Annotated in this window: 39 protein-coding genes, 1 pseudogene and 1 riboswitch; of the genes and pseudogenes, 23 read left to right on the forward strand and 17 right to left on the reverse strand. The window is 74.3% G+C overall.

The annotated features are described in order from the left end of the window. Nucleotides 1-41: 41 nt before the first annotated feature. Nucleotides 42-1,511, reverse strand: a complete 1,470-nt coding sequence (locus ACWEQL_RS15710) for an alpha,alpha-trehalose-phosphate synthase (UDP-forming) (RefSeq protein WP_452150800.1) — start codon at nucleotides 1,509-1,511, stop codon at nucleotides 42-44. A 37-nt stretch (nucleotides 1,512-1,548) separates the two neighbouring features. Then, complete coding sequence (locus tag ACWEQL_RS15715; protein ID WP_452150801.1) at nucleotides 1,549-2,589, reverse strand: glucosyl-3-phosphoglycerate synthase; 1,041 nt, start codon at nucleotides 2,587-2,589, stop codon at nucleotides 1,549-1,551. Between the two features lie 160 nt (nucleotides 2,590-2,749). After that, nucleotides 2,750-2,883, forward strand: a riboswitch (SAM riboswitch). Nucleotides 2,884-2,900: 17 nt separating this feature from the next. Between ACWEQL_RS15715 and thrC the strand changes: the two genes are divergently transcribed. The 5 genes from thrC to ACWEQL_RS15740 all read left to right on the forward strand — a co-directional run bounded on the left by thrC (nucleotide 2,901) and on the right by ACWEQL_RS15740 (nucleotide 8,008). Further along, nucleotides 2,901-4,184, forward strand: coding sequence for a threonine synthase (thrC, locus tag ACWEQL_RS15720; RefSeq protein ID WP_452150802.1), 1,284 nt, complete (start codon nucleotides 2,901-2,903; stop codon nucleotides 4,182-4,184). Nucleotides 4,185-4,228: 44 nt separating this feature from the next. Beyond that, nucleotides 4,229-4,507 (forward strand): MoaD/ThiS family protein, encoded by a 279-nt coding sequence (locus ACWEQL_RS15725; RefSeq protein WP_452150803.1) that lies wholly within the window; start codon nucleotides 4,229-4,231, stop codon nucleotides 4,505-4,507. A gap of 683 nt (nucleotides 4,508-5,190) precedes the next feature. Beyond that, the gene (locus tag ACWEQL_RS15730; protein WP_030289665.1) at nucleotides 5,191-5,394 is read left to right on the forward strand and encodes a cold-shock protein; all 204 of its coding nucleotides are present in this window, start codon (nucleotides 5,191-5,193) and stop codon (nucleotides 5,392-5,394) included. A gap of 437 nt (nucleotides 5,395-5,831) precedes the next feature. Next, the gene (gene groL, locus ACWEQL_RS15735) at nucleotides 5,832-7,454 is read left to right on the forward strand and encodes a chaperonin GroEL (protein ID WP_452150804.1); all 1,623 of its coding nucleotides are present in this window, start codon (nucleotides 5,832-5,834) and stop codon (nucleotides 7,452-7,454) included. Nucleotides 7,455-7,648: 194 nt separating this feature from the next. After that, nucleotides 7,649-8,008, forward strand: coding sequence for a hypothetical protein (locus ACWEQL_RS15740; RefSeq protein WP_452150805.1), 360 nt, complete (start codon nucleotides 7,649-7,651; stop codon nucleotides 8,006-8,008). Nucleotides 8,009-8,082: 74 nt separating this feature from the next. On the opposite strand, the gene ACWEQL_RS15745 is transcribed toward ACWEQL_RS15740, so the two are convergent. Next, complete coding sequence (locus tag ACWEQL_RS15745) at nucleotides 8,083-8,787, reverse strand: HD domain-containing protein (RefSeq protein WP_452150806.1); 705 nt, start codon at nucleotides 8,785-8,787, stop codon at nucleotides 8,083-8,085. A gap of 114 nt (nucleotides 8,788-8,901) precedes the next feature. Between ACWEQL_RS15745 and ACWEQL_RS15750 the strand changes: the two genes are divergently transcribed. The 3 genes from ACWEQL_RS15750 to ACWEQL_RS15760 all read left to right on the forward strand — a co-directional run bounded on the left by ACWEQL_RS15750 (nucleotide 8,902) and on the right by ACWEQL_RS15760 (nucleotide 11,053). Continuing rightward, a complete protein-coding gene (locus ACWEQL_RS15750) occupies nucleotides 8,902-9,279 on the forward strand; it encodes a PadR family transcriptional regulator (protein WP_452150807.1) in 378 nt (125 codons plus the stop codon). Beyond that, on the forward strand, nucleotides 9,276-10,226 hold the full coding sequence (locus ACWEQL_RS15755; protein ID WP_452150808.1) for a hypothetical protein: 951 nt from the start codon (nucleotides 9,276-9,278) through the stop codon (nucleotides 10,224-10,226). Before ACWEQL_RS15750 ends, ACWEQL_RS15755 begins: the two co-directional genes overlap by 4 nt. A gap of 140 nt (nucleotides 10,227-10,366) precedes the next feature. Next, nucleotides 10,367-11,053 carry a copper homeostasis protein CutC gene (locus ACWEQL_RS15760; protein ID WP_452150809.1) on the forward strand — a complete coding sequence of 229 codons (687 nt, stop codon included), beginning with the start codon at nucleotides 10,367-10,369 and terminating at the stop codon, nucleotides 11,051-11,053. 228 nt (nucleotides 11,054-11,281) lie between these two features. Here ACWEQL_RS15760 and ACWEQL_RS15765 read toward each other — a convergent pair whose 3' ends face one another. Continuing rightward, a complete protein-coding gene (locus ACWEQL_RS15765; protein WP_452150810.1) occupies nucleotides 11,282-13,336 on the reverse strand; it encodes a HelD family protein in 2,055 nt (684 codons plus the stop codon). A 386-nt stretch (nucleotides 13,337-13,722) separates the two neighbouring features. Here ACWEQL_RS15765 and ACWEQL_RS15770 point away from each other — a divergent pair, with 386 nt between their 5' ends. After that, the gene (locus tag ACWEQL_RS15770; protein WP_452150811.1) at nucleotides 13,723-13,917 is read left to right on the forward strand and encodes a hypothetical protein; all 195 of its coding nucleotides are present in this window, start codon (nucleotides 13,723-13,725) and stop codon (nucleotides 13,915-13,917) included. A 179-nt stretch (nucleotides 13,918-14,096) separates the two neighbouring features. Here the strand turns inward: ACWEQL_RS15770 and ACWEQL_RS15775 are convergent, their stop codons facing one another. Continuing rightward, complete coding sequence (locus tag ACWEQL_RS15775; protein ID WP_452150812.1) at nucleotides 14,097-15,734, reverse strand: DNA repair helicase XPB; 1,638 nt, start codon at nucleotides 15,732-15,734, stop codon at nucleotides 14,097-14,099. 87 nt (nucleotides 15,735-15,821) lie between these two features. Then, nucleotides 15,822-16,226, reverse strand: coding sequence for a hypothetical protein (locus ACWEQL_RS15780; RefSeq protein ID WP_452150813.1), 405 nt, complete (start codon nucleotides 16,224-16,226; stop codon nucleotides 15,822-15,824). Between the two features lie 167 nt (nucleotides 16,227-16,393). Here ACWEQL_RS15780 and ACWEQL_RS15785 point away from each other — a divergent pair, with 167 nt between their 5' ends. Beyond that, nucleotides 16,394-16,648, forward strand: a complete 255-nt coding sequence (locus ACWEQL_RS15785; protein ID WP_452150814.1) for a hypothetical protein — start codon at nucleotides 16,394-16,396, stop codon at nucleotides 16,646-16,648. An 88-nt stretch (nucleotides 16,649-16,736) separates the two neighbouring features. On the opposite strand, the gene ACWEQL_RS15790 is transcribed toward ACWEQL_RS15785, so the two are convergent. Continuing rightward, nucleotides 16,737-19,361, reverse strand: a complete 2,625-nt coding sequence (locus ACWEQL_RS15790) for a helicase C-terminal domain-containing protein (RefSeq protein WP_452150815.1) — start codon at nucleotides 19,359-19,361, stop codon at nucleotides 16,737-16,739. A gap of 245 nt (nucleotides 19,362-19,606) precedes the next feature. Between ACWEQL_RS15790 and ACWEQL_RS15795 the strand changes: the two genes are divergently transcribed. Further along, complete coding sequence (locus ACWEQL_RS15795; protein ID WP_452150816.1) at nucleotides 19,607-20,383, forward strand: hypothetical protein; 777 nt, start codon at nucleotides 19,607-19,609, stop codon at nucleotides 20,381-20,383. 606 nt (nucleotides 20,384-20,989) lie between these two features. After that, a complete protein-coding gene (locus ACWEQL_RS15800; RefSeq protein ID WP_452150817.1) occupies nucleotides 20,990-22,240 on the forward strand; it encodes a hypothetical protein in 1,251 nt (416 codons plus the stop codon). Nucleotides 22,241-22,329: 89 nt separating this feature from the next. On the opposite strand, the gene ACWEQL_RS15805 is transcribed toward ACWEQL_RS15800, so the two are convergent. Beyond that, the gene (locus ACWEQL_RS15805; RefSeq protein ID WP_452150818.1) at nucleotides 22,330-23,871 is read right to left on the reverse strand and encodes an MFS transporter; all 1,542 of its coding nucleotides are present in this window, start codon (nucleotides 23,869-23,871) and stop codon (nucleotides 22,330-22,332) included. 132 nt (nucleotides 23,872-24,003) lie between these two features. On the opposite strand from ACWEQL_RS15805, the gene ACWEQL_RS15810 reads away from it, so the two are divergent. Beyond that, nucleotides 24,004-24,747, forward strand: a complete 744-nt coding sequence (locus ACWEQL_RS15810) for a TetR/AcrR family transcriptional regulator C-terminal domain-containing protein (RefSeq protein WP_452150819.1) — start codon at nucleotides 24,004-24,006, stop codon at nucleotides 24,745-24,747. Between the two features lie 77 nt (nucleotides 24,748-24,824). On the opposite strand, the gene ACWEQL_RS15815 is transcribed toward ACWEQL_RS15810, so the two are convergent. Beyond that, nucleotides 24,825-25,901: an ABC transporter substrate-binding protein gene (locus ACWEQL_RS15815; RefSeq protein ID WP_452150820.1), complete on the reverse strand. Its 1,077-nt coding sequence runs from the start codon at nucleotides 25,899-25,901 to the stop codon at nucleotides 24,825-24,827. A gap of 260 nt (nucleotides 25,902-26,161) precedes the next feature. Between ACWEQL_RS15815 and ACWEQL_RS15820 the strand changes: the two genes are divergently transcribed. Next, nucleotides 26,162-26,794 carry an HAD family hydrolase gene (locus ACWEQL_RS15820; protein ID WP_452150821.1) on the forward strand — a complete coding sequence of 211 codons (633 nt, stop codon included), beginning with the start codon at nucleotides 26,162-26,164 and terminating at the stop codon, nucleotides 26,792-26,794. Between the two features lie 22 nt (nucleotides 26,795-26,816). On the opposite strand, the gene ACWEQL_RS15825 is transcribed toward ACWEQL_RS15820, so the two are convergent. Next, a complete protein-coding gene (locus ACWEQL_RS15825; RefSeq protein WP_452150822.1) occupies nucleotides 26,817-27,095 on the reverse strand; it encodes a hypothetical protein in 279 nt (92 codons plus the stop codon). A gap of 444 nt (nucleotides 27,096-27,539) precedes the next feature. Between ACWEQL_RS15825 and ACWEQL_RS15830 the strand changes: the two genes are divergently transcribed. Continuing rightward, on the forward strand, nucleotides 27,540-27,923 hold the full coding sequence (locus tag ACWEQL_RS15830; RefSeq protein ID WP_452150823.1) for a cold-shock protein: 384 nt from the start codon (nucleotides 27,540-27,542) through the stop codon (nucleotides 27,921-27,923). A 37-nt stretch (nucleotides 27,924-27,960) separates the two neighbouring features. Here ACWEQL_RS15830 and ACWEQL_RS15835 read toward each other — a convergent pair whose 3' ends face one another. The 4 genes from ACWEQL_RS15835 to ACWEQL_RS15850 all read right to left on the reverse strand — a co-directional run bounded on the left by ACWEQL_RS15835 (nucleotide 27,961) and on the right by ACWEQL_RS15850 (nucleotide 31,671). Beyond that, nucleotides 27,961-28,806 (reverse strand): 1,4-dihydroxy-6-naphthoate synthase, encoded by an 846-nt coding sequence (locus ACWEQL_RS15835; protein ID WP_452150824.1) that lies wholly within the window; start codon nucleotides 28,804-28,806, stop codon nucleotides 27,961-27,963. Then, complete coding sequence (locus ACWEQL_RS15840; protein ID WP_452150825.1) at nucleotides 28,799-29,587, reverse strand: futalosine hydrolase; 789 nt, start codon at nucleotides 29,585-29,587, stop codon at nucleotides 28,799-28,801. Before ACWEQL_RS15840 ends, ACWEQL_RS15835 begins: the two co-directional genes overlap by 8 nt. 7 nt (nucleotides 29,588-29,594) lie before the next feature. Beyond that, the gene (locus ACWEQL_RS15845; RefSeq protein ID WP_452150826.1) at nucleotides 29,595-30,128 is read right to left on the reverse strand and encodes a hypothetical protein; all 534 of its coding nucleotides are present in this window, start codon (nucleotides 30,126-30,128) and stop codon (nucleotides 29,595-29,597) included. 94 nt (nucleotides 30,129-30,222) lie between these two features. Continuing rightward, a complete protein-coding gene (locus ACWEQL_RS15850; RefSeq protein ID WP_452150839.1) occupies nucleotides 30,223-31,671 on the reverse strand; it encodes an MFS transporter in 1,449 nt (482 codons plus the stop codon). A gap of 608 nt (nucleotides 31,672-32,279) precedes the next feature. On the opposite strand from ACWEQL_RS15850, the gene ACWEQL_RS15855 reads away from it, so the two are divergent. Next, entirely contained in the window at nucleotides 32,280-33,161 is an 882-nt protein-coding gene (locus tag ACWEQL_RS15855) for a DUF3027 domain-containing protein (RefSeq protein ID WP_452150840.1), read from the forward strand. A 182-nt stretch (nucleotides 33,162-33,343) separates the two neighbouring features. Next, on the forward strand, nucleotides 33,344-36,688 hold the full coding sequence (locus tag ACWEQL_RS15860) for a sacsin N-terminal ATP-binding-like domain-containing protein (protein ID WP_452150827.1): 3,345 nt from the start codon (nucleotides 33,344-33,346) through the stop codon (nucleotides 36,686-36,688). Here ACWEQL_RS15860 and ACWEQL_RS15865 read toward each other — a convergent pair. Then, on the reverse strand, nucleotides 36,652-39,345 hold the full coding sequence (locus tag ACWEQL_RS15865) for an HAD-IC family P-type ATPase (RefSeq protein WP_452150828.1): 2,694 nt from the start codon (nucleotides 39,343-39,345) through the stop codon (nucleotides 36,652-36,654). The two genes, ACWEQL_RS15860 and ACWEQL_RS15865, sit on opposite strands and share 37 nt — an antisense overlap. Before the next feature lie 52 nt (nucleotides 39,346-39,397). Next, nucleotides 39,398-39,718: a DUF2530 domain-containing protein gene (locus tag ACWEQL_RS15870; protein WP_452150829.1), complete on the reverse strand. Its 321-nt coding sequence runs from the start codon at nucleotides 39,716-39,718 to the stop codon at nucleotides 39,398-39,400. A 322-nt stretch (nucleotides 39,719-40,040) separates the two neighbouring features. Here ACWEQL_RS15870 and ACWEQL_RS15875 point away from each other — a divergent pair, with 322 nt between their 5' ends. From ACWEQL_RS15875 to ACWEQL_RS15885, 3 genes are all read left to right on the forward strand, one after another. After that, nucleotides 40,041-41,501 carry an NCS2 family permease gene (locus tag ACWEQL_RS15875; RefSeq protein WP_452150830.1) on the forward strand — a complete coding sequence of 487 codons (1,461 nt, stop codon included), beginning with the start codon at nucleotides 40,041-40,043 and terminating at the stop codon, nucleotides 41,499-41,501. A gap of 118 nt (nucleotides 41,502-41,619) precedes the next feature. Further along, the gene (locus ACWEQL_RS15880; protein ID WP_452150831.1) at nucleotides 41,620-41,820 is read left to right on the forward strand and encodes a type II toxin-antitoxin system VapB family antitoxin; all 201 of its coding nucleotides are present in this window, start codon (nucleotides 41,620-41,622) and stop codon (nucleotides 41,818-41,820) included. Continuing rightward, nucleotides 41,817-42,236 carry a PIN domain-containing protein gene (locus ACWEQL_RS15885; protein WP_452150832.1) on the forward strand — a complete coding sequence of 140 codons (420 nt, stop codon included), beginning with the start codon at nucleotides 41,817-41,819 and terminating at the stop codon, nucleotides 42,234-42,236. Before ACWEQL_RS15880 ends, ACWEQL_RS15885 begins: the two co-directional genes overlap by 4 nt. Here ACWEQL_RS15885 and ACWEQL_RS15890 read toward each other — a convergent pair. After that, nucleotides 42,167-42,571 (reverse strand): annotated as a pseudogene (locus tag ACWEQL_RS15890) (tetratricopeptide repeat protein); the annotation flags it as partial. The gene ACWEQL_RS15885 and the pseudogene ACWEQL_RS15890 sit on opposite strands and share 70 nt — an antisense overlap. A 106-nt stretch (nucleotides 42,572-42,677) precedes the next feature. Here ACWEQL_RS15890 and ACWEQL_RS15895 point away from each other — a divergent pair. From ACWEQL_RS15895 to ACWEQL_RS15905, 3 genes are all read left to right on the forward strand, one after another. Further along, nucleotides 42,678-43,232, forward strand: coding sequence for a hypothetical protein (locus tag ACWEQL_RS15895; protein WP_452150833.1), 555 nt, complete (start codon nucleotides 42,678-42,680; stop codon nucleotides 43,230-43,232). Between the two features lie 75 nt (nucleotides 43,233-43,307). After that, nucleotides 43,308-43,874: a hypothetical protein gene (locus ACWEQL_RS15900; protein WP_452150834.1), complete on the forward strand. Its 567-nt coding sequence runs from the start codon at nucleotides 43,308-43,310 to the stop codon at nucleotides 43,872-43,874. Beyond that, nucleotides 43,861-45,054: an MAB_1171c family putative transporter gene (locus tag ACWEQL_RS15905; protein ID WP_452150835.1), complete on the forward strand. Its 1,194-nt coding sequence runs from the start codon at nucleotides 43,861-43,863 to the stop codon at nucleotides 45,052-45,054. Before ACWEQL_RS15900 ends, ACWEQL_RS15905 begins: the two co-directional genes overlap by 14 nt. Nucleotides 45,055-45,136 lie beyond the last annotated feature (82 nt).

Consider the following 45,136-nt stretch of genomic DNA (forward strand, 5'->3'; position numbering starts at 1 on the left):
GGCGGCCCGGTGCCCCGGCCGCCGCTCCGGGCCGAGGGGGCTCAGCGCAGCGCGTCGAGCTGGTCGAGGAACCACCGCTGCGGCGGCAGCGCGGTCGCCGCGGCGACCAGCCGCTTGGTGCGGTCGGCGCGCTCCCCGGCGGGCATGCTGAGCCCGGCGTGCAGCGCCTCGGCGGTCGCGATGACGTCGTACGGGTTGACGCCCAGCGCGTCCTCGCCCAGCTCGGCGTAGGCCCCGGCCTCGCGGGAGAGCACCAGCGCGCAGCCCTCGTCGGAGACCACCGGCACCTCCTTGGCGACCAGGTTCATGCCGTCCCGGATCGGGTTGACCAGGGCCACGTCGGCCATCCGGTAGGCGGCCAGCGAGCGCGCGAAGTCGTCGTCGACGTGCAGGATCAGCGGCTGCCAGTCGGGCGTCGCGAACTCGTCGGTGATCTCGGCGGCCAGCCGGCGGACCCGGTCGGTGTAGTCGCGGTACTCGGCGAGGTCGGTGCGGGACGGGTAGGCGAAGGCGATGTGCACCACCCGGTCGTGCCACTCGGGGCGGGTGCGCAGCAGGTGCCGGTAGGCCAGCAGGCCGCGGACGATGTTCTTGCTGAGCTCGGTGCGGTCGACCCGGACGACGGTGCGGCGCCCGCCGACCGCCGCGCGCAGGACGGCGAGCCGCTCGTCGACGTCCGGGCGGTGGGCGCGCTCGCGCAGGAAGTCCGCGTCGGCGCCGAGGGCGTGCACGCCGAGGACGGTGGTGCGCCCGGCGTGGGTGACGGTGAGCGCCTCGCGGTCGACCTCGGCGCCCAGCAGGGCCTCACAGCAGTCGGCGAAGGCGAGCGCCCAGCGGCGGGTGAGGAACCCGGCCCGGTCGGCGCCGAGGACCCCGGTCAGCACGGCCCCGGCCACGTCGTCCGGCAGCAGCCGGAAGTACTCGGGCGGCGCCCACGGGGTGTGCGAGAAGTGGCCGATGCGCAGGTCGGGGCGGGCGGCGCGGAGCAGTGCCGGGGTGAGCGAGAGGTGGTAGTCCTGCACCAGGACGGCGGCGCCCGGGGCGGCCTCCGCGGCCAGGGCGGCGGCGAAGGCCGCGTTGTACTCCCGGTAGGCGGCCCACTCGGTGCGGAAGTCCTCGTCGAAGGCGGGCGCGGTGGGTGTGGCGTACAGCAGGTGGTGCACGAACCAGAGGGTGGAGTTGGCGACGCCGTTGTAGGCGCGCGCGAAGGTCTCCGGGTCGATGTCGAGCATCCGTACGGCCTGGCCCCCGACGTCGTGCCCGGCGCGGTCCAGGCGCCCGTCCGGGGCCTCGCGGGCGGCCCGGCGGTCGGCCTCGCCGAGGGCGGCGCAGACCCAGACGGCGTCGGGATCGTCGATCGCGGACAGGCCGGAGACCAGGCCGCCGCCGCCGCGCCGCAGGGTCAGCGTGCCGTCCGCCGCGGCGCCGAACGACACCGGTCCCCGGTTGGAGGCCACCAGCACGGGGGCGGTGCCGGTCGGACTCGAACGTTCGGTCGTGAGATCGCCCATGGTTGGAACCTTGCCGGGGGGCGGGGTCGGCAAACGCTCAGAGCACCGGGTGGCGGCCGGTGTACTCGGGGACGGTGTGCATCGGGGGCCGCTCCAGGGCGGTCACCGGGTGGCTGTGGGCGGTGAAGGTACGGGTCAGCGGATCGCGGGTGAACTGGGTGAGCAGCGGGTGCACCAGGTCGGCGGAGGCCTTCAGCCGGTGGGTGCGGTCGAGCCGCTCCAGGGCCGTGCGGTAGATGGTGGCCGCCATCCGTCCGAGCGCCTGGCCGTCCTGGTGGCGGTGGTGGCGGACCCCGACGTCGACCTGGGCGAGGGCGTCCAGACCGGCGGTCTCCAGCGCGTCCACGAGCAGGCCGAGCTCGACGCCGTAGCCGGTGGGGAACGGCAGCCGCTCCAGCAGCGAGCGGCGGGCCGCGTACTCGCCCCCGAGCGGCTGGACGAAACCGGCGAGTTCCGGCCAGTGGAGGTTGAGCAGGGGGCGGGCGACCAGTTCGGTCACCCGGCCGCCGCCCGACGGGATGACCGTGCCCTCCCCCGCGGCGGAGCCGCTCGATGTCACCTCCAGCGGCCGGTCGTACATGGCCTTGACCAGCTGGATCCCGGGATCGGTGAGCAGCGGGCCGACGATGCCCGAGACGAAGGCGGGGTCGAACTCGCGCAGGTCGGCGTCGACGAAGCAGACGATCTCGCCACGGGTGACCAGCAGCGAGCGCCAGAGCACCTCGCCCTTGCCGGGGGCGGCGGGCAGCCGCGGCAGGATGTCGTCGCGGCGCACCACCCGGGCCCCGGCGCCGGCGGCCGCGGCGGCGGTGCCGTCCGCCGAACCCGAGTCGACCACCACCAGCTCGTCGACCAGCGGCAGGCGCTCCATCAGCTCGCGCCGGATGGTGCGGACGATGTCGCCGACCGTGGCCTCCTCGTCCAGGGCGGGCAGGACCACGCTGACGGTGCCGGCGCGGCCGGCCGCCCGCTTGGCGTCCAGCAGGGTGCGCACCGGACGGTCGGCCGCGCTCCAGGAGCGGCGGCGCAGCCAGGACGCCACCTCCGGGAGGAGCTCGGGTGTCGGTTCGGCGGGCACGGGCACACTCCTGAGGATCGCTGACTCTGCTCGGGTGAAACGGTCCATCTCGCGTGGCGGACGGTCCCTTTCGGCATTGACGCCTTCGGATACAGTCTTCGTACAGCGGTCGGACCTTCGCACGCCGGGGTCACCGCTGAGCAGGACCACAACTTCACAGAGCTCATCCAGAGGGACTGAGGGAACGGCCCGTTGACGTCCCGGCAACCTTCTCGCGCGGCTGTCGTACAGGCCCCGGCGGGACAGGTGCCAATTCCGGCCCGTGGCGCGCCCGCGTCACGGGGAAGATGAGGAGAGAGGCCTCCGCCATCATGGCTATCGACACTGCCGCACCCGTCAGCACCGTTGACCTCGGCCCCGCCGCCGCGCTGTCCTGTCGCGAGTGCGGCACCCGGTTCCCGCTCGGCCCCAGCTTCGCCTGTCTGGAGTGCTTCGGTCCGCTGGAGATCGCGTACGACTTCGGGAGCGAGGCCGCCGAGGAGCTGCGCAAGCGGATCGAGTCCGGTCCGGCCTCCATCTGGCGCTACGCCCCGCTGCTGCCCGTCCCGGCCGACGTCGCCTCGAAGCCCAACCTGAACCCCGGGTGGACCCCGCTGGTGAAGGCGGACAACCTGGGCCGCGAGCTCGGCTTCACCGCCCAGCTGCACATCAAGGACGACTCCGGCAACCCGACCCACTCGTTCAAGGACCGCGTGGTCGCCTGCGCGATCGAGGCGGCGCGGGCCTTCGGCTTCACCACGCTCTCCTGCTCCTCCACCGGCAACCTGGCCGGCGCGGTGGGCGCGGCCGCCGCCCGGGCCGGCTTCAAGTCCTGCGTCTTCATCCCGCACGACCTGGAGCAGGGCAAGGTCGTCATGGCCGGCGTCTACGGCGGTCAGCTGGTCGGCATCGACGGCAACTACGACGACGTGAACCGCTTCTGCTCCGAGCTGATCGGCGACCCGGCCGGCGAGGGCTGGGGCTTCGTCAACGTCAACCTCCGCCCGTACTACGGCGAGGGCTCCAAGACGCTGGCGTACGAGATCTGCGAGCAGCTCGGCTGGCGGCTGCCGGAGCAGATCGTCATCCCGATCGCCTCGGGCTCCCAGCTCACCAAGATCGACAAGGGTCTGCAGGAGCTCATCAAGCTCGGCCTGGTCGAGGACCGCCCGTACAGGATCTTCGGCGCCCAGGCCGCCGGCTGCTCCCCGGTCTCGGCCGCGTTCAAGGCCGGCCACGACGTGATCCGGCCGGTCAAGCCGGACACCATCGCCAAGTCGCTGGCGATCGGCAACCCGGCCGATGGCCCGTACGTGCTGGACATCGCCCGCCGCACCGGCGGCGCGGTCGAGGACGTCACCGACGCCGAGGTGGTGGCCGCGATCAAGCTGCTGGCCCGCACCGAGGGCGTCTTCGCCGAGACCGCGGGCGGGGTCACCGTCGGCGTGCTGAAGAAGCTCGTCGAGACCGGTCAGCTGGACCCGGCCAAGGAGACCGTCGCGATCAACACCGGCGACGGCCTGAAGACCCTGGACGCCGTCTCCGACGCCGGCATGACCACCGTCATCCGGCCGTCGCTGGAGTCCTTCCGGGCCGCCGGCCTCGCCTCCGTCTGACCTTCCCCGCCCCGCTCCGCCCCCCAGCTAGGAGAGCCACCGCCATGAGCGCCAACGTCCGCATCCCCACCATCCTGCGCACCTACACCGGCGGCGCCGCCGAGGTGACCGCCGAGGGCGCCACCCTCGGTGAGGTCATCGCCGACCTGGAGAAGAACCACGCGGGCATCGCCGCCCGCCTCCTGGACGACACCGGCAAGCTGCGCCGCTTCGTGAACGTGTACGTCAACGACGACGACGTGCGCTTCGCCGAGGGCCTGGCCACGGAGATCAAGGACGGCGCCGGCGTCTCGATCATCCCGGCGGTGGCCGGCGGCTGCTGAGGCCCCGGTGACGGTCGGGCCTCTCGGCCGGGTCGGCCCTCTCGGCCCGGTCGACCTCGTTGTCCGGCCGGCTCGACCGGCCTGACCGGCCGGTCGCTCCGATTGGCCTGATCGATGCGGTCCGCCGGCCCGGTGCATTCGGCCGGTTCGGTTCCGTTCGACCTGTTTGACCTGTTGAGCCGTCTTCACGTCCGGAATTGCACTCTCCGGACGTGAAGGCGGCTCGTCGTATTGCGGCGTGAATTTTTAGTCGCCCCGGTCGGAGTAGAGTTTCGCCCGGAGGGGAACGGGGCGCCCCCGCCCCGTCCGGCGGGCGAGACCCGCGTCCGCCCCGAAGCCGTGAATCATGTCAGGCGGATGTCAGAATTCATGAGGGGATTTGGGTAATTCGCCCGCCATGTCCGGGACGGAATGCCGAGTTCACCCGGTTCTGGCCCGACCTGTCCCTTGATGGACCGAGCGAATTCGTATCGGCTGGGCCTGTTGCAGAGGGCGTCTATCCGGATACATTCAGCCGCGGTCGACGCAATCACCCGTTCACCGGAGTCCGTCCGGGGCCCGGCCGGGGATCGCGGTGTGCAGGGCTGCGCTCAGGGGGGGTTCCCCGGGCCGGCCTCAACCAGACCCGGGCCCGCAGACCTGCGGGCGCGTGAAGGGCCAGCACAGCACTAGGGGAGTTCGGAATGGCTCAGGGCACCGTCAAGTGGTTCAACGCGGAGAAGGGCTACGGCTTCATCGCGGTCGACGGTGGTGCGGACGTCTTCGTCCACTACAGCGCGATCCAGATGGACGGCTACCGCACCCTTGAGGAGGGCCAGCGGGTCGAGTTCGAGATCTCTCAGGGACAGAAGGGCCCGCAGGCGGACATGGTCCGCGCGGCGGTCTGAAACCTTCCGGCTCCAGGAGTTCGGCTCGGCCCACCGGCTGGTGGACCTCTCGCTTCGCGACGGGCCCGTACGTATCGGCGTACGGGCCCGTCGGCGTGTCCGGGGTGCCTCCGCCCCCGGGCCCGCGCGGTGTCGGGGAGGCGCCCGGCGCGGGCCCCGTCGACGGTCGCGCGGCGGGGCGGGAGGGCCTCCGCGGCGGGGCGGGAGGGCCTCCGTGGAGGGGCGGGCGCGGCTCGCGGGATCGCCGATTGGGCTTGCACTCGCCACCCCAGAGTGCTAATCATTGGCGTTAGCACTCACAGCTTGAGAGTGATAAGCGGACCGGGTCGGTGAGGCCCCAGGGAGCGGTAGGGGAATGGACCCCCGCACACCAGGGCCGTCCGTCGCGGGCACCCCTTGGTCCGAGCAGTCGACCGTGTCCCGGAGGACCACTTCAGATGGCCAAGATCATCGCCTTTGATGAGGAAGCTCGCCGCGGCCTTGAGCGTGGCATGAACCAGCTCGCCGACGCAGTGAAGGTCACGCTCGGCCCCAAGGGTCGCAACGTCGTGCTGGAGAAGAAGTGGGGCGCCCCCACGATCACCAACGACGGTGTCTCCATCGCCAAGGAGATCGAGCTCGAGGACCCGTACGAGAAGATCGGTGCGGAGCTCGTCAAGGAGGTCGCCAAGAAGACGGACGACGTCGCGGGTGACGGCACCACCACCGCCACCGTGCTCGCCCAGGCGCTCGTCCGCGAGGGTCTGCGCAACGTCGCCGCCGGCGCCAACCCGATGGCCCTGAAGCGCGGTATCGAGAAGGCCGTCGCCGCCGTCTCGGACCAGCTGCTGGCCCAGGCCAAGGACGTGGAGACCAAGGAGCAGATCGCCTCCACCGCCTCCATCTCGGCCGCCGACACCCAGATCGGCGAGCTCATCGCCGAGGCCATGGACAAGGTCGGCAAGGAAGGCGTCATCACCGTCGAGGAGAGCAACACCTTCGGTCTGGAGCTCGAGCTCACCGAGGGCATGCGCTTCGACAAGGGCTACATCTCCGCCTACTTCGCGACCGACCTGGAGCGCATGGAGGCGACCTTCGAGGACCCGTACATCCTCATCGCCAACTCCAAGATCGGCTCGGTCAAGGACCTGCTGCCGCTGCTGGAGAAGGTCATGCAGAGCGGCAAGCCGCTCGTCATCATCGCCGAGGACGTCGAGGGCGAGGCCCTGTCGACCCTGGTCGTGAACAAGATCCGCGGCACCTTCAAGTCCGTCGCCGTCAAGGCCCCGGGCTTCGGCGACCGCCGCAAGGCCATGCTCGGCGACATCGCCATCCTCACCGGTGGCACCGTGATCTCCGAGGAGGTCGGCCTCAAGCTGGAGAACGCCGGCGTCGACCTGCTGGGCACCGCCCGCAAGGTGGTCATCACCAAGGACGAGACCACCATCGTCGACGGTGGCGGCGACAGCGACCAGGTCGCCGGCCGCGTGAACCAGATCCGCGCCGAGATCGAGAACAGCGACTCGGACTACGACCGCGAGAAGCTCCAGGAGCGCCTCGCCAAGCTGGCCGGCGGCGTGGCCGTCATCAAGGCCGGCGCGGCCACCGAGGTGGAGCTCAAGGAGCGCAAGCACCGCATCGAGGACGCCGTCCGCAACGCGAAGGCCGCCGTCGAGGAGGGCATCGTCGCCGGTGGTGGCGTCGCGCTGCTGCAGGCCGGTGTCGCCTTCGACAAGCTGGAGCTGGACGGCGACGAGGCCACCGGTGCCAACATCGTCAAGGTCGCGCTGGAGGCCCCGATCAAGCAGATCGCGACCAACGCCGGCCTGGAGGGTGGCGTCGTGGTGGAGAAGGTGCGCAACCTCCCCGCCGGTCACGGCCTGAACGCCGCCACCAACGAGTACGTCGACCTGGTCGCCGAGGGCATCATCGACCCGGCCAAGGTCACTCGCTCCGCGCTGCAGAACGCCGCCTCCATCGCGGCGCTGTTCCTCACCACCGAGGCCGTCATCGCCGACAAGCCGGAGAAGGCCGCCGCGGCCGCCGGCGGCGGCATGCCGGGCGGTGACATGGACTTCTGATCCCGCTTCCACGGGATCGGACGAGTCTCCGATCGCACGGGCGGTTCCCTCCGGGGAGCCGCCCGTGCGGCGTTTCCGGGGTGGCCCCGGAGGGGGCCCCGGGGCTTGGGTGCTCCTGGGGGTGGGGCTTCGGCGGTGGGGGCCGTGGCTCCGGCCGTGGGGGCGGGTGGTGCGGGGTTTGGGAGAATGGGCGGATGGCTGCTGACGACGACATCGAGACCGCCCTGCACAACGCGAGGGCGCTGATCCTCGCGGACCTGACCGCCCGGGACGCGGCGGACGCCGCCGTGGTGTCGCTGGTCGAGCAGGCCGTGACGCATCGGCGCTGGTGGCTGGAGCAGTGGCCGGACGGCACCGAGTACGTGCTCGGGCTGGTCGCCCAGGACGTCCAGGACGCGCTGCTGGAGTCGCACGGCCGCTGGCCGCTGTGCGCCGCCTGCACGGCCGACGGTGACCCGCACGCGCTGAGCGTGGAGCCCGAGCTGGGCCCGGAGCCGCACTGGGTCTGCGGCAAGGAGGGCAAGGTCGTGGCGCCGGTCGGGCAGCTGACGTAGCCCCGTCGGTCGGTCCGGCGCCCTGCCCGCGCCCGCCCCCGCCCCCGCCCCGTTCGGGGCGGGGGCGTTCGTCGTCAGGCGGATTCCAGCCGGGCGAGTTCGGCCGCGAGGTTGGTACGGGCGGGGCCGTCGAAACGGGCCAGGGCGGTGGGCGTGCGGTACAGCGCGGGGAGCGCGAGCAGCTGGCGCAGCACCGCCGCGCGCCCGGCGCGGAAGTCCGGCTCCGGCACGAAGGCGTACTCGGCGCGCACGGCGGCCGCGTACGCGCCGTACGCCTCCGGGGTGCCCCCGAGCACGGCCAGGTCGGCGTCGCAGAGCACCTCGCCGTCCCGGTCGCCGGGCTCGGGGTGGTGGGTGACGGTGAGCAGGACCAGCCGGGCGACCTCGGCGACCAGGGTGCCGGGGAGGCCTGCCTCGGCGAGGGCCCGTTCGGCGAGGGCGGCGCTGCGCTCCTCGTTCTCGGAGCGGTCCGGGCGGTAGACGGCGTCGTGGAACCAGGCGGCCAGCCGGACGGCGTCCGGGGCCTCGGCGTGCCCGGCGAGCGTGTCGACGTGACCGAGCACCGCCCGCAGGTGGGCGGTGGTGTGGTAGTGGCGCTGCGGCTCGGACCAGCGTCGCAGCAGCTCGCGGCCGTACGGCTCGGGGTCGACGCGGGCGCCGCAGCGGCGGAGCAGGGCGGTCCAGGCGTCGAGGAGGTCGGCGGGGTCGGTTGGGGCGATGGCGGGGGCGGTGGCAGCGGGGCTGTCCGGCGTGTCGGGGTGGTCGGCGGAGGTCGGCATGGCGACATTCTGCTGTGCGGGGCCGAAGGGTTTCCCGGGACCTCCGCGATCTCCTTGCGGTGGTTCGGCGGTTCCTGTGGACTGGATATGCCGTTGGACGATATATATAGACGCATGACTGAACGTGCCATGCAGGAGCCGACGCTGCTCCTTCTCACCGCACTGGCCGATGCGCCCAGACACGGCTACGCGCTCATCCAGGAGATCGCCGAGATCTCCGGCGGCCGGGTCAGGATGCGGACCGGAACCCTCTACGGGGCGCTTGACCGGCTGCTCCAGCAGGGCCTGATCGAGGTCGCCGCCGAGGAGATCGTCGACGGCCGGGCCCGGCGTACCTACGCGCTGACCGAGGGTGGCCGTGAGGCCCTGGCCGGGGAGGCCGAGCGGCTGCGGATCGTCGCGGCCGAGGCCGAACGGCGGCTCTCGGCCGGCTCCACCCCGAGGGCGACGCGTACCTCGGGGACCACGAGGACCAGGGGGGCCTTCGCGTGATCGAGGTCAGTTTCGCCTTCCGGGCCGCGCTGCGGCTCTATCCGGCCAAGTACCGCCGCGAGCGGGGCGAGGAACTCGCCGATGTCTTCGCCGAGGCCACCGAGGGGGCCGGTCCGCTGGCCACCGTTCGGGAGGCGTCCTCCCTGGGCGCGTACGGGCTGCGTATGAGTCTGGGTCTCGCCCCCACCTCGCCGGGAGGCCGGATCGCGGCACTGGCCGCGCCGATGGTGGCCGGGGCGATCGCCGGGATGGTCGTCGGCCCGTGGCTCGTCGAGCCGAAGATCGCGTACTTCTGGCTGACGCAGCGGCCCGGGAGCTCCGGCCTGGCGCTGTACGCGCTGACGCGGGCCCTGGTGGCGTTGCCCCTCCTGCTGGCGGGGGCGGCACTGCTGGGCCGCTGGACGGCCGTGCGGGTGCTGGCCGCGGCGGTCTCCGTCGCCGCGGTGGCCGATTTCCTGATGATCGCAATGGAGTCGCCCGCGAGCTGGTGGGCCGGCTTCACATTCGCCAGTGACCTGCCGTTCGTCCTGGCGGGCCTGTTGGTGCTGGCCGCGCCCGTGGAGCTGGTGGAGGCCTCGACCCGGCGCTCCCGGATGGCGGTGCTGGCGGCGGTGGCCGGCGGGCTGCTGCTGGGCGTGATGCAGGGTCCGTACATGATCCAGCTCTCCGGTGACCGGGGCTGGGCGGCGGTCCTGCTGGCCGGTTCGCTCCTGCTCGGGGTCTCGATGTGGCGCGACTGGGAGGTGCCGGCGGCCGTCGGGCTCGCGACCCTGCCGCTGACGGCGGGCTTCTGCCTCTTCGTCGTCTGGGACCAGGCCGGTGTGGGCGGCCGGCTGCTTTCGCTGGTCGCGATGGCGGGGCTTGCCGTGATGGTGCCGGCGCTGGTCCTGCTGCGCAGGGGCGCGGTGCCGTCGTTGAGGGGCGGGGGTGTGCGCACGACCCGGTGACGGGGCTCGGCCGGGTGGGCGGACGGGGTGATCGGAGGACCGGTCGGCGGGGCGCTCCTGGCGGTGATCCGTGGGGCGATCCGAGGGGCGATCGGCGCGGGGGCTCGCGAGGGGACCGGGATTGTGGCAGATTGGTCTACATGTCTAGACCAATCTTCGAAGTCATCGCGCTGACCACCCAGGATGCCCAGGCGGCCGAGTCGGGTGGCGCCGACCGGCTCGAACTGGTCACGGACATGGCCGCCGACGGGCTCACCCCGTCCGTCGGGGACTTCGCCGAGATCCGCGCCGCCGTGGACATCCCGCTGCGGGTCATGCTGCGCATCCGCGACGGGTTCACGCCCGGCGACCTGGACGAACTGTGCGCCCGGGCCACCAAGCTGCGCGCCGAGGGTGCCGACGAGTTCGTCCTCGGGTTCCTCGATGCCGAGGGGGCGGTGGACCTGGCCGCCACGGAGGCCGTCGCCCAGGCCGTGGCCGGCTGCCGCTGGACCTTCCACCGGGCGATCGACCACAGCGTAGACCGGGCCGCCGTGCGTGCGGCGGTCGGCTCACTGCCCGGGTTGGACACCTTCCTCACCTCGGGTGCGGCGGGTGGCGTGGACGCGGGCCGCGAGGTGCTGCTGGCCGAACTGGCCCGCGCGGGGGAGCCCGGGTACGGCCAGCGGATCCTGATCGGCGGCGGCCTGCGGGCGGAGCACGTCCCGGACCTCCGGGCGGCCGGGTTCGACGCCTTCCACGTGGGCGGTGCCGTACGGGCCGACGGGTGGCGGTCGCCGGTGGACGCGGGCAAGGTCGCGCAGTGGCGGGCTTTGATCGACGGCTGACGGGTGACCGCTGACGGGCAACCGCTGACGGCTGACGGATTTCGCTCGACGAATGGCGGATGACAGATTTTGAAATCTGTCATCCGCCATTTGCTATCCGTCGTCCGTCATCCGAAGTCCGGCGACGGTCATCCGTCAGCTGTCATCTGCCGTCCGTCATCCGCCACCGCTCAACCGCCACCGCTCAACCGCCACCGCTCAACCGCCATCGCCCATCCGTCCGCCCCGTCACCCCAACTCCACCGGCAGCGGCTCGCTGTGCAGCACCGCGAGCCCCGACACCGCCCGGGTGAGCGCCACGTACAGGCGGCGCAGTCCCGTCCGCTGGTCCGGTTCGCCAGCGACCACCGCGGCGGGTTCGTCCAGGACCACGTAGTCGTACTCCAGACCCTTGGCCAGCGACGCCGGTACCAGGGTGAGCCGGGCCTCCGCGCTGGTCTCGGTGCCCGGCGCGAGGAACGACAGGCCGGCCGCCGTCAGGGCGTCGGCGAGCACCGGGACGCGCTCGTCGGCGGCGATCAGCCCGGTCGAGCCCTCGCGCTCCAGCGCGCGGTGGCAGGCGGCGACCACCTTCGCCTCCAGCGCGCCCGCCTCCGGCACGTGCGTGATCGTCAGCGACCCGGGCGCCTCGCGGACGGAGGTGGCCGGGGCGAGCCCGGGGGCGATGGCGGGCAGCAGCCGGGAGGCGTAGGCGATGACCTCCTCGGGCACCCGGAAGCCCTTGGTGAGCTCCTCGATGTGCGCGGCCGGCTTGCCGAGGTGGTGCAGGGCCTCGGGCCAGCCGCCGGTCGCCCAAGGGGTGGTGCCCTGGGCGAGGTCGCCGAGGACGGTGGCCGAGCCGGTGGTGCAGCGGCGGCCGACCGCGCGGTACTGCATGGGGGAGAGGTCCTGGGCCTCGTCGAGCACCACGTGGCCGAGCGAGGGCGTGCGCTGCACCAGGTCGGCGGCCTCGTCGACGAGGACGGCGTCGGCGGGCGTCCAGCGGGCGGTCCTCACCGAGCGGTCGGGCCTGGCCCGGAGCACGGCGCGCTGCTCGTCCTCGTCCAGGACGCCGTCGGCGCACTCGGCGAGGAAGTCGGGTTCGGAGAGCAGCCGGAGTACCAGCTTGGCCGGGTCGACCGGCGGCCAGCACTGCTTGACCACGGCCTTGACCGCCGCGTTGCGGGCCACCGCGTCCTGCACCCGGTCGTCGGGGGCCTCGCCGCCCTGCTCCATCTTCACCAGGACGGCGTGCGCGATCCGCTGCGGCAGCGCGTCCCGGGCGGCGCCGTAGCGGATGTCGCGGCCCTTCAACTCCTCGATGATCTCGATCAGTTCGTACGCCGGTACGCGCCAGCGCCGGGAGCCGCGGACGACCACGCAGGCCTCGGTGGGCAGGGTGATGCCGGAGCGCACCGCCCGGCGCAGCACCTCGGCCATCCGGGCGTCGCCCTTGAGCCGGGCCGCCCCGGGGTCGTCCTCCGCCCGGACCTCGACGTGGGCGACGAGCTGCTGCACGGTGGCCTGGGCCACGTCGAGTTCGCCGAGGGCGGGCAGCACCTGCTCGATGTAGGAGAGGAAGGCGTTGTTGGGGCCGATGACCAGGGTGCCGGTGCGGGCCAGCCGCTCGCGGTGCGCGTACAGCAGGTAGGCGACACGGTGCAGTCCGACAGCGGTCTTCCCGGTGCCGGGGGCGCCCTGGACGCAGATCGAGCCGGTGACGTCGGCGCGGACGATCTCGTCCTGCTCGGGCTGGATGGTGGCGACGATGTCGCGCATCGGTCCGACGCGGGGCTTCTCGATCTCGGCGGCGAGCAGCGCGGAGGCGGTCTCCGGTTCGGCCGGGTCGCTGAGGTGCTCGTCCTCGTAGGCGGTGAGTTCGCCGCCGGTGTAGCCGAAGCGGCGGCGGCGTTCGACGTCCATCGGTTCGGTGCGGCTGGCCCGGTAGAACGGCTGGGAGACCGGCGCGCGCCAGTCGATCACCATCGGGTCGCCGCCGGCGTCGTGGACGTGGCGGCGGCCGATGTAGAAGTTCTCCCCGCCGCCGCCCTCGGACCGCTCCGCGCTGATCGCGTGCAGGTAGTCGAGGCGGCCGAAGAACAGCGGGGTGTGCGAGAGGTCGGCGAGGGCGGCGATCCGGGCCTCGATCTGGTTCTGCAGGACGAGGGCGGTGACCCAGGTGCCGGTGACGTCGCGGATGTCGAGGGCCTGGACGTCCTCGCGCATCGCCCGCAGCGCGGCCCTGGAAGCGGCCAGGTGGTCGCGTTCACGCTGGAGCGGATCGGTGGTGGGGGTGGCGGGCACGGCGAACCTTCCCGGCTGCCCCGGAGACGGGCGCAGCGGATCGTAGGAGCTTCACGGTGGAGATCGGCCGACCGGTTGCCGTGCGGTCGACGCCTCCCCCGGCTGCCTGCGGGAGTTCAGCAGGTACCACGGTTCGGGAGGGGGCAGACGAACGATCTTAGACCTCCGGGCCGCCCGGTTCCAGCCCCTTTCGAGGGGGACGGCCTCCCGCGGGCCCGGCGGTACCGGACCCGCGGGAGGCCGGGTCATACCCCGGTAGGGCTGCCATCAGGGAGTACCCGACCAAGGTCTAAGGGCTTCCGTACACCCGGAGGACGACCTACGTCCCGCCGGATACGGCCTTTGGGGTGATGTGCCCGGCGCGTTCGGAACCTACCGTGGAAGACATGAGCACCGTACCCGCGGCGCCTCGCGTGCCGTCCCCCAAGAACCAGAAGTCCACCTCCACCCGACCCTCCGGCTCCACGGCCGCCACCGGCCCGGGCCGCCGCCACCACCCCTTCCGGACCGCCGTCCGCAACGTGGGCATCGCCCTCGACACCGCCGCGCGCGTGGTCTTCCTCGGGCGCGACGGCGTCTAGTACCGAGGCCCCGGCGGTCGAGCACACCGGCCGCCCCGGGGCCACCGGCCGCCCTGCCACCGACCGCCCTGTCACCGACCGCCCTGTCACCACCGACCGCCCCCGTCGCCGGCCGCCACTGTCACCGGCGTCACCGACCGCCCCGGCGCCACCGGCCCGTCAGCGGGCGGTCGCGGAGGTCACAGCACGTCGTCCGCGTCGATGATGCGGTAGGCGTACCCCTGCTCGGCGAGGAAGCGCTGCCGGTGGGCGGCGAAGTCCTGGTCGACGGTGTCACGGGCCACCACGGAGTAGAAGTGGGCCGCGTGGCCGTCGGCCTTGGGCCGCAGCACGCGGCCGAGCCGCTGGGCCTCCTCCTGCCGGGAGCCGAAGGTGCCGGAGACCTGGATGGCCACGGTGGCCTCGGGCAGGTCGATGGAGAAGTTGGCGACCTTCGAGACGACCAGCACGCCGATCTCCTTGGCGCGGAAGGCGTCGAAGAGCTTCTCGCGCTGGGCGTTGCTGGTCTCGCCCTTGATCACGGGGGCGCCCAGGACCTCGCCCAGCTCGTCGAGCTGGTCGATGTACTGGCCGATGATCAGGGTCTGGTCCTTCTCGTGCTTCTTCACCAGGGCCTCGACGACCCGCCGCTTGGTGGCGGTGGTGGCGCAGAAGCGGTAGCGCTCCTCGGGCTCGGCGGTGGCGTAGGCGAGCCGTTCGGAGTCGGTGAGGGTGACCCGGACCTCGCAGCAGTCGGCGGGCGCGATGTAGCCCTGGGCCTCGATCTCCTTCCAGGGCGCGTCGAAGCGCTTGGGGCCGATGAGTGAGAAGACGTCGCCCTCGCGGCCGTCCTCGCGCACCAGCGTGGCGGTCAGGCCGAGCCGACGGCGGGCCTGGAGGTCGGCGGTGAACTTGAAGACCGGCGCCGGCAGCAGGTGCACCTCGTCGTAGACGACCAGGCCCCAGTTGCGGGCGTCGAAGAGCTCCAGGTGCGCGTAGACGCCCTTCCGCCTGGTGGTCATCACCTGGTACGTGGCGATGGTGACCGGGCGGATCTCCTTCCGGGTGCCGCTGTACTCGCCGATCTCGTCCTCGGTCAGCGAGGTGCGCTTGACCAGTTCGTGCTTCCACTGGCGGGCCGAGACGGTGTTGGTGACCAGGATCAGCGTGGTCGACTTGGCGTGCGCCATGGCGGCGGCGCCGACCAGCGTCTTGCCGGCGCCGCAGGGCAGCACGACCACGCCGGAGCCGCCGTGCCAGAAGCCCTCGACGGCCTGGGCCTGGTACGGGCGCAGCTGCCAGCCGTCCTCCTCCAGATGGATCGGGTGCGCCTCACCGTCCACGTACCCGGCGAGGTCCTCGGCGGGCCAGCCGAGCTTGAGCAGGACCTGCTTGATCTGGCCGCGCTCGGACGGGTGGACGACCACGGTGTCGGGGTCGACCCGGGCGCCGACCAGCGGGACGATCTTCTTGGAGCGCAGCACCTCCTCCAGCACCGGGCGGTCGGTGGTGGTGAGCACCAGGCCGTGGGTGGGGTGCTTGGTGAGCTGGAGCCGCCCGTAGCGGGCCATGGTGTCGGCCACGTCCACCAGCAGCGCGTGCGGCACCGGGTAACGCGAGTAGTTGACCAGGGCGTCGACCACCTGCTCGGCGTCGTGCCCGGCCGCGCGCGCGTTCCACAGGCCCAGCGGGGTGACCCGGTAGGTGTGGACGTGCTCGGGCGCCCGCTCCAGTTCGGCGAAGGGGGCGATGGCGCGCCGGCAGTCGGCGGCCCTGGGGTGGTCGATCTCCAGGAGAAGCGTTTTGTCGCTCTGGACGATGAGCGGTCCGTCGTTCACGCGGGGAAGCCCTCCACTGGCTCGGCTGGTCGGACTGGTTCGACGCAGACCCTCCAGTGTCGCGCATCCGGGGGCGCGGGTGGGCGGCTACTTCCACTCGTAGACCTTGCCGGTGGACTTGCCGCCGGCGTCGACCTCGAACTCGAAGACTCCGACGACCCCGTTGAGCTTCTCGAACCGCGGTGAGGCGGTGCTGAAGAAGAGCGAACCGCGGAAGCTGGTGCCGCCGTTCTCGGTGAAGTGGCCGATGCCCGAGCCGTGCCAGCTGAAGGTCTGGCCGTCGGAGGTCATGTCCACACCCTGGCCCTCGCCGTAGAGCGTGCCGTCGGCCCGGAGTTCGGACTCGTACGTGCCCCATTCGGTGACCGGGATCCCGTAGGTGGTGCCGGTGCCCTCGAACGACACCTCGACCACGGGGTGTCCGTCGGCGGTGGCGATGACCCGGCGGACGGTGTCCTGGGCCTGGAGTTCGCCTATCAGATCGCCGAGCATGATGGTTCCTTCCGGGAGTCCCCCCTTCCCCCTCCCTCCGGACTACGCCGCGGGGCGGGCGCCGTCAACCCTCGGCCGGCCCGGCCCGCCTCCCGTTCGGCCCGCCTCCGCGGCCCGCCTCCCGTTCGGCCCGGTGACCGTGGCGCCCGCTCCTCGTTGAGCACGGCATGAACAAGTCGAAGCGTGTCCTCACCGCTCTCGCCCTCGCCGGTTCGGCCCTGGCCGCCACCGCCTCCTCCGCCGGTTCGGCCCACGCCGTGGCCGGGATCGGCGAGGGCGTGGGCGGTCCGCTGGCGGCGCCGGGCTTCCTGCTCGCCGACGTGGTCAGCGGGGGCAGCCTGCCCGTCGGCCAGGGCGAGATCGGCTCGCTGGCCGACCAGGCGATCAAGGAGAAGATGAAGCAGTCCCAGCAGGGTCACTGACCGCGCCGACGGCGGTGGCCCGGACGGTGACGGCCCGGACGACGGCCCCTCGCCGCTCCCGGGCCGTCGTCGCCGTCCCGGCTCTCCGTCACTCCTCCACCTCCGCCACGCCGGTGATCCGGTGCAGGGCGAAGGTGCGCAGCTCGTCGGCGTGGTGGTCGAAGGCGGTGACGTAGCCGCCCTCGACCTTGACGGGGTCGACCACCCGCTGGGAGGCCAGGCCCTCGGCGTTGATGTAGCCGATCCACATCCGCTCGCCGAGCAGGACGGCGGTCTGCAGCGCGGCCAGGGTGTCGGCGGCCGCGGTGCGCGGGAGTTGACGGGTGTCGGTGCGGGCGGGGCCGTTCTGGTGGAGGGTGGCGGCGGGGCCGGCCACGGTCTCGCGGCGGACGGCGGTGGCGGCCCGGTCGCCCGCCCGGACGGCCTTGACGGCGGCGCCGAGCAGCGCGTCGTCCGGGGTCGGCGGGCCGTCCGGGACGGGTGTCGGGGCGCTGCGCGGCGGGGTGCGGTGACTGTCCGGCCGGGTGATCAGCACATCGCCCTCGGCGGACTCGGCGGCCGGCGCGTACCCCATGGCGCGCAGGGTGGAGAGCAGCACGTCGGGGGCGGCCTGGGCGGCCAGGACGGTCGGGGCCAGCAGCCGCAGCCGCAGGTCGACGGAGCGCCGGTCGGCGAGCACCTCGGCGAGCAGCTTGGGGTCGTCGCAGCGCAGGTACGAGGAGGCGGCGCCGACCCGCAGCACGCCGTGCCGCCGCGCCACGTCGTCGATCAGGTAGGTCAGCGGCTGCGGGACGGGCGTGCGGGAGTGCTGCTCCAGGAAGGACCGCAGCTCGGCGGCGGTGCGGCCGGCGTCCAGCGCGCGGCGTACCGACGCGGTGGTGAAGCGGTAGACGGTGGCGCCGCCCTTGGACTCGACGTCGGCGCAGAGCGCGAGCGCCTGGGCGAGCGGGGTGAGCAGCGGGCCGGGGGCGATCGCGGTGAGGTCCGGCTGCAGGATGACGTGGTCCAGCGGCCGGGGCAGCAGCGGGGCGAGTACCTCGGCGGGGTCGGCCTCGGCGGTGAGCAACGCGCGGCCGGGGGCGGCGAGGGCGCCGCGGCCGGTGACGCCGAGCAGTTCGGCCTCGGCGAGGGTCCGGTCGACCAGGTCGTCGCGCAGGTCGCGGGGCGCCCGGCCGCCGGGTGCGGCGGTGGCCGCGGGGGCGGCCTCGCCGGGGTGACCGGTGACCGGCCCGCCGCGCAGCGGGCGCTGCCAGCGCAGCGTGGGCAGCAGCTCCTCGGCGGTGGCGGGGGTGCCGGGAGGCAGGACGGCGAGCAGGGCGAGGGTGGCCCGGCGGACGGACGGGGCGAGGGTGCGGTCCAGTTCGGGGCCGAGGGCGGCGCGCGGCTTGCCCTTGCCGTCGGGGGTGCCGGTGAGCGCGGCGACGCGGGTGGTGGCGAGCCAGGTGCCGGCCAGCAGCGCCCAGCGGTCGGCGGCGTCCTGCTGGAGCCAGCCGTCGTACGCGGGGGTGGGTGCCCAGCGCTCGTCGGCCTCGCCGTCGGGGGCCAGCAGGCCCGCGGTGTAGGCGAGTTCGAGCCAGAACGCGGTCTGCTGCTCGGTGGTGTCCAGGGCCTGCGCGGTGCGCTTGAGGTCCCGTACGCCGAGGCCGCCGGCGCGCAGGGTGGGCGGCGGGGTGAGGCCCCAGAGGTCGAGCAGTTCCTCGACGACGCGGACGGCGGTGTGGGCCTGGCCGGCGGCGGCGGCGTCCACGGCCTGTGGATCGCGCGGGGCGGTGGTGGGGGCCGGCTCGGGCGCGGCCGGTTCGACGGTGCGGTGGGTGCGGCCGCCGCGCAGGTGCAGGGCGAGCTCGCGGGGCAGCACCACGCTGCCCGGGCCGGAGGGCAGCAGCAGGCCCCGGGCCAGCAGCCACTCCACCGGGCTCTGCGCGTCCTCGGCGGTGACCGGGCGGGCGGCGTCCGGGACGGTGCCGGTGGGCGGGCCCCAGACCAGGCGCTCCAGCAGGCGCAGCGCCGGTTCGGGGGCGGTGGCGAGGAGGGCCTCGCAGCGGGTGCGGTCGGCGAGCAGGGCGGTGAGCGCGGCGACGGCGGTGACCGGGTCCGGGGTGGCGGGCAGCCCGGCCGAGGCGAGCAACTGCTGGAGCCGGGCCGGCGACATGCCCACGGTGGCGTCGGCGAGGGTCGGGCCCAGGCCGGTGCGACCGGGGTTGGCGGCGGTCGGTGCCAGCGCCTCGCGGACCGCGATGACCAGGCGCAGGTTGTTGTCCGGCCCCCAGAGCAGGGCGCGGTCGCGCAGCGTGGCGAGCGCCCCGGGCAGTGCGGCGGCCACGGCGGCCCGGTCGGCGGCGGTGAGCGGGGTGGCGCCGGGGTGCGGCTTCACCCGGGACGGGCCGGTCAGCAGGGACTTGACCACGGCCGGCGTGGTGCCGTCGGGGGCGGCGGCGAGCGCCTCCGCGGTCTGCAGGGTGAAGCGGTCCAGCCGTTCGAGCGCGCGCAGCGCCGAGGCCCGGGAGGAGAGCCGGGCGGCCAGCTGGGTGAGGTCCACGGGCACCGGGTTCAGCAGGTCGGGGCGGGACCGCAGCAGGACGGCGAGCGCGTCGTCGGTGCGGCCGCGCAGCTCCTCCGCCAGCGTGCGGGGGGCGGTGGACGCCCGGCCGGAGCCGCCGGTGGCGCGGCCGGTGCTGCCGCCGGAGCGTTGGGGGCCCTGCTGTGTGGTCATTCGACCTAGGTTAGTCGTCGGTGGTGTCGGAGGGGACCGGTCGGCGTGGGGCCGGATCGGGTGGGTAGCGTCTGACCGGCGGGGACGGGCGCGGCGAGGCGGGGTGTTCGGTGATGGTGGACGGCGAGTGGTGGCGCAAGCGGGGGCCGTGGCGCGAGTCGTCCGGCGCGGGCGGTCCGGGTGAGGCGTCGGGGGGTGAGGTGTCGGGCGGGACGTCGGGTGAGGCGTCGGCGGATCAGGACAGCGTGTACGCACCGGAGCCGGCCCGTCCGGCCGACCCGCCGCATCCCGCCGAGCCCCCGCGCACGGTGGAACCCCCGCGCACGGCCGGGCGTCCGGCCGGGTCCGCGTACACCGCCGAGCCCTCGCACCCGGCCGGGTCCTCCGAGTCCTCCGGGACGTCCGGCCCGGAGGACGAGCTCCCGCCGTCGGTGATGTCGGCCGCCGGGCCTGAGGGCTGGGACTTCGTGATGTACGACTTCTCGGACACCCCCAAGGCGCCGCCCGCTCCGATCCCGGAGCAGCGCACCGCGCCGGAGGAGGAGTCGGCGGCCGCGGAGCCGGGCGGGGCGTCGGACGGGAAGCCGGGCAAGGCCGCGGGCCGGCCGGGGCCCGGCCGGCCCGCGAAGGCGGAACGGTCCTCCGGGCCGGGTGTTCTGACGGGGCGCCGGCCCTCCCCGCTGCTGCTCCTCTCCTCCGGCGTGCTGGTCGGGGGTGCGGTCACCGGGCTGATGCTGGTGATGCTCGCCGGGTGGGGGGTCGGCTACCTCTCCCGCCAACTGAGCGACTTCACCCGCAAGTTCGCGGTTCTCGGGATTCCGCTGATGACGATGAGCGCGACCACCCTGTGGTTCTGGGGCCGCGCCGACGGCCGCTGGGGTGAGGCCCTTCGGCCGGGCCAGCAGGTCGGCGCCGAGACCTGGGCCGCCGCACCGCTGGCCCTGCGGGTGGCAGCGGTCCTGTCGGCGGTGTTCCTCCTCGCCGTGGCGATGAGGCGCCGCGGCGCCGCGGCCGGCGGCTGACCGCCGGACATTCGGAGTCCCCGGTGTCCCCGGTGTCCCCGGTGGCGCCGACTCCCCGGTATCCACGGTGTCCCCGGTGGCGCCGGCTCCCCTGCGACCGGCGCCACCGGGGAGCCGCCCCGGCCGGCCGTCGTCGTCCCCCGTTTCCCACGACGACGCCGGCCGGCCGGGTGCTCCCATCCTCGGCGGCCACCGGCCCGGGCCGCCTCCACCCACCGATCCGACCGTCTCCCCCGGGTGGGGGAGACGGCCCGGGGCCGGTGCGGTCGGCGGGCTGCCGCGGATCGCCGCCGCCTTCGCCGGCCGGCCGACCCGGCGGACGGGCTTCTCGCCGGGCCCGCCCGCCGAGAAGCCCCCTGAGCTGGGCCGTTCCGCCCCGGGGCGGGTTTTAGGACGTGGTCGGAAAATTCTTCGAAACCGACTGCAACCACAGCGGGCGCCACACGTCCAGTTCATTGAGAGGCGCGGACGGGTGATCATCCGTCCGCGGGCCGACGGACTCGTGGGCCGTCGCAGCCGCTCACTCAATCGTTCTGTCGCATCCGGCGCCGCCGAACCCTGTGTTCGGCATGTCCATGACATCCATCTGTGTCTCCAGGGGGAACCATGTCCAGCACCGCCCGTGTCCGCCGTCCGCGCCGCACCGTCGCCGCCGCGGCCGCGCTCGGAGTCGTCGCGCTCTGCGGCTCGCTCGCGCTCCCGGCGCAGGCCGCCTTCGCCGCCGGGGCGAAGGCCGCGACGCTGTCGGTCCACGCGCCGGCCACGGTCGGGTTCGCCGGACAGCCGGTCGGCTACACCACGACCATCACCAACACCGGCACCGAGGCCGCCACCTACACGCTCGCCCTGAAGACCACCACCGACGGCGGCACGCCGCCGGACGCGATCACGATCGGCTACAAGGACCCCGCGAACGGTCAGTGGAAGACGGTGGCGCTGCAGTACGGGCAGGGCCCCGGGCGCACGGTCACCTACGAGGGCACCGTCCCCGGCGTCACCGTCCAGGCCGGCAAGGCGGTCAAGCTGGACATGCGCATCGGCGCCCCCATGGGCCGGCCGCACAACGGCGCGACCAACGGCGGCTTCCGGTCCATCTCCCTGAGCTCGCGCCTGATCACGCCCGGATCGTCGGACGTGGCCGAGCAGATCAGCACGATCGGGGTGGCCTCCATCAGGACCTCGCTCGCCCACGTGCCCGCCACGGCGGTCGCCGGCGGGGACCCGGTCGAGTTCGACGCGGTGCTGGCCAACCCCACCCCGTCCGCCTACGTCAACCTCGGCAACGTGCTCTTCACCGACAGCCACGCCACGGTCCAGGTCCGCAAGGCGGACGGCACGTGGACCACGCTGAAGAAGGTGTCCTCCGCCGACCCCGACCAGAAGCCCGGCGTCTACCTGCAGGGCCGTGACTCCTCCATCGGGGCCGGGAAGACCACGGTGACCCGGGTCCGCGTCTCCTACGACCGGACCACGCCGCTGGGCGCGACCGAGATCAACCCGTGCGTCTTCGTCAACGAGGGCTCCCCGTTCCGGGGGACGACCCACTGCGTGCAGGGCAGCACCGTCAAGATCGTCGCCCCCGCCAAGGCCCCGGCGACGACCCCCGCCCCCACCAAGGCGCCCGCCCCGGCCTCCGGCGCGGCCGCGCAGACCAAGCCGGTGGCCGAGGTGAAGCCGGCCGCGGCCCCCGCCGCCCCCGTCGCGGACGCCTCCACCGCTCCTGCCGCGCCCGCCACGGGTCAGCTCGCCGCCACCGGCGCCGAGTCCAGCGTGGTCCCGGCCACCGTCGCCGGCGTGCTGGCCACCCTCGGTGCCGGCGCGGTCCTCCTCGCCCGCCGCCTGCGCCGTCAGTCCTGAGGCACGGGTCCGTCACCGGACCGGGAACGCGGCGGGCCCCTCACCGGTGGCGGTGAGGGGCCCGTTCGCGGACCGGCGCGGTGGCGGGGTCAGCCGGCGAGCTGCTTCTCCGGGGCGGCCGGGGCGGCCTCCGCCTCGGTGACCCCGGTGGCCTCGGCGTCCTGCGCCGGGGCCTGCGGCCTGGTGCCACGCATCACCACGGCGGCCAGGACCGCGGCGGCGAGGACGCCGATCGCGCTGATGGTGAAGGTGGTCGACATCGAGGAGGTGAAGGCCTCCCGGGCGGCGTGGACCAGTCCGGCGTCGCCGTTCGAGACCGCGAGCGCCCCGGCGATCGACTGCTTGGCGGCCTCCGGGGCGTCGGCCGGCATCCCGGCGGCGTAGCCGCTGGTCAGCAGCGAGCCGAGGATGGCGATGCCGAGCGCGGTGCCGGCCTGCTGGATGGTGTCGTTCAGGGCGGAGCCGACGCCGGCCTTCTCCTCGGGGATGGTGCCCATCAGGGCGCCGACCGCGGCGGGCATCGCGAGGCCGGCGCCGAGGCCGAGCAGACCGAGCGCGACGGCCGGGACGGCGAAGGAGGTGTCCGCCGAGACGGTGGTCAGCAGGGCGAACGAGGCGGCCATGACGATCATGCCGATCAGGACCAGGAGGCGGTGGCCGATCCTGGCGGTGAGCCCGGCGCCGGCGCCGTTGCCGATCAGGGCGGCGACGGCCAGCGGGACGAAGGCGAGGCCGGCCTTGACGGGGGAGTAGTCCAGGACGAACTGCAGGTACTGGGTGAGGACCAGGAGCAGGCCGCCGTTGCCGATCTGCACCAGGGTGAGCGAGAGCGAGCCGCCGCTGAAGTCGCGCTGCTTGAACAGGGCCAGCGGGACCATCGGCGAGGAGGTGACGTTCTCCCAGACCACGAACCCGCCGAGGGTGACGACCGCGACCGCCAGGGTGAGCAGCGAGCGGCCCTCGAAGGCGCCGTGCTGCGGGATCTCGATGATCCACCAGATCAGGGCGGTCATGCCGACCGCGGACAGGACCGCGCCCAGCGGGTCGGGCTTCTGCCACGGGCCCTTGGACTCGGGCATCAGGGTGAGGCCGGCCACCACGGCCAGGGCGACGATCGGCACGTTGATGAAGAAGATCGACTGCCAGGAGAAGTGGTCGATCAGGACGCCGCCGAGCACCGGGCTGCCGACCAGGCCGAGCATCGACACCGAACCCCAGGCCGCCATGGCCTTGCCGCGCTCGTCCTCCTCGAAGACGGTGATCAGGATCGACAGGGTCGAGGGCATGATCAGGGCGCCGCCGACGCCCATGGCGACGCGCGAGGCGATCACCTCGCCGGGGTCGGTGCAGAAGGTCGCGGCCAGCGAGGCGGCCCCGAAGAGCAGCAGGCCGATGATCATGATCTTCCGTCGGCCGAACCGGTCGCCCAGGCTGCCGGAGGTCAGCAGCAGTCCCGCGAACACCAGGATGTAGGAGTCGAGGATCCACTGGGTGTCCTGGGCGCTCGCGCCCAGTTCGCGGGTCATCGACGGCACCGCGACCGTCAGGGCCATGCTGTCGACGACCAGGACCAGGGTGCTCAGGCAGAGCACGATCAGGATCCACCAGCGACGTGGATTGCGGGCTTCCATGGTTGTTCCCCTCCGAGGTGCGTACACCGTTCCTGCGATGCGAACACTGTACGCATCTGCGTACAGTGTTCGCAAGTGGCGATTGTTGTACGCTCGACGCGAACGGTGTGCGCAAGAGAGTGGAGGAACGTCATGGCCGCCAGGAGCACCCCCGCCGCCCAGGCCGACGCGGTCCCGTCCGTGTGGGCCAGACGGCAGCGCGAGGCCGAGCAGCCCGGGCTCAGCAGCGACCTGATCGTCCGCGAGGCGATCGTCATGCTGGACGCCGAGGGCATCGAGGCGCTCAGCATGCGCAAGCTCGCCGCCCGGCTGAACGCCGGTGCCACCTCGCTCTACCGGCACGTGGCCACCAAGGACGAGCTGATGGAGCTCGCGTTCGACGAGGTGGTCGCCGAGGTCACCGTCCCCTCGGTCGAAGGCCCCGAATGGCGTGCGGCGATCACCGGGGCGGCCACGTCCTTCCGCGCGATGGCGCTGCGCCACCCGTGGGTGTCCTCGGTCCTGGGCCAGGCGGGCCTGGCCTACCTCGGTCCCAATCTGATGCGCTTCTCCGAGCGCCTGGCCGACCTCTGCGTCGCCGCGGGATTCCCCGAACCGGTCCGGGCGATCGACCCCGTCTTCGCGTACGTCATCGGGATGAGCACCACCGAGGCGGCCTGGCTCAACACGGTCGCCCGCTCCGGGGAGACCGAGGCCGGGTTCATCGCCCGCCTGATGCCCGCCGCCCAGCGGGTCGCCGCCGACCACGACCACCTCGCCGAGGCGTACGCCGCTGCGGCGGCCCAGGCCGTGGACCCGGTCGCCTCCCGGGACGCCCGGTTCGCGCTCGGGCTGGAGACCGTCCTGGACGGTCTGGCGCTGAGGCTCGCCCGCTGACCGCCGCGCCCGTTCCGTGACGCGGTGCCCCGACTGTCACACCCGGCGCCCGGCGCCCGGCGCCCGGTGCCCGGCGCTCAGGCGCCGAGCAGGCGCTGCAGCTCGGCGAGGACGTTGTTGGCGCCGGTGTAGCCGATGCCCTGGTACCAGAGCCGGTCGTCCACGGGGAACGCCCGGTGGGCCCGGACCGCGCCGAGGGACTGCCAGGCCGGGCTCGCCAGGACGGCCGTGGTGCCGGCCCGGTCGGGGTCGCCGTAGGTCGCGTACAGCAGCAGGTCGCCGTCGGCCCTGGGGAGGTCGCGGGCGAGCTGGTCCGGCGGCACCTCCACGGCGAACCGGTCGAGGTTCTGGGCGTCCGGGCGCGGGAGTTGGACGTCGGCGAGCACGGTGCCGAGGAAGTTCTGCCGGCCGTAGAGCCGGATCCCGCCGCCCTCGACGAAGCGGACCAGGCTGATCCGCCGGCCCGAGGCGTGCGCGTCCGCCAGCGTCTGGACCATCTGGGAGACGTGCCGCTGGTAGGAGCCGACGAAGGCGGCGGCCGCGGCCTGCCGGCCGAGGGCCTGCGCGTGCACCTGGAAGTTCGCCTTCCAGGGCGCGCCGGTGGTCTCGGTGAGGACGGTCGGGGCGATCGCGCGCAGCCGGTCGTAGCGGGCGCCGTCCCGGGTGCGGTTGGAGAGGATCAGATCGGGTCGCAGCGCGCGGACCGCGTCGAGGTCGGGGTCGCCGACGGCGCCGACCCAGGCGACCGGGGCCAGCCGGAGGGCGGGCCAGTGCTCGGGGAAGGCGGCGTCGGCGGCGGCCCGGGCGGCGCCGACCGGGGTGATGCCCAGGGTCAGCGCGGAGTCGAACTCGGCGGTGTCCAGGGTGACCACCCGCAGCGGGGCGCCCGGGACGGTCACCGGGCCCATCGCGGTGTCGACGGTGACGTCGGGCACGGGCGCCGGGCTGGGCGGGAGCGAGGCGGGCGGCCCGGAGACGTCCGGCGGCCCGCCGCTCCCGGGCGAACCGGTGCTCCCAGGCGCCCCGGATTCGCCGGGGGCGTCGGGGGCGTCGGTGGCGTCGGACGGCGGGGCCGTCCGTGCGGCGGTGCAGCCGGCGGTGAGGGCGGCGGCGCCGAGCCCCGCGAGCAGGGCGCGGCGGGAGAGCGGGGGCATCGGCGCTCCTCGGACACGGTCGGTGCGCGGTCGTACCGGTACGCGGCCGGACGTGCCGGTACGCGGTCGGGGCGCGTCGATTATGTCCGAAATGTCACCGTGGGTCGCCGTGACGCACAGGGCGCGCCCCTGACGGCCGGCGACGGTCCCCGCGGCCCGGCCGTCCGGGTCGCGAGACGTCAGGGTCGAGAAGTCCGAGCGGAAGGGCCCGGGTGGAAAACCCCGGGTGGCGGCCCGGGCCGGGTCGATAGCCTGGCGGCATGCTCAGCACCGCGAACACCCGGCTCACCGTCGGCTTCGACCTCGACATGACCCTGCTCGACACCCGGCCCGGCATCAGGGCCACCTACGTGGCGCTCGCCGCGGAGACCGGGGCGCACATCGACGCCGACCTCGTGGTCACCCGGCTCGGCCCGCCGCTCCTGGACGAAATGCGCAACTGGTTCCCGGAGGCCGAGGTGGAGGCGGCCGCCACCCGCTACCGCGAGCTCTACCGCGACTACGCCTTCGGCCCCACCGTGGCGCTGCCCGGCGCGCACGAGGCGATGGCCGCGGTCCGCGCCCACGGCGGCCGGGTCGCCGTGATCACCGGCAAGTACGAACCGAACGCCCGCCTCCACCTGGAGCACGCGGGCATGTACGCGGACGCGCTGGCCGGCGACCTGTGGGCGGAGACCAAGGGCGACGCGCTGCGCGAGCACGGCGCCGGCGTCTACGTGGGCGACCACCTCGGCGACATCCGGGGCGCCCGGCACGCCGGCGCGGTCGCGGTGGGCGTGGCCACCGGCCCGTACGGCGCCGAGGAGCTGAGCGCGGCGGGCGCGGACGTGGTGCTGGCGGACCTCACCGCCTTCCCGGCCTGGCTGGCCGGGCACCTGGCGGCGAAGAACTAGGACCCTCCCGCGGGGCCCGGCGTCAGGCGTCCGCCCGGGCCCGGCGGCGCTGGGCCCGGACGTTCAGCAGCAGGCCGGCCAGGGCGAACAGGAAGCCCAGCGGCATCGTCATGCTCAGCCAGTACGCGGCGCTCGGCAGCGGCGTCCGGTGCAGGAAGAGCGGCACGAAGGTGATCAGGGTCGCGAGCGCGCCCAGGCCGAAGACGATCGTGCCGGCCTTGACCAGGACGTCGCCGGGGTCGGCGGCGGCCCGGGGGGCGGTCGCGGCGCTCGGGCTGGTCGCGGTGCTCCGGCTGCTCACGGGGGCGCTCCTTGACTGGCGGGGGACGTGGCCGGCCACCAGTCTGGCAGAGCGGGCCGGGGCGCTCCGCCGGGCCGCCGATCCGTCACGTTGCGCAGTTTCCCGGAAGCTGGGAGTTTTGATCCCTGCTGGGCGGGGGTATGCAGGCTGTGCCGAGGGGCGCGACGGGTGCGCCCCGCTTCTTCGCGACCGGGGGTGTGAGCCTGTGGACAGCGTCCCGCGCCCGGGCCGTGCCGCGACCGGGTCGCCCGCGGCCGCCAGATCCGGGTACGGATCTTCGGCGGAACGCGGATGAGGTCGTAACGGACCGTTAGTCTGCTCCCTACAGCGTGCTGATCACGAGCGCCCGCCGGGCGCGGAGCGAAGGTCGGCCCGCCCTCCCACCATCCAGTGATCCCCGGCCAGGGCCGGGATCCCTCACACCCACATCGAGGACTGTTCGAGATGCCCACCGGCCAGGTCAAGTGGTTCAACGAGACGAAGGGCTTCGGCTTCCTGTCGCGCGACGACGGCGGCGACGTCTTCGTCCACACCAAGGCGCTGCCCACCGGTGTCACCGCGCTGAAGCCGGGCCAGCGGGTCGAGTTCGGCGTGGTCGCGGGGCACCGCGGCGACCAGGCGATGGCGGTGCAGCTGCTGGACGCCCTGCCGTCGGTGGCCGCCGCGCAGCGCAAGAGCCCGGACGACATGGCCGCGCTCGTCCAGGACCTCATCACGATGATGGACGCGGTGCTGCCGGGCCTCCAGCACGGCCGTTACCCGGCCAAGCCGGCCGCCCAGAAGCTGGCCGGGGTGCTGCGCGCGGTGGCCGACCAGTTCGACATCTGACCCGGCCGGGGAAGGACCCACAAGGACCCAGAAGGACCTAGAGGTCGAGCGCACCCGGGTCGACCGGGGGCACCAGCCCCTCGGCGGCGGCCCGGGTGAGCAGCGCGCGCACGGCGGCGTGGCCCTCCTCGCCCAGGTCGGCGGTGAACTCGTTCACGTACAGGGCGATGTGCTGGTCGGCGACGGCCGGGTCCATCTCCTGCGCGTGCGCCAGGACGTACGCGCGGCTCGCCTCCGGGTCCGCCCAGGCCTGCCGGACGGAGTCGCGGATCGTCCCGGTCAGTTCGCGCAGCCGCTCGGCGCCCAGCGAGCGACGGGCGACGATCGCGCCCAGCGGGATCGGCAGGCCGGTCTCCCGCTCCCAGGCCTCGCCCATGTCGGCGAGGCTGCGCAGCCCGTACCGCTGGTAGGTGAAGCGGGCCTCGTGGATGACCAGGCCGGCGTCCACCAGGCCGTCCCGGACGGCGGGCATGATCTCGTGGAACGGCAGCACCACGATCCTCCCCAGCCCGCCGGGCACCGCCCGGGCGGCCCAGAGGCGGAACAGCAGGTAGGCGGTGGAGCGCTCGGAGGGGACGGCGACGGTCCGGCCGGAGAGGTCGTCCGGGGTCTCCGGGCGGGTGAGCACCAGCGGGCCGCAGCCCCGGCCCAGCGCGCCGCCGCACGGCAGCAGCGCGTACTCGTCCAGCACCCAGGGCAGCGCGCCGTAGCTGATCTTGAGGACGTCGAGCTCGCCGCGCTCGGCCAGGCCGTTGGTGACGTCGATGTCCGCGAAGGTGACCTCGGGCGCCCCGGCCCCCGGCACCAGGCCGTGTGCCCAGGCGTGGAACACGAAGGTGTCGTTGGGGCAGGGCGAGTAGGCGACGCTCAGCGGCTCAGCCACGGCCGGTCTCCTTCGACTTCGACGGTTCGGGCACCGCGGGCGCGGACGCCGCCAGCAGCTCGGCGTGGGGGAGCGCGGCGAAGGCCCGCTCCAGGGCGGCCAGCGCCTCGCCGATCCGCCAGGCGGCCCGGTCGCGCGGGCCGACCGGGTTGGAGACGGTCCGCAGCTCCAGCGCGGGCACCCCGTGCCGGGCGGCGGCCTCCGCGACCCCGAAACCCTCCATCGCCTCGGCCACCGCGCCCGGATGGCGGGCGGCCAGTTCGGCGGCCCGGCCGGCGCTGCCGGTGACGGTGGAGACGGTCAGCACGGTGCCGGTGACGGCGTCCAGCGCCCGCGCGGCCACCGCCACCGCGGCCGGCGGCGGGGTGTGCCGCACGGTGCCGAAGCCCAGGTCGGTGACGGAGGCGAAGCCCTCGGGCGTCTCGGCGCCCAGGTCGGCGGCGACGATCGCGTCGGCGAGCACGGTGGCGCCGACCGGCGCGTACGGGGCGAAGCCGCCGGCGATCCCGGCGGAGACCACCAGGTCGTACCGGTGGGCGGTGAGCGCGGCCGAGGCGGCGGCGGCCGCGGCGGCCGGGCCGACCCCGCCGGCCAGCACGTCGAGCGTCACGCCCGACGGGTGGTGGGCGCGGCGCAGTTCACCGCCGGGCAGCGGCAGCGGGCGGGCGCCGTCGGGTAGGCCGCGCAGGACGGCCTCCGCCTCGGCCCCGACCGCGACGACGACGAGCAGCCGGGCCCGCTCGGGGTCCGACTGCTCGTGCGTACGCGGCGTGCTGGTCACCGGACCGTCAGGAGTCCTGGGTGTTCAGCTGGAAGTACCAGACGGCGTAGATGTCCTCGGACTCCTTCGGACCGGACTCGACCACGGTCACCACGGTCTTGCCGGAGGCGTGCAGCGCGCGGGAGGCGCCCACCGAACCGGAGAAGGTGTTGCCGGTCTGCGACGGGGCCAGCACGAAGCTGCCGGTGCCGGTGGCGCTGCCGCCGTTGGTGTTGGCCCACCAGGTGCGCTCCGCCACGGCGGGGCTGACGCCGACCGCGATGCGGTCGCTGGCCACCACGTCGGAGCTGGGCAGCTTGCCCGCCTTCATGGCCTCACCGGCGCGGGTGCGGCAGTCCGTCTGCTGCTCCTCGGTGAGCGGCTTGCCGCCGTTGAAGCAGAACGGCTGCTCGACGGTGCTGGAGTTGCCCACGACGAGGGTGGCGGTGTGGTCGGACGGCACGGGCTCGCCCGAAGCGACGGCGACGGAAGCGCCGACCGTGGCGGCACCGATCACGACGACGGCGCCGATGGCGGCGATGGCACGGGTGCTGAGGCTCATGCGTCAGAGGCTACCGGGCATCACCGATCACGCTACGCGGGGGTACGCCACAGCGTGTTGCCACCGGGTCGCGGCCTGCGGGCCGGGGAGGGCACTACGCCACCCGGGGGGCGGCCGGGCGGCGGCGCAGACCGACCCGGAACAGGCTGCGGACCGTCAGCAGCAGCACCAGGCCGACCACCCCGGCCGCCAGTGCCAGGCCCATCGTGCCGTTCAGCGGCAGCAGGATGCCGACCGTTCCGCCCACCACCCAGGACAGTTGCAGCAGGGTCTCCGAACGGGCGAACGCCGAGGTCCGTACCGCCTCGGGGACGTCCCGCTGGATCAGCGAGTCCAGCGACAGCTTGCCCAGCGAGGCCGCGGTGCCGGCCACGAACGCCACCAGGACCACCGTGACCACGCCGTACCAGAGCGCCGCGGCCGCCGCCGCCCCGGTGGCCAGCGCCAGCATCGCGGTGACGGTGGCCTCCTGGCCCCGGGTGCGCAGCCAGGAGCCCAGCACCGAGCCGGTCGCGTTGCCGGTGCCGGCCGCCAGCGCGACCAGGCCCAGCGCCACGGTCGGGTCCAGCCCGCCGATCGGGTCCTCGCGCAGCAGGAAGGCCAGGAACATCACCAGGAAGCCGACCAGCCAGCGCAGCGCCGCCATCGCCCGCAGGGCGAGGATCACCGAGGGGCCGACGGTCCGCAGGTTGGCCTTCGGACGGTCCGCCTTGGCGCGGTCGGCCCTCGCACGGTCGGGCTGCGCGCGGTCGGGCTTCGCCGCCGGGGGCTCGGGCGACGGGGCGGCCTGACGCGCGTGCAGGTGGGGTGCGTGCAGGTGGGGCCCGTGGTGCTCGTGCTCCTCGGCGTGCAGCACCGCCCGCTGCTCGCCCTTGGCGGAGTCCACCTTGTGCGGCAGGTGGAAGGCCATCAGGGTGCCGACCACGAACACCAGGAACGCGCCGCGCAGCGGCCAGCCCGGCCCGATCAGGTGCAGCAGTCCGCCGACCCCGGCGGCCACACCGGTGGCCAGCAGTCCGGCCAGGGTGACCCGGGAATTCGCCTTCACGAGTGAAAGCCGGCTCGGCAGCAGACGGGGCACCACGACGCTGCGCACCACCCCGTACGCCTTGGACGCCACCAGGACGCCCAGCGCCTCCGGGTACAGGGCCAGGCTGCCGGTGGTCACGGTGCCGGCCATCGTCCAGGCGAGGACGGCGCGGGCCAGCATCGACATCGCCATCGCGGCCCGGCGGCCGTGCGGCAGACGGTCCAGCAGCGGGCCGATCACCGGGGCGAGGATGGCGAACGGCGCCATGGTGATCAGCAGGTAGAGCGCGACCCGGTCGCGGGCCTCGCCGGTCGGGACGGAGAAGAAGATGGTCGAGGCGAGCGCCACGGTGATCAGCATGTCGCCGAAGGAGTTCAGCGCGTGCAGCTCGATCAGCTTGGCGAGACCGGACTCGCCGGCGCCCTCGGCCGAGGTGGCGCGGCGGATCCGGCGGCCGGTGCCGTGCACCACCTTGCCGGTGCGGGAGCCGGCGGCGGAGGCGGTGCGGACCAGCAGGTTGGGCCGGTCGGCCGGCTCCTCCTCGTCCGGCGACTCCTCGTTCGGCGCCGCGGGCTCCCCGGGGCCGTCCGGGGGTGTCGCGGTGAGCTCCCCGGCGGGTTTCGTCAGGTCCACCGGCGTCGGCGCGGGCTCCCCCGCGGACGGCGGGGAGCCGGTCTCGGCCTGCGGTTCTTCCGCGGCCAGGACCGGGGGCTGCTGTCGCGGCACGGCGCCCGCCTCGTCGGGGCTGCCGGCCTGCGAGGCGTGCAGTGCGTGCGACGGTTTCTCGTCCGCCACACAGCCCATCCTGCCCCAGAAACGCCGCGACGACGCGGGAACGGCCTTCGTACGGCGCGGCCGGGGCCCCCGGCTGTTACGATCCGCCGCCCCGGACTGTGTCCGACGGCCGACCGACGGGTAGCCTGCCCAGGGCCGTCCGTGCTCACGGGTCCCCTCCGTCCGACCCGTCGAGGCGTCGGCCGGAGCGCGAGAGCGGCGCGGTCGGTACCCGCGACGGCCCCGGGTCGCGCAGAATGGACGAGGGAAACCTAGCCGCGACGGAACAGGCAACACGCCGTGGGCGACAGAAGAACTGGGAGAGAATCGACGCCGTGAGTGCTGCGATGCGAAGCCGTACCCCTGATCGGCTCTGTGCCGAGGCCGTCGAACTCGCCCGGCAGGCGGCCGTCGAGGCGGTCGGGGACGAGACCGTGGGATCACACCTCGGGGCCCAGGCGGAGGGCGAACGCGTCGTCACCCACACCTTCGAGTGTCTGGACGCCGCCTACCGTGGCTGGCACTGGGCCGTCACCGTGGCCCGGGCCGCCCGCGCCAAGAACGTGACCCTGGACGAGGTCGTGCTGCTGCCCGGCCCCGACGCCGTCCTCGCCCCGCAGTGGGTGCCGTGGAGCGAGCGGCTGCGTCCGGGTGACATGGGCCCCGGCGACCTGCTGCCCACCGACGCGGACGACCTGCGCCTGGAGCCCGGCTGGAGCGGCGAGGACGAGCCCGCGCCCAACTCCGCGATGGCCATGGCCGCGGACGAGGACGTCGTGGTCACCGACCCGCACATCCAGCCCGCCCCGGCCCGCGCCCAGATCGGCGCCGTCGCCGAGGAGCTCGGCATGGGCCGCAGCCGGGTGCTGTCCCGGCTGGGCCTGCACCTGGCCGCCGACCGCTGGGAGAAGGCGCACGGCCCGCAGACCCCGATGGCCCAGGCGGCCCCCGCCTCCTGCGCCAGCTGCGGCTTCCTGATCCCGATCGGCGGCTCGCTCGGCCAGGCCTTCGGCGTCTGCGGCAACGAGTTCGGCCCGGCCGACGGCCAGATCGTCTCCTTCGCGTACGGCTGCGGCGGGCACTCCGAGGCCGCCGTGATCCCGGCCCCGCCGGCGCCGTCCGAGCTGATCCTGGACGAGCTGGTGGTCGAGCCGCTGCAGCTCCACCCGGACCGCGACTCCGGCTCCGTCGAGCCCGACGCCCCCGCCGAGGAGCTCGGCCACTCCTGAGCACCGGCTCCCGCCCCGGGAGTCCCGCGCCGGCCCGCCCCACCCGCACCGGGAGGGACGGGCCGCCGTCGTTCCCGGCCGCGCGCGCCCCGCCGGGTCCGGCGCCCCGGTGTCCGGAGCATCCGCTCGGGCACGGAAGAATGCCACCAACGAACGACAGGCGGCGGAAGGCGGCAGGTCCAGTGGAACCTCGGATCATCGGCAGCGGCACGGACGAGCACCTCGCGGACCCCTTCGGCAGCGCCGAGCTGCGCCGACGGGTGCTGGACGCCTGGGCCGCCTCCCCGGCCAGATTCCGGGAGGACGCCAACGCCGAGGAGGAGCTCGCCCTCGGCGGCTACCGGGACCGGCTGGTGGTCGAGCTGGCGCAGAACGCCGCCGACGCCGCCGCCCGCGCCGGGCGGGGCCCCGGCCGGCTGCGGCTGACCCTGGCCGACGGCGTGCTCGCCGCCGCCAACACCGGCGCGCCGCTGGACGCCGCGGCCGTCGAGTCGCTGTCCACCCTGCGCGCCTCCTCCAAGCGCGCCGACGAGCAGCCCACCGTGGGCCGCTTCGGCGTCGGCTTCGCCGCGGTCCTCGCCGTCACCGACGAGCCCGCCGTGCTCGGCGCGGCCGGCGGCGTGCGCTGGTCGCTGGCCGAGGCCCGGGCGCTCGCCGAGACCCAGGCCCAGGAGCGCTCGCAGCAGGAGCTCGCGGACGAGCTGCGCCGCCGTGACGGCCACGTGCCGCTGCTGCGGCTGCCGTTCGCCGCCGAGGGCCCGGCGCCCGACGGCTACGACACGGTGGTGGTGCTGCCGCTGCGCGACGCCGCCGCCGAGGACCTCACCCGCCGGCTGCTGGCCGGGATCGACGACGCGCTGCTGCTCACCCTGCCGGACCTGGCCGAGGTGGTCGTGGAGACCCCGGACGGCGTGCGGACGCTGACCCGCTCCGCCGACGAGCCGCGCCCCGACGGGGTCACCGCGGTCACCGTCACCGACGACGGGGGCGCGGCGGCGGGGGAGGCCGGCGGCGGCCCGCGCCGGACCGTCTGGCAGACCGTCGGCGCCTCCGGCACGCTCGACCCCGCCCTGCTCGCCGACCGCCCCACCGAGGAGCGCGCCCGCCCGTACTGGACGGTGACCTGGGCCGTCCCGGTGCGCGCGGACGGCACCCCGCTGCCGCCCGCCGTGGCGCCCGTGCTGCACGCCCCCACCCCGAGCGACGAACCGCTCGGCGTGCCCGCGCTGCTGATCGCCTCCTACCCGCTGGACCCGACCCGCCGCCACGTCGCCCCCGGCCCGCTGGCCGACTTCCTCACCGAGCGCGCCGTCGAGGCCTACGCCGAGCTGCTGCGCGCCCGCGGCGGCGACCTCGGCTCGCTCGGGCTGGTGCCCGGCCCGCTGGGCCAGGGCGCGCTGGACAACGCGCTGCGCGCCGGGATCCTCGGCCGGCTGCCCGGCACGCCGTTCCTGCCGCACCCGGCGCCGGTGGAGGAGGGCACGCCGGCGCTGCGGCCCCGGGACGCCACCCTGCTGGAGGGCGCCGACGGTTCGGTGGTCGAGGCGCTCGCGCCGATCTTCCCCGGGCTGCTGCCCGCCGGTCTGGAACGCCGCACCGAGCTGCGGGCGCTGAACGTGCGGCGGGTCCCGCTCGCCGAGGTGGTCGACCAGCTCGGCGGCCTGGACCGCGAACCCGCCTGGTGGCGCAACCTGTACGCGGCGCTCGGCTCGGCCGACCCGGAGGCGCTGGGCGCGCTGCCCGTCCCGCTGGCCGACGGACGCACCGTCACCGGCCCGCGCCGGGTGCTGCTGCCCTCCGACGCCGAGGACTGGGCCGGTTACCCGGGCTACCCCGAGTCGCTGGCCGACGCGCTGGCCCTGCTCGACCTGCGCCTCGCGCACCCCGAGGCGGCCCACCCGCTGCTGGCCAAGCTGGGCGCCGGCACCGCCACCCCGGCCGGGGTGCTCGACACGCCCGAGGTGCGGGCGGCGGTGGCCCGCTCGTACGAGGTGGCCGAGGACGACCTGGACGCCGCCGTGGACCTCGCGGACGCGGTGCTCGCCCTGGTGAAGGCGGCCGCCCCGGCGGCCGGGGAGCACCCCTGGCTGGCCCGGCTGGCGCTGCTGGACGACGAGGGCGAGCCCGCCCGGGCCGGCGAGCTGATCCTGCCCGGCAGCCCGCTCGCGGCGCTGGTCCGGGAGGACGACGCCGGCTGGGTGGACGACGAGCTGCTGGAGCGCTGGGGCCCCGAGGTGCTGGCCGCCGCCGGCGTGGCGGCCGACTTCGTGCTGGTCCGCGCCGAGGACGTGGTGCTCGACCCGGACGACCTGGAGCGGCTCGACCCGACCGCCCCCGCCGACCGCGCGGCCGGCGGCCACCCCACCGGACTGATCGACGAGGCGCCGGACGGCCTGGCCGAGTGGGCCGAGGACGCCCTGGAGGCGCTGCACGCCGACGACGCCGACGCCGTGGGCGTGCCGCCGGTGGCCGCCGAGCTGCCGGCCGTCCGCGACCTGGACCTGGTGGACGACGACGCCTGGCCCGAGGCGCTGGCCGCGCTCGCCCGCCCGCCGTACCGGGACGCCGTGGTCCAGCCGGTGCGCACCCTGCTGCCGGACGGCTCGTACGTCGACCTGCCCTCGTACACCGCGTGGTGGCTGCGCGACCACCCGGTGCTGGACGGCCGCGAGCCGGCCGGGCTGCGCGCCGCCGGGGCGGACCCGCTGCTGCGCGGGCTGTACGACGAGGCCCGCACCACCCTCGACGAGCAGTTCCTGCACGCGCTCGGGGTGCGCACCACGCTGGCCGCGCTGCTCGCCGAACCGCACGGGCCGGACGAGGTGCTGGACCGGCTGACCGACCCGGCCTCCGAGGTCGGCCACCGCCAGCTGCACGGCGTCCACACCGCGCTGGCCCGGGTCGACGCCGGGCGGATCGAACCCCTCGACGTGGTGCGGGCACTGCCCCCGCTCGACCCGGAGACCGGCCGCCGCCCGGCGCACACGGTGATCGTGGACGCCACCGAGGCGGTCGTCGCGGACGCCCCCGACCTGGTCCAGCTGCTGCACCCCTACCCGCTGCTGCCCGTCGCCCCGGCCCTCGCCGCGGACCTCGCCGAGCGGCTGCACGTCTCGCTCGCCAGCGAGGTGGCCGGCGGCCGGGTGCTCTCCGAGGGCACCCTCCACCGGGTCCCCGCCGTGGTGCGGGAGCTGCTGCCCGGCTGCCCGGTGGCGTACGAGGAGCACGAGGAGCTGCTGGTGGTCGGCCCCGACGGCGGGGAGGCCGCGGTGGACTGGCGCTGGGACACCGCGGCGGACACCCCGGAGGCCCCGTACGACCCGGAGCGCGCCGAGGAGGCCGACGAGGACGACGAGTTCGAGCTGCCCCCGGTGCCCGGCCTGCTGCACGCGGCCACCCCGGAGGGGCTGGCGGCCGGGCTCGCCTGGTCGGTCGGCCAGTGGCACCGCCGCTTCGAGGTGCTGGCCGCGCTCACCGAGCCGGACCGCGCCTACGAGCTGTCCGCCGCCCGCGACTTCGAGGGCTGACCGGACGGGTCGGCCCGGCCCGGTCCGCCGGGCCGGCCGGCCCCCGGGGCGGTCGCGGGCCGGTGCGGGGTGCCCGGCGGGTCGGGGTCGTCCATGGTGCGGCGCACCACCCGCCAGGCGACCTCCAGCAGCACGTCGGCGACCACCGCGATCGCCACGGCGATCCACGGGTCGCGGGTGCCGGCCAGCGACAGCTGGAAGAAGTCCGACAGCCACGGCACCATCAGCACCAGCGCGAAGGCGCCGCCCATGGTGCCGATCAGCAGCAGCCGCCACCAGTTGTACGGGCGGGCCACGATCGCCAGCACCCAGATCGCCACCAGGAACAGCGTCAGGGTGGCCACACTGGTGTCGGCCTCCAGGTCGGTCGCGTGGTTGGCCCGCGCCAGCGCGTACGAGGTGAAGGTGGCCGCGCCCGCGATGATGCCGCCCGGCACGGCCATCCGCAGCACCCGTCGCACGAAGCCGGGGCGGGCCCGCTCGTTGTTGGGCGCGAGGGCCAGGAAGAAGGCGGGGACGCCGATGGTCAGCGTGGAGAGCACCGTGGAGTGCCGGGGCAGGAACGGGTACGGGGAGTGGGTGAAGATCACCAGTAGCGCGAGCAGCACCGAGTAGACGGTCTTCACCAGGAACAGCCCGGCCACCCGCTCGATGTTGCCGATCACCCGGCGGCCCTCGGCGACCACCGAGGGGAGCACCGCGAAGCTGTTGTTCAGCAGCACGATCTGGGCCACCGCGCGGGTCGCGTCGCTGCCCGAGCCCATCGCCACGCCGATGTCGGCGTCCTTGAGCGCCAGCACGTCGTTGACGCCGTCGCCGGTCATCGCCAGGGTGTGCCCGCGGGACTGCAGGGCGCCGACCAGGTCCCGCTTCTGCTGCGGGGTCACCCGGCCGAACACGGTGGTCCGCTCGGCGGCGTCGGCCAGCGCCTTCGGCTCGGCGGGCAGCGTCCGGGCGTCCAGCGGGTGCTCGGCGCCGGGCAGGCCCAGGTGGGCGGCGACCGCGCCGACCGAGACCGCCGCGTCACCCGAGATCACCTTGGCCTCCACCCGCTGGCCGGCGAAGTAGCGCAGGGTCTCGGCCGCGTCGTGGCGCAGCCGCTGCTCCAGCACCACCAGCGCCAGCGGCTGCAGCCGGGCCGCCGGGTCGGGCGAGTCCAGCGGGACGGGGCTGCGGCCGAGCAGCAGCACCCGCAGCCCCCGCGCGCCCAGCTCGTTCACCTCGGCCAGCGCCGGGTGACCGGCGGGCAACAGCACGTCCGGCGCGCCCAGCAGCCAGCTGGCCTCGCCGCCCTGCGGCTCCAGCAGCTGCACGCCGGACCACTTGCGGGCGGAGGAGAACGGCATCGCCTCGATCACCCGCCAGCCGGCGCCGTCGGACCCGCCGCTGCCGGACCCGCCGTTGCTGCCGGACCCGCCGTCGCCGGTGCCGTACGCGTCGATGACGGCCTGCATCGACGGGTTGGGGCGGGCGTCGGCGCCGGCCATCACCCCGAGCGCCTGCCGCAGGACCGCCGGGTCGCCCAGCATGTGCCGGGCCAGCGGGGTGCCGGGGCGCGGCCGGCCGTCGGTGGAGCCGGGGTCGTCGTCGTCCTCCCTCGGACCGTGGCCGCCGGGGGCGCCGCGGGGGTCCGGGCCGCCGTCGAGGGGGCGCAGCTCGACCACGTCCATGCCGCCCTCGGTGAGGGTGCCGGTCTTGTCCAGGCAGACCGTGTCCACCCGGGCCAGCCCCTCGATCGCGGGCAGCTCCTGCACCAGGCACTGCTTGCGGCCCAGCCGGATCACGCCGATCGCGAAGGCCACCGAGGTCAGCAGCACCAGCCCCTCGGGCACCATCGGCACGATGCCGGCCACCATCCGGCGCACCGCCTCCTGCCAGTCCCGGCCCTCCACCGCCAGCTGGCTGATGATCAGGCCGATCGCGGTCGGCACCAGCAGCCAGGTGATGAACCGCAGGATGCTGTCGATGCCGCTGCGCAGCTCCGAGCGGACCAGGGTGAAGCGGCTGGCCTCCTCGGCGAGCTGCGCCGCGTACGCCTCCCGGCCGACCTTGGTGGCGGTGAACGCGCCCGCGCCGGCCACCACGAAGCTGCCGGACATCACCTGGTCGCCGGGCTGCTTGAGGACGGGATCGGGCTCGCCGGTGAGCAGCGACTCGTCGATCTCCAGGCCGTCCGCCTCGGTGACCTCGCCGTCGACGATCACCTTGTCGCCGATGCCGAGCAGCACGGTGTCGTCCAGGACGATCCCGGCGGTGGGGATCTGCTGGACGCGGCCGTCCCGGCGCACCTGGGGCCTGGCCTCGCCGATCAGCGCGAGGCTGTCCAGGGTCTTCTTGGCGCGCAGCTCCTGGACGATGCCGATCGCCGTGTTGGCGACGATCACCAGGCCGAACAGGCCGTCCTGGATCGGTCCGACCACCAGGATGATCGCGAACATGACGCCGATGATCGCGTTGAACCGGGTGAAGACGTTGGCCCGGACGATCTCCCGGGCCGAGCGGCTGGAGCGCACCGGGACGTCGTTGACCTCGCCCCGGGCGACCCGCTCCGCCACCTCGGCGGCGGTGAGTCCGCCGCGCCGCCCGGGCAGCAGCCCGAGCGGGTGCGCGCCGTCGCTGTGCTCCTCGCCGGGCGTCTCTTCCGCGGGGTGCGTCATGGCACCGACTCTACGGGCGCCTTATGTCCGTTGCGTCGTACTTCGGGTGGATTCAGTCCGACCGGGTGGCGGGATTCTGTCCATTACCGGACAGGCCGGTTTCGCCGCCGTTGGCGCCGTCCTGCCCGGCGGCGGCCCGGCTGCGGGCGATCGCGTCCCGGCGGGCGCGGCAGTACCAGAGGCCGATCAGGCCGAGTCCGGCGCCGGAGAGGCAGATCCACGGCCAGTCGCCGTACCCGTGGTCGGACAGGGCGTCCTGGAAGGGCAGCAGCGCCAGGAAGGCGACGAACCACAGCACCGTGCCGCCGCCGACGATGGCGACGTCGTTGGCCTCCAGGGGTGGGGGCGAGGGGTGCGGCGGGGTCTTCGGCATGGGGCTAGGGTACGGGGCCGTCGGCGCCCGCCGGATCTCCCGGGGGGCGTGCCGGTCCGGCGCGGGGTGCGGGCGCCGTCCGCGGGAGGTTCACGGGGTGTCCGCACGGCGTCCACGGGTGGCTCCCGCGGTGCCCGGGTGGGGTCCACGCGGGGCCCAGGTGGGGTCTACGCGCGAAGATAGCGCGTGCACGATCGGGGAATTCATACTGATGATTCCGGTTGGCCGGGTCATGCCCACGGCGTCCCTGCCGCCGGTCCCCGTCCGGCCACCGTCGCTCCGGGCGCCACCCTCTCCTCCGCCCCCACCCGAGGACGCACGCATGCCTACGGCCCAGCCGACCGTCGAGTCGCCCGAGCCTCTCCAGACCGCGCCGAAGCCCCCGGCCGGCGCGCTGGACCGCTACTTCCGGATCACCGAGCGCGGCTCCACCCTGTCGCGCGAGCTCCGCGGCGGTGTCGCCACCTTCTTCACCATGGCGTACATCCTGGTGCTGAACCCGATCATCCTCGGCAGCGCGGTGGACATGACCGGCGCCAAGCTGGACAGTGCCGAACTGGTCACCGCGACCGCGCTCACCGCGGGCCTCACCACCCTGCTGATGGGCGTCATCGGCAACGTCCCGATCGGGCTGGCGGCCGGCCTCGGCGTCAACACCATCGTCGCCCTCCAGCTGGCACCCCGGATGACCTGGGCCGACGCCATGGGCATGGTGGTCCTCGCGGGCTTCGCGATCATGCTGCTGGTGGCCACCGGACTGCGCGAGCGGGTCATGAACGCCGTACCGCTCGGGCTGCGCAAGGCCATCGCGATCGGCATCGGCCTGTTCATCACCCTGGTCGGCCTGGTCGACTCCGGCTTCGTCAGCCGCATCCCGGACGCCGCCCACACCACCGTCCCGCTCCAGCTCGGCGGCAACGGCCACCTCCAGACCTGGCCGGTCCTGGTCTTCGCCCTCGGCCTGCTGCTCACCCTGGTCCTGGTGATCCGCAAGGTGCCGGGCGCCATCCTGATCGGCATCGCCGTGATGACCGGCGTGGCCGTCGTGGTCCAGCAGCTCGCCGAGCTCCCGGCACTCGCCTGGGGCCTGACCGTGCCGGCCTGGCCCGGCAATCCGGTCGCCGCGCCGGACTTCGGCCTGGTCGGCGAGGTCAGCCTGTTCGGCGGCTTCGAGAAGGTCGGCCTGCTCACCGGCGCGCTCTTCGTCTTCACCGTCCTGATGTCCTGCTTCTTCGACGCGATGGGCACCATCCTCGGCGTCGCCGACGAGGCCCACCTGCTCGACGGCAAGGGCGACCTGCCCGGCATCAACAAGGTGCTCATGGTGGACGGCATCGCCACCGCGGCCGGCGGCGCCGCCTCGTGCTCCGCCAACACCTGCTACGTCGAGTCCACGGCCGGCGTCGGCGAGGGCGCCCGCACCGGGTTCGCCTCCATCGTCACCGGCGTCCTGTTCCTCGGCGCGCTGTTCCTCACGCCGCTCGCCACCATGGTCCCCGCCCAGGCCGCCACCCCGGCCCTGGTCACCGTCGGCTTCCTGATCCTGGCCAACTCGGTCCGCGACATCGACTGGTCCGACCACACCATCGCGGTCCCGGCGTTCCTGACCATGGTCCTGATGCCGTTCACCTACTCGATCACCAACGGCATCGGCTTCGGCTTCATCGCCTTCTGCGTCCTGCGCCTCGCCGCCGGCCGCGGCCGCGAGGTCCCGGCCCCGATGTACGCGGTCGCCGCCGTCTTCGCCTTCTACTACCTGATGCCCGCCCTCGGCCTCGGCTGACGCCGTCCTTCGGTGCGTCTGCGGCCCCGCGCTCGATCGCGAGCGCGGGGCCGTTCGATATCAAGAATGAGCCCAGCCTGATATCGTTTTCCTGTTGCCACCCGAGGGAGGAATCGCCATGGCGCGAACTGTGATCGACCTCGATGACGACCTCCTGGCCGAGGCTCAGCGCCTGTTCGGCACGACCACCAAGGTCGCCACCGTCAATGCCGCACTGCGGGAGGCCGTGAAGCTGGCCCGGCGGATAGAGCTCGCCGACGCGATCGCCAACGGGGAGTTCGACCTCCTCGACGACTCGGGCACATCGGCTGCGGCGTGACCCGGGGGCGCTACCTGATCGACAAGTCGGCCTTGGCGCGCTGGGGGAAGCCGGCGGTGCGGCCGGTCCTCGACGACCTCTCGCAGCGGGCGCTCCTGGCGGTGAGCGCGGCGGTCGAGATGGAGGTCCTGCACAGTGCCCGAAGCGCGGCGGAAGCGGACCGGCTGAGCCACCTGCTCCGAGGGTTCGACTACCTGCCGTGCACGGACGAGGTCTGGGACCGGGCGAAGGACGTTCAGCGCCGCGCCTTGTTCAGGGGCAACCATCGCGCCCTGTCGATGGCCGACATGCTGATCGCTGCCACGGCCGAGCGGCACGGGGTCACCGTCCTGCACTATGACGGCGACTACGACATGATCGCGTCCATCACCGGGCAGCCCGTTCGCTGGGTCGTCCCGGCCGGCACGGCCGACTGAGTTCCCGCTGATGTCCGCCCTCGGCCCCACGTGGCCACGGCCTCGTCCGCTCGGGCTTGAGCGGCCAAGCTGTCTCCGAGGTCGGCGTAGGTGAGGGCGTGGACCCGCTTGTACTTCTCGGAGTCCCAGCGGATCAGCGCCGCCCGGTGCTGCTGTTCGGTGCCCGCGTGGTCGCCGAGGTCGGTGAGGGTCCGGGCGGTGTGGCTGGCGACGGTGCCGGCGGCAGGGCCGCTCACGAGCGAGAAACCCGGCTGTGGGTCCTCGTGTCGGGAGAGCGCGTCCTCCGCGGCCGACAGCGCGCGGGCTGCGGACGGCTTGTCGCGCGTGGCCGCGTGAGGGGCTCCCGGCGGCGCGCATCGTGCCGTTCGATTCGAGGGCGCGGGCGGCGCGGTTGTTCGGTTGTCAACCATACTGGGGGCAACCGGCGGTGGCGAAGGGGCGATGGGCGTGAGAGAGCAGGACGAAACCGGACTGGAGTCGGAGGAGCGCCCCGATCCGGAGGCGGAGCGGCTCGGAGAGCGGATCGAGTTCCTGTTCTCGTACGTGCAGCCGCTCGGCCGGCGGTACACCCTGCAAGAGGTGGTGGAGGGGATCCGGGAGGCGGCCGGGCCGGGGGACTCGAAGATCTCGGTCGGCCGGCTGTGGACGCTGGTCAAGGGGCGGGCCGGGAACCCCACCGTCGGGACACTGCGGGCCCTGGGTGACTTCTTCGGCGTCCCGCAGGCGTACTTCATCGACGACGAGGTGGCGGACCGGGTCGCGGCGCAGCTCTCGCTGATCGCGGCGATGCGGGCCAACGACGTCCGCTCGGTGGCGCTGCGGGCGGCCGCTGTGGCGACCATGTCGACGCACGGGGTGGACACCGTGCGGTCGCTGGTCGAGCGCAGCGGGCTGCTGGAGGCCGAGGCGGGACCGGCCGAGGCGGGGCCGGCCGGTGCGGGACCGGCCGAGGCGGGACCGGCCGGTGCGGGGCCAACGTCACAGCCTGCCGTCTGACGGTTCGTCTAGACTCCGGCTGGGGGCGGGGGCGGGGCCGCTTCGGCGGGGAGTTGCACGGACGCGGGGGCGCGCGTGGAGGAGCGGGAGTGGCGTCGGTTCAAGGCGCGCTGTGAAGACCTGATCGGGAAGCTGGACGTTCCCGCGCCGGTCACGATCGAGGCCCTGGCCGATGCCGTGGCCCGGTGGCGCGGGCGGGCGCTGCGGCTGATACCCCTGCCGGGCACCGAGGCGCGGGGGTCGGGGATCTGCGGGGTGTGGATCGCCCTCGGTGACGCCGACCACGTCTACTACTCGGCGGTGACCAGCCCGGTCCACCAGGCCCACATCGTGCTGCACGAACTCGCGCACATCCTGCTGGACCACCGGCAGGACGGCGAGCCGGACCACGAAGGGCTGCGGCAGCTCTTCCCCGATCTGGATCCGGCGATGGCGGCCCGGCTGCTGGCACGGGACCGCACCCGGGCGACCACCGACCAGGAGCAGGAGGCCGAGCTGCTGGCCTCGCTGATCTGGCAGCACTTCGACACGATCCCGGTCGGTTGTCCGGGAGTCCCGCGCGAGTCGGCCGACACGGTCGCCCTGGTGATATGCACCTTCGCCGACGCCTACGAGTGGAGGGGATCCGTTGAGGCCGTTTGACCTGGTGGTCCTTCCGCTGGTGTGGAGCCTGGCCCTGTACGGCCTCGGCGTGCGGGGCGCGCCCCGGCGCAACCGGGTGCTGTCGACGATGTGGACCTGCTGGGCGGTGTCGATGACGCTGGGCGTGCCGACGGTCCGGCGCCTGGTCGACACGGTCCTCGGCATCGCCAGTGGCACCAACCTGCTGGTGCACCTGATGGGGCTGGCCGGGACGGCGGCCATGGTGGAGTTCGTCCGGGAGATGACCGGACGGGCGCAGGGCCGGGTGTCGCGGGTGAACCTGGCGGGGCTGGTGGCCGTGTCGGTCGCGCTCACCGTCACGTTCGCGGTGATGCCGCGCCCGGACGGCGAGGTCGACCTGGTGACCTTCAGCCAGGCCTCGTCGAGCGGGTACCTCTACTGGGTGCTGCTGACCGGCGACATCGCGATCGGTCTGGCCTCGGCGGCGCGGCTCTGCTGGATCCACGGCAGGCACGTCGCGCCCGGCCCGGCACGGACCTCGCTCTGGCTGATGCGGGTCTCCACCCTGCTCGGAACGGTCTATCTGCTCCACCGCCTGGTGTATCTGACGCTCCATCGGGCCGGAGTGGAGGTTCCGCAGTCGGCCGCGATCGCCGGGACCACCCAGGTGCTGCTGGCGCTCACCCTGGTGCTGTTCGCACTCGCCGTCGTCTGGCCGGCGCTCGCCGAGTACCGGCAGAAGCGCGCGGCCGCGCGGCAGGCGGAACGGATCGCGCCACTGTGGCGGCTGCTCCGGGCGGCGACGCCGAGAGTCGTCCTGCCGCTGCCCGAGGAGCTGAGGCGCAACAACCCCCGGTTGCGGCTGTACCGGTACGTGATCGAGATCAGGGACAGCGCGCTCGTCCTGGAGGGGCACCTCAGTGACGCCCATCTGGCGGTGGCCGAGCGGGAGCTGCGGGCGGCGGGTGTCTGCGGTGACGAGCTGGCGCCGGCCGTGGAGGCCGCGCTGCTGAGTCATGCCGCCGCGGCCGAACTGGCCGGTCGGGCCGCGGCGTTCGGTGGTCGCACGCCCGCCCGGGGCGAACTGGACCTGACGGCCGAGCTGGGCTGGTTCGAAGGGGTCGCGGCCGCGGTGGGCTCGCCCGCGGTGGTGTCCGCCGCCGAGCGGCTGAACGTCGTGCCCGGCACGTCGATGGCGGACACCCGCGCTGATGGTTGATCCGGGGGGTGGTCCCGGGGTGCGGGTGGTGGTCGCACCCCGGGGGTGGGGGTTATCGGGGGTCGCCCCAGGCGATGTAGGT

The organism is Kitasatospora sp. NPDC004240, assembly GCF_053603215.1.

Bases quoted from the DNA above. Each gene is read 5' to 3' on its own strand.
- thrC (WP_452150802.1), top strand. From the start codon at position 2,901: ATGGCTATCGACACTGCCGCACCCGTCAGCACCGTTGACCTCGGCCCC.
- ACWEQL_RS15805 (WP_452150818.1), bottom strand. From the start codon at position 23,871: ATGGAAGCCCGCAATCCACGTCGCTGGTGGATCCTGATCGTGCTCTGC.
- ACWEQL_RS15820 (WP_452150821.1), top strand. From the start codon at position 26,162: ATGCTCAGCACCGCGAACACCCGGCTCACCGTCGGCTTCGACCTCGAC.
- ACWEQL_RS15875 (WP_452150830.1), top strand. From the start codon at position 40,041: ATGCCTACGGCCCAGCCGACCGTCGAGTCGCCCGAGCCTCTCCAGACC.
- ACWEQL_RS15785 (WP_452150814.1), top strand. From the start codon at position 16,394: ATGAACAAGTCGAAGCGTGTCCTCACCGCTCTCGCCCTCGCCGGTTCG.
- ACWEQL_RS15815 (WP_452150820.1), bottom strand. From the start codon at position 25,901: ATGCCCCCGCTCTCCCGCCGCGCCCTGCTCGCGGGGCTCGGCGCCGCC.
- ACWEQL_RS15845 (WP_452150826.1), bottom strand. From the start codon at position 30,128: ATGAGCCTCAGCACCCGTGCCATCGCCGCCATCGGCGCCGTCGTCGTG.
- ACWEQL_RS15760 (WP_452150809.1), top strand. From the start codon at position 10,367: ATGTCTAGACCAATCTTCGAAGTCATCGCGCTGACCACCCAGGATGCC.
- ACWEQL_RS15880 (WP_452150831.1), top strand. From the start codon at position 41,620: ATGGCGCGAACTGTGATCGACCTCGATGACGACCTCCTGGCCGAGGCT.
- ACWEQL_RS15750 (WP_452150807.1), top strand. From the start codon at position 8,902: ATGACTGAACGTGCCATGCAGGAGCCGACGCTGCTCCTTCTCACCGCA.
- ACWEQL_RS15745 (WP_452150806.1), bottom strand. From the start codon at position 8,787: ATGCCGACCTCCGCCGACCACCCCGACACGCCGGACAGCCCCGCTGCC.
- ACWEQL_RS15830 (WP_452150823.1), top strand. From the start codon at position 27,540: ATGCCCACCGGCCAGGTCAAGTGGTTCAACGAGACGAAGGGCTTCGGC.
- ACWEQL_RS15865 (WP_452150828.1), bottom strand. From the start codon at position 39,345: ATGACGCACCCCGCGGAAGAGACGCCCGGCGAGGAGCACAGCGACGGC.
- ACWEQL_RS15725 (WP_452150803.1), top strand. From the start codon at position 4,229: ATGAGCGCCAACGTCCGCATCCCCACCATCCTGCGCACCTACACCGGC.
- ACWEQL_RS15770 (WP_452150811.1), top strand. From the start codon at position 13,723: ATGAGCACCGTACCCGCGGCGCCTCGCGTGCCGTCCCCCAAGAACCAG.
- ACWEQL_RS15710 (WP_452150800.1), bottom strand. From the start codon at position 1,511: ATGGGCGATCTCACGACCGAACGTTCGAGTCCGACCGGCACCGCCCCC.
- ACWEQL_RS15780 (WP_452150813.1), bottom strand. From the start codon at position 16,226: ATGCTCGGCGATCTGATAGGCGAACTCCAGGCCCAGGACACCGTCCGC.
- groL (WP_452150804.1), top strand. From the start codon at position 5,832: ATGGCCAAGATCATCGCCTTTGATGAGGAAGCTCGCCGCGGCCTTGAG.
- ACWEQL_RS15810 (WP_452150819.1), top strand. From the start codon at position 24,004: ATGGCCGCCAGGAGCACCCCCGCCGCCCAGGCCGACGCGGTCCCGTCC.
- ACWEQL_RS15895 (WP_452150833.1), top strand. From the start codon at position 42,678: ATGGGCGTGAGAGAGCAGGACGAAACCGGACTGGAGTCGGAGGAGCGC.
- ACWEQL_RS15730 (WP_030289665.1), top strand. From the start codon at position 5,191: ATGGCTCAGGGCACCGTCAAGTGGTTCAACGCGGAGAAGGGCTACGGC.
- ACWEQL_RS15790 (WP_452150815.1), bottom strand. From the start codon at position 19,361: ATGACCACACAGCAGGGCCCCCAACGCTCCGGCGGCAGCACCGGCCGC.
- ACWEQL_RS15870 (WP_452150829.1), bottom strand. From the start codon at position 39,718: ATGCCGAAGACCCCGCCGCACCCCTCGCCCCCACCCCTGGAGGCCAAC.
- ACWEQL_RS15855 (WP_452150840.1), top strand. From the start codon at position 32,280: ATGCGAAGCCGTACCCCTGATCGGCTCTGTGCCGAGGCCGTCGAACTC.
- ACWEQL_RS15800 (WP_452150817.1), top strand. From the start codon at position 20,990: ATGTCCAGCACCGCCCGTGTCCGCCGTCCGCGCCGCACCGTCGCCGCC.
- ACWEQL_RS15740 (WP_452150805.1), top strand. From the start codon at position 7,649: ATGGCTGCTGACGACGACATCGAGACCGCCCTGCACAACGCGAGGGCG.